Below are 57,671 nucleotides of genomic sequence, written 5' to 3' on the forward strand. Positions count from 1 at the left end.
CGTTGATAGGCAGGGTGTGTAAGCGTTGTGAGGCGTTGAGCTAACCTGTACTAATGACTCGTGAGGCTTAACCATACAACCCAGATGGGTTTTGCAGATGGTTTTGCTTAACTGAAAGAATACGAAATACTTGATTTTAGTGTGACCCAATTATTTATAAGCTATTTGGTTAATTCTGAATAGACAGCTTTCTAAATTTTACCAAATTAGTCTGGAAACCATAGCATTGTGGCCCCACCTGATCCCATCTCGAACTCAGAAGTGAAACGCAATCGCGCCGATGGTAGTGTGGGGTCTCCCCATGTGAGAGTAGGTCATTTCCAGGCGCCTAATAACGATAAAGCCCGTTGCTAACGCAACGGGCTTTTTTCGTTTTTAGTCTGGAAAGATGACCACTCGAATATGGGGACATAGATAGCGCATGCGAAGCATGCATCTTATCCATGTGATAGGTCGATGACTGCATCCTGCATAATCGACACTTCCCACATCCATGTGGGTCGTAGGGCGAATATCGCGTTAGCGATGTGCTTATGAGCGCGAAGCTTTAGCGTAGCTGACCATGACAGGCGCCTTCGCTTTTCGCTATTAAGCTGATTATTTAGTGTGCTCATTAATTGCAGGCTCGGAATCTGTTCCTGACATTAACCTGCCTCCTATATCCATATAGTAGTGCACCTCTACTTTAAAAAAGGGCGACACTTACCACATCTGATCTTTATGATTAATAAACGCCTTGATTCACGGTTGCAAAGTGAAAGCTTCGCGGCTAAAGCACGCTCCTACGTAGAGGCTAGCCAGTGATGTTCCCTACATTATAATGACATTGTCCCTTATCCCTACGGGGCTGGTGTCAAGGAAAGGCTATGGCGGTCAGGGTTTCAATTCTGTTAGGATTTTGCTGTGTGTGTCGAAGCTGACCATGACAGGCGCCTTTTGTACTTTGTAATAAAGGAGCCACCTTATTAAGGTGGCTCCTTTATTTGGAAGATATACCTATTCCATAGCCAGCTCTTTCAATTTTCGAGTCAGTGTATTACGCCCCCATCCCAGGCGTTTTGCCGCTTCTTGTTTATGACCATTAGTATGTTCCAGCGCTGTTTCAAGTAATATGCGCTCAAAAGCTGGCTGTACTTCGGTAAGCAGATCACTTTCACCTTCCTTTAGACGCTGGTTAATCCAGTTCTTTAAAGACTCCTGCCAATCGGTAGTTTCTCCTGAGCGATCCATATTGGACCTGTTTGGTTCTTTGAGCAGCTCAGGGGGGAGGTCTTGAGGTAAAATTTCCTGCCCGGATGCCATTACCATCAACCAACGGCATGTGTTTTCAAGCTGACGCACGTTTCCAGGCCAAGGCAGTTCAGAGAGTTTTTTTGCCGTTTCAGAGGTCAGGACCTTAGGTTCAACCGCTATCTCTTTAGCGGCAGAAGAGAGGAAATGACGAGCGAGCTGAGGGATATCTTCTCGTCGTTGCGATAATGGTGGTAGATGAACCCTTATGACATTAAGGCGGTGAAATAGATCTTCTCGAAAATCTCCTTTCTGTACTAACAGTTCAAGATCCTGATGAGTAGCTGCAATGATCCTCACATCAACTTGAACAGGAGAGTGTCCACCGACTCGATAGAATTGACCATCAGCTAAGACTCTCAATAATCGTGTTTGAACATCGAGTGGCATATCACCAATTTCGTCCAGAAACAGGGTGCCTCCATTTGCCTGTTCAAATCTACCTTGTCTGACACCTGCTGCCCCGGTAAATGCCCCCTTCTCATGGCCGAAGAGTTCAGACTCAATCAAATCTTTAGGTATTGCAGCCATATTAATCGCGATAAAGGGGTTTTCTTTTCGTGGGCTGTGCTTGTGTAGTGCACCTGCAACTAGCTCCTTACCCGTTCCTGACTGGCCATTAATCAACACGCTGATAGAAGATTTTGATAGTCGGCCTATCGCACGAAATACCTCCTGCATTGCAGGAGCCTCACCTATTATCTCAGGTGCTTTTACTTGTATCTCCTCAGGAGTAGTATTTGTCTGCTCCGTAGAGTGGGTCAATGCTCGCTCTACAAGTGCAATGGCCTCATCGATATCAAATGGTTTAGGCAGATATTCGAATGCCCCGGCTTGATATGCGCTAACTGCACTCTCCAGATCCGAATGTGCCGTCATTATAATCACAGGAATGTGGGGGTAATGAATTTGAATGCGTTCGAGTAGACTCAATCCATCCGTTCCAGGCATTCTAATATCTGAAATAATGACTTTAGGCTGTGCCAGTTCGAGCGCCTCCCAAAGTGATTCGGCTGCCGCAAAGCTGGCACTGCTAATACTGGCGCCCTTTAATGCTCTCTCAACTACCCAGCGAATAGAGCTGTCATCATCGAGCACCCAAACTTGTTCCGTTATACTCATGATTTACCCCGCTCCACTCTTATTTGTAATCTTGTGTTATTTGCTTATGTTCATTAGTTTTTTATGGGAAGTAAGATAGTGAACTCCGTCCTCCCAAGTTTTGAATGGCAATCAATTCTACCGCCATGCAGTCGAGCAAAGTTATGCGCAATCGATAAACCAAGCCCTGAACCGTTATCACGACCTGTCACCATAGGGTAAAAAAGTGTGTCTAATAGTTCAGGTTTTATACCTGGGCCGTTGTCTATGATGGATAAGGCTAATACAAGTTTGTGTCTTAAAGTGCCAATGGTGACTTGGTGCTGCGTGCGTGTCTTTATCAATATCTCCCCGCCAGCGGTGTCTAGTGCCTGAATCGCATTTTGAACTATGTTGAGTACGGCTTGTTGCAGCTGTTCAGGATCCATTTGAATATCGGGTATGGAAGGGTCGTAATCTTGCTTCAGTGTGATGTTTGCTGGAAGGGCCATGTTCACAAGGTTAAGTACTTTTTGAACGACTTCATGAATATTATGCAGGCTATGTTGGGTTGGTCTCTGGGGGCCGAGTAATCTGTCCACCAGATTTCGTAGTCGGTCGGCTTGCTCGATAATTAGATCGGTAAACTCATTCAACTGCGGATCATGTAGTTCACGAGAGAGCAGTTGCGCTGCACCACGAAGGCCACCTAAAGGGTTTTTTATCTCATGCGCTAGGTTTCTCACCAAGTATTGAGCAGCTTGTTGTTGCGCATCTAAAGTCAGTTGTTGATGAATACGCCTCTGTTGATCGACCTGCCTGAGCTCTAACAGGCCTAAGCCTTGTTCCTGCTCTAAGGGGGTGAGCGTTATGTCTACGGTATGATGTTGGTTATCCAATGTTACCAAAGCTGCAGTATTCACCGTGAGTCCTTGGTTTTCTCTGATAGCCTTACTCAGTAAATCGGTACTTACGCCAAGGATTTGGAAACTGTCTGATAGAACATGCTCGGTTAAGCGATGGCTTCCTACACCTAAGAGCTGCTCAGCCGCTGCGTTGGCATAGCAAAGTTTTAGATCAACGTCGATGACCATGACTGCTGTGACAAGGTTATTGAACAGGTGTTTTATATCCATCAGTGCTCCAAGTTGACTTACTGCACCATCATGGTGCACCAAATTGGTGCACTCTGCAACTTTCTTCCACTGAGCAATATCTGATTGAATAAAAGCTTAACTATTTAATTCTATAGTGTTATTTAACTTATCTAATTAAAAGGAGTGGCTTTTGCCTTACTGTTTATTATCGCTCTGTGGAGAAAGATCTTCCTTGGTGAAGTTGTTGCAAGTTGTTTGCCATTTTGGGCTACCGCTTTAATGACGAAAGAGTGTTCGCCACGGTCAATATTTTTAAGACTAAAGATAGGGGTTTCTTGTGGGGGACCAATCACCTTGTCGTCCATCAAAATGACGAGTAGATGCTTGGGTTTCAGATCGGGTGTTATTGTCGCCATTATGGTGATATCGCCATTATTATCACGAATGGTCTCATCTTCTTTTGGCGTTAGAATACTCATTTTATATTGAGTCGAAGGTATCATCTGCTCTTCTGTATCAGAATTCAAACTCTTGGGAGCCTGGATTGTGATCTGGTTTTGAGTGTTACTTTTAAATTCGACGACTTCTGAATTCTGTATTGGCTTATCTGAATAGTGGATCTTGCCATCTTTGTCGATCCATTTATAAACAGCCGCATGGGAGATCACTGTAAAAAGCAAAAGACTGAAAATAAGAGCTAAACGCATAAAAGTTCCTTTGTTACACATAGGTAAGCCTTTCAAGATTAGCTTTTATTCGGCTAAAAATCATGGAGAAAATACGCTTATCTGGATTATAGATAGATTAATTAAGATGGTTTAGGGTGATCATCTGCTTTCCTTTGCCTGATAAAGCATAAGACGGTGCGCAATCTAGCGCACCGTCGTGAAGGGCGAAAGAATCAGAGTTAACCTAGCTGTTTAATCATCTCGTCAGCAACTACTTCAGATGACGCAGGATTTTGCCCCGTCACCAGGTTTCCATCAACAGCAAGGTAACTTGCCCAGTCATCGCCCTTACTATACAGAGCGCCGTTTTCTTGCATCATCTCTTCGACTAAGAATGGTACGACATCTGTTAGTTGAACGGCTGCCTCTTCGGTGTTGGTAAAACCAGTAACACGCTTACCTTTTACCAATGGCGTGCCATCGGCTGATTTTACATTTTTAAGGGCTCCCGGAGCATGACAGACCAGACCGACAGGCTTATTCGTCTGGTAAAAGGCTTCGATTAATGCAATTGAGTGCGTGTCGTTGGTCAGATCCCACAGTGGACCGTGACCGCCAGGGTAGAAGATGGCGTCATAATCTTCGGCTTTAATACTGGCCAGAGTAAGAGTGGTAGCTAACTGCTGTTGGGCTTCATTGTCTTGATTGAAGCGGTCTGTTGCAGCAGTTTGAAAGTCTGCTTGCTCACTGGTTGGATCTAGTGGCGGCTGTCCGCCAGCTGGCGATGCTAACGTGATGTTGAAGTTCCTGTCTTTAAAACGGTAGTAAGGACTCGCAAATTCCTCTAACCAAAAACCTGTTTTTAATCCTGTATCGCCAAGCTTGTCGTGAGAAGTCAGTACCATCAATATGTTCATTTTATTATCCCGTTTACTCGTATCTTCTGTAAGGTTTTAGCCTGCAGGCGATCGGCGCGATCGACCTGCAACTGGTCATAGTCTATAAGTTACGTTCTAGAATTTTGCGACTCATGGTTAAATCGACATCTTGTTTCTCACCGAGTGCTGTCATGCCATGCTTTTCAAGTTTAGTCATGATTTCGTCAATACTTGCTGCCGTAAGATCGTAGTCAGAAAGGCGGGTTTTGATCCCCATGGCTTCGAAGAATTCACGGGTCTTGGCAATAGCGGCATCGATTCTTTCATCAATCGTGCCCTGGGTGATTCCCCAAACCCGCTCGCCATATTGCAGTAGCTTTTCCTGTTTGCTATCACGTCGGCAATCAAGCATTCCCGGCAAGATCATTGCGATAGTACGAGCGTGATCTATGTCGTATAGTGCGGTTAACTCATGGCCAATCATATGAGTTGCCCAGTCGTGGGGGATGCCTTTACCAATGACACCGCTCAGTGCCATAGTGGCCACCCACATCAGGTTGGCTCTGACATCGAAGTCATCAGGCTGACTCAGTGCCTTTGGACCCAGTTCGATTAAGGTCTGTAGTAAACCTTCGGCGAATCTGTCCTGCACGGGCGCATTAACCGGGTAAGTTAAGTACTGCTCGGTAATATGGATAAAGGCATCGACAACGCCGTTAGCAACCTGACGCTCGGGCAGCGTGAAGGTTTTAGTGGGGTCCAGTACTGAGAATTGTGGAAATACGTGGTCGCTCATGAAGGAGAGTTTGGCTTGAAATTCTTTTCGAGTGACGACGCTGGCGCTGTTCATCTCTGAACCGGTTGCTGGCAGAGTGAGCACCGTACCAAATGGCATCGCCTCTATTACCTTAGCCCCCCAACTTAGCAGGATATCCCAAGGCTCACCCTCAAACAGCGCCGCTGCGGCAACGAATTTAGTCCCATCAATTACGGAGCCACCACCGACAGCCAGAAGAAAATCAATCTTCTCTTCTTTAATGACAGTGACAGCTTGCATCAAGGTTTCGTAGGTGGGGTTGGCTTCTATGCCGCCAAACTCAACGATGTCACGCTGACCTAATGCCGTTTTTACTTCATCTAAAGTACCCGTGCGTTTCGCGCTATTACCGCCGAAAAGGACGAGTACCTTAGCCTTGCTTGGGACCAGTTTATCCAGTTCGGTAATCTTGCCTTCGCCAAAACTGATATGTGTTGGGTTGTAATAATCAAAGCTGTACATAATTTTTCCTATCTTTACGACCAGTCTTAATAATTGAGGTTAGTAGACCAGTCGTCTAGTTCTTCGTTAAAAAATACCCGCCTTAATCATAGGCGGGGAGATAGATATTGTTGGTTAATTTGCTGTTGAAACGGTTTGACCAAGTTGCGTTCGAGTTGCCTCGAGTACACGTTCAATTACTTTTGGGTCTCGGCTTAGCTTATTCATCAAGCTTGCACCTAGCCACATCTGGTAGAGCATTTCAGCGGTATTAAACCCATGCATTTCAGGAATTGAGCCGTCCTCAACACCCGCTTCAATGCAGTTTGAAATACGACTGATAACACCTGCGGAGCCTGTTTTTAATGCTAAACGCATAGGCTCAGAGAGATCGGCTACTTCGGCACTTAATTTCACTACGAGGCATTTTTGATCGATACAGGTATCGCTTTGAGTCGCTTGCCAGCGTAACCAATATTCCATTAGGCGTTCCAGGCCTGAGCCTTTCTTCGGGTCAAAAAGTTCATCGATTGCGCTAAGGTAAGTCTTAAAGTAGCTATTAATGATCTCTTCACCGAACTGCTCCTTTGACTTGAAGTAGTGGTAAAAAGAGCCTTTTGGGACGTCGGAAAATTTTAAGATCTGCGACAGGCCAACATTTGAGAAGCCTTTGCTGGAAATAAGTGTATAGCCAGAGTCGATAATATGCTGGCGTGTCAGTTGAGTATCTGTTTTCATATCGCTAGAATAATAAAGAATAGACCGGTCGTCTAGTGTTTTTTATCTTAAGATAAAACAGTGGAGCAGAAGGCCTGTTTGGGGCGGATATCGTAAAGATAGAGATTTATGAATATCGCTATGTTGTCATATCTGTCGATTCGGTTTCTGCTGAGCGAGTTATATCGATTGGTATAAGATAAGGTCTTCGACATATCGAAGGCCTTATCTCCGGAGGGGCTGAGAATTATTTTGAACTTGGGTTAAGGGCGCGCAAATGTGTTTTACGGTACTCGTAGCGTTGATTAATGGTGTTAAGCTCACTAATTGACATCGCTATTGCAATTGGCTGAGAGCCATTTTCATCGCTTGAGGTAAACTTCTGTGCAGTGCGGTTTACGAAGTCCACTACATAAATATTTGCATATGTTTCATTATCAATAAGTGTTTTAACTTCCTGAGCAGAACAGTCATTGCAGACAGCAATATCTGACATGGCTGCGTAGCTTGTGGATGTGAAGAGCAGAGACAATGAGACTAAGGTTGCTTTGATTTTATTGTTCATGCAGATTCCTTTTTATCAATTAGTGTGACCCGCGTCACAAGAATCCTAGTCGAGATTTCTCTTTGTGTCTATTTTTTATTCATTATTGTCTTTGGGAATCAGCAATTTAGTTATTGCTAATCTATTGTGGGGCCCATTTGTTTATTCGCTCGATTATTTGAGTCGCATTAAGATCGTGTATCACGTTTATCACAGTGGAGAGGGCATCGGTTACTGTCCCAATCACGACTAGAATTGGAATGGTTTCAAAAGGAAGGCCTAAGGTTGTGACAATGAAGATCTCTCCTAAAAATGCCCCTCCTGGAATGCCACCGATGATAAATGCAGATAACAATGAAATAAGAATGGTGATAACAAAGACTTCTGGTGTAAATGCTAATCCCAACAGTGAATAAATGAAAATAATCTTGAGGGCGGTGATCATAGATGCTCCGCCTTTATTAAGGTTCACCAGCAATGGGAGGCAGATGTCGGCAATCTCTTCCTTAATTCCCATTTTAACTGCAGCGCGAAGGTTCACTGGTAGCGTGGCTAAAGAGGAGCTCGTGCCCAGTGCTGTCGCTGCCGGAGCGATAGCATTTCTCCAAAACACCTTAATTCCTTGTTTCCCCCCACCTACCCAGGCATACAATGTGGATCCCAAGGTCAGGTAGATAAGTGAGGCAATAAAGAATAGTCCAATGGTACGGGCAAAAGTTAAAATCAGCTCCGGATCTTGACTGGCCATGGTGGAAGCGAAATAGGCACCCAAGCCTAGGGGGGCAGCAAGCATAATTATCGCGACGAGTTTCATGATAACAGTATTGAGACTGTCTAATAATGATGATATTTTTTTACCATCCTCCCCCGAGCGCCCAATGGCGATCCCTGATAGCACTGACATAATAATCAGGGCGAGTATATTCGACTTGGACAGCAAGCCTGCAAAGTCGCTGGTAGTTAATAAGCCTACAAAATCAATATCGCCAACAGATGTTTGAAGATTTTGATTGAGATCTAATGAGACTCCCTGTGCGGGGTCGAACAGCATGGCTAAGCCGAGAATTCCGATAGCAGGGATAATAGCCATAATCACAGATATCAGTAATATGCTAACAAGAATGGCCCCAAGCTTATTGAGATCTTCCATACGCGCTATAGAAGAGGTAACGCTGATTGCGACTAAGGGGACAATGATCATAAAGAGCAGGTTAAGGAAGATTTGCCCTATAGGTTTAAGCATTAATGCAAGCTCAGGAAAGACGATTCCTATACCGCCACCAATGAAGAGCGCCGATAATAAAATGATTGATGTTCTGTATGGCTGAAGCTTATTCCACATATTTTATCCAGATAACTGAGCTATAGCACGAGTAGAGAAGGCCAAGTTGTTCAATAATCATTATAGTCTGCCCAGGGTCAGTTCCTCATCTCGCTTTCTGTACCACGGCCAGTTAGCGTACTTAATAAGGCTTGCTTAATATCATCGGGGTCTAGTGGTTTAGATATGTAGTCATTCATCCCAGCTTGTAGGCATCGCTCTCGGTCACCCACCATCGCATTCGCCGTCATCGCTATGATGGGAATATGTTTGTATTGATGACCCGTATAACCGGCCCTGATCATCTGAGTCGTTTGATAGCCGTCTAAACGCGGCATTTGGCAGTCCATAAAAATTAATTGATATGGTGAGGTTATCGAATCTTTCAGTATCTCAATGGCCTGCTCCCCATCTGATGCAATGTCTATCTCCAGACCGAATTCGGCAATGATCCCTTGAGCCACCATTTGGTTGGTTTTGTTGTCTTCAACAAGGAGCAACTTGGGAAGCCTATCTTCAAAATAGCTTTTCAGATCCCAATCTCTTTGAGTTTGCGGAGCAAGCCGTTGAACAAGGTGAGGGGCCGTTTGGTCTATCTGTTTTAACGCTATCAATAGTTGCTCTAAATGCAATGGGTTACAGAGGTAGGTGAAAATTTGTTCATTGAGGTATTGAGTCATGATTGATTCATCAATGGCTGCAATGAATAGTAGGATTGGTGTATCGGGTAAATCTGTATTGCTCGCCAGTTTCGCAAGCTCGGTTTCTATGGCCTCTTGTCCTGCAGGGAGGTGAATAATTATGAGTTTAGGTCGATATGTATCCGAAATACTTGTCGGTTTTAAATCCGCCAACCGGGTCGCTTTGACGACCTTAAGGCTGGCATTTAATAAGTTGAGCGTTTTTCCCAGAACTTGATCGGCTCGCGTTCCTCGGCTAAAGAAAAGAATGGGTAGGGAGTTCAGGTCTGTGGCATACAGATCATCTTTGCTCGCGATTTCGACTCGAACATTGAAACTAAATTTACTGCCTTTGTCTTCTGTGCTTACCACCGAAATAGCTCCCCCCATGAGCTCTGTAAGACGTTTAGCGATAGAGAGCCCCAGGCCGGTTCCGCCAAAGTGACGAGTCGTCGAGCTATCGGCCTGAGTGAAAGGTTGGAACAGCTTTTCAAGCTGACTCGATGCCAAGCCAATACCGGTATCTTCAACAGAGAAGTTGAGTCGTGGTTCGATATCGTCACTCAGTTTCACATAAACGGTGATACTGCCTTTCTCGGTAAATTTAATCGCATTTCCAATCAGGTTTGTCAGTACTTGAGAGATGCGAGTGGGATCGCCTTTAAAGCTCTGTGACTTTATGTCGGTGACGTCACTAACAAGCTCAATGCCTTTCTCTTGTGCGCGAATGGCTAAAGGGCGAATGGTTTCATTGAGTAGATTGGTCAAGTTAAAATTAACGGACTCTATGGGTAACTTTCCTGACTCAATTTTTGAAAAATCAAGAATGTCGTTGATTAAACCTAGCAGGTTTCTTGCGCTGCCTTGAGCTGTATGCAAGTGATTACGTTGGCTTTGATCTAGGGCTGTACGGTCTAGTAGGGTTAGCATACCTAAAACCCCATTCATCGGTGTGCGGATCTCATGACTCATACAGGCAAGAAACTCCGATTTAGACTGTGCAGCCGCTTCGGCGGTTGCACGGGCATCATCTAAAGCCAGGTTGTTCATCTCAAGCTGGTGGGCATATCTCTCAATCTTCTTTTCGTTATCTCTTGTCAGGGTTCTATCCTCAATACAGATAAATATTCCTTTTATTCTCCCCTCGTTATCGATATCCGGTATATGGGTGATATGAAAAAAAAGACTAATATTTTTGTGTGAAAACTCAGCATCTAAGGTGATTGAATCACCCAGTAACGCAGTTTCAATGGGCTGCTCTATTAAACTGAACAATTGACTTGGGAGTACCTGTCGGCAAGTTTGCGTTAACACCTCCGCCATCGGTTTGGCTAACCACTGCAGACTATATTGATTGATAAACTGAATTTTTTTGTCGATATCGACATACAGTAAATGCACCGGAAGTGCGCTAGCCATGTTCTTGATATATCGGTGTGATTTTTCGACCTCAGCTTTTTGCAGCAGTTGTTTATGGATTGAACCATTATAACTATTTGCCAGAATGCTAAATTCATCATTAGTAGACACTTGCAGAGGTTCTGGAATCTGCTCGCTGTTATCTTGATTTAATAGCTGTTGCGTCATCTTTGAAAGCGGCTTTAACACGACGATTCGTTGAATGAAAATATTAATCAACAAGAGTAAAATTAACCCGCCAATCACAATCAACATTAAGTGATTTCTGGCTTGATGCAGGGAGCCTTCAAGGGCTTGTTTGTTATATTCGAGGTAGATAATGTAGGGCTTTAATCGGTTAGCCTGGGGATCGACCAAGTGGAATTTTACCGATTGATGAAGGCTGTTATCTATCAATTTACCCTGGTCTCTTTGACTACTCTTAGCGGGATTATTGATGAGCTTCATAATGGTATCGGAAAATACCAGGTCGGCTCTTTTACCATTGTTTTGTACTAAGCTATCGGCGCTAATGCTGAGATCTGAGGCCTTAATGACGGTGAGGCGCGTGATGTTAGGGTAAGTGGTCAACACGCCAACCACTCTGACCATATTGCTGGTCTTTGGGTTCGTTTCAAGGGCAAGCTTTAATGAGTCCGTTATTTGGGTTAATTCATGATGGGCTTGAACTTTAAGTCGTTCCTGTGTCTCCTGAATAAAGTAACCACTCAAGATCACGCAGATAATAAACCCTATGATCAGCGTGCTGAGATTGAGCCTGAACCCTATGCTATGTCGATAGCTGCTCGGTGCCATATACTCTAAATGCCTGAGTGAAATAGAGATTCAACATGTAGACAGGAGCTATTAAAGGCACCAACTTGATTGAGAGTGTTGCAAACCGACTTTGAAAGCTTAGTAAGCTTCTGTTTATCCTCGAATAGTTGCTTTTGTTCCATGCTGGATAACAGGTGAATATCGCTTAGCGCCTGGTTGAATTCGATCTCTGAGATCTGTTCCCGTTCAGCCATGTGCTTTACGGCTTCTTCCGGATGCTGTTCCAGATAATCCATTGCCAGTTGCCAAGCTTGTTGCAGTTGAGACGTTAACTTCGGATTTCGGGCAATGACCTCTTTCGATAGAGATACAGTATCGAGAATTTCGTTGGGGATCTCTGCGGTGGTGAATATCCGATGACTTGCGAGCTTCTTGTCATTCAGGATATCGAAAGAGTAGGGAGGGTAGGTAACCATGGCGTCTATCTGTCCATAAGCTAACGCTTGGTGGGCATTTCCCTGTTCCATATTCACAATTTGAACATCATCGAGCGACAAGTCCGATACCGCTAATGCTCTTGCCAAGATGTAGATCCCGAGAGAGCTGACTTCACAACCGACTTTCTTACCTTTTAAATCGGTAATGGATTGAAACGACTTGCTTCCTAAAATCACATCGCCACCGTTTGAATAGTCGGCGAGTAGTGCAATGGTTAATGGTTCTCCTCCAAACTCCTGCGCCTGAACGGCTTCCACTATGGTACTGGTAAAACCATCGACTCGCCCATTGATGTAGGCCCGTTGAGCGTCCGATAAGGTGGCGGTTTGTACCAGTTTTATATTGATGCCTACTTTTTCGAAGAAGCCTTTCTTTTCGGCTAAATAGAGCAATTCATAACCTGGCCAGGGATTGATCGCGATGGATATTTGCTGTTGGGGTTTCTCTCCACCACAAGCGACTAGCGTGAGAATAAACAGAAGGCAGGTTAAAGGTTTCATCATCATGATCTGTAAAAAATTTAATGTAGTTATTAGGTTAGTAGAGCAAAATAGATATAGCCAAAAAATAACCAATATGATTTTCTGAGGTTTAAGCTGATGTAGAGCCAAGGGGAATGAGTTGGGGGATGGCAATAAAAAAGCCCCGGAAATATCCAGGGCTGTATCGATGTTACATCTGAATCAGTTACATATTACAGGCTGTAATAAAGCTCAAATTCAAGTGGGTGAGTCGTTTGGTTTACACGCTCAACATCAACAGACTTAAGTGCGATATAAGAATCGATGAAGTCATTACAGAATACGTCGCCATGAGTCAGGAATTCACGGTCAGCATCCAGACACTCGAGTGCATTTTCCAGTGAAGTGGCAACTGTTGGGATTTCAGCCGCTTCTTCTGGTGGCAAATCATAAAGATCTTTGTCCATCGCTTCACCCGGGTGGATCTTGTTTTTGATACCGTCAAGACCAGCCATTAGCATTGCAGAGAATGCCAGGTATGGGTTAGCCATAGGGTCACCGAAACGTAGCTCAATACGACGTCCTTTCGGACTTGGTACCAATGGGATACGGATAGAAGCTGAGCGATTAGCGGCAGAATATGCAAGCATTACCGGCGCTTCAAAATGCGGGATAAGACGCTTGTATGAGTTAGTCGCCGGGTTAGCAAAAGCGTTGATGGCGCGCGCATGCTTGATAATACCACCTATGTAGAACAGGGCCATTTCACTCAATCCACCGTACTTGTCACCGGCGAAAAGGTTAACACCGTCTTTAGCAAGAGATATGTGAACATGCATACCGCTACCGTTGTCACCAACGATCGGCTTAGGCATAAAGGTCGCTGTCTTACCGTAAGCGTGAGCAACATTATGAACAACATACTTAAGTACCTGAACTTCATCGGCCTTCAGTGTAAGCGTATTAAAGCGAGTCGCGATTTCGTTCTGACCGGCTGTTGCCACTTCGTGGTGATGTGCTTCAACGACTTGTCCCATCTCTTCAAGAACGAGACACATTGCAGAACGCAGGTCTTGTGAAGAATCCACAGGTGCAACCGGGAAGTAACCGCCTTTAACTGTTGGACGGTGGCCTTTATTGCCTTCATCGTAATGAGTGCCTGAGTTCCATGCTGCTTCTTCTGCATCTACCTTGTAGAAGCAACCTGACATGTCTGCGCCGTACTTAACATCATCAAAAAGGAAGAATTCTGGCTCTGGACCAATCAATACCGTGTCAGCGATACCTGTAGAGCGTAGGTACTCTTCGGCTTTTTTCGCAATCGAACGAGGGTCACGGTTGTAACCTGTCAATGTGCCAGGGTTTAAAATGTCACAACGAATGTTCGCGGTGGTTTCTGCTGTGAAAGGGTCAAGTACGAAACTTGCAGGATCAGGCATCAATACCATGTCTGATTCGTTAATGCCTTTCCAACCTGAGATTGAAGAACCGTCAAACATCTTGCCGTCTTCGAAAAAGTCTGCATCAACCTGATGGCTTGGGATGGAAACGTGCTGCTCTTTACCTATCGTATCGGTAAAACGCAAATCAACAAACTTAACTTCTAATTCTTCGAGTTGTTGTAAAACTGATTCTGCTGACATTCTAAGTCTCCGAGTAGGGTAAAGGGGTTGCCCTTTTTATATTTAAATTCTTTAGCGCTCAAATATGAGTTTGGCTTCTGTCTTTATTATAAAGCTAGAGTCATGCCAATTATTTAAGCCTATGATTTATATGGGAACTGAGTTGGTGGGCAATGAACGGTTATAGACGGTTGCACTAAGTTGGTGCGCCCAGTGTTCGATGTTGGTGCGCTCACCAAGCTGGTGCGAATGTGTCTAATAGGGATTATTCATAGCTGACTAAAAAATAATCCTGTGCGAGAGCCCTCGGCTAGAGTAGAATGGCACGTTTTTTATTGCAACAGCTATTATTAAAGCTGTTACAAATACCCCCTATATTTTGATGGTAAGAGGTTTATCTGTGTTAGAGAATTTACGTAACATCGCCATTATTGCACACGTTGACCATGGTAAAACTACCCTGGTAGACAAGATGCTGGCGCAGTCTGGAACCCTTGAAACTCGAGGAGAAGCCACTGAGCGGGTGATGGATTCGAACGATCTTGAAAAGGAGCGTGGAATCACGATTCTGGCAAAGAATACGGCCATCAAGTGGAATGATTACCGCATCAACATCGTGGACACACCTGGTCACGCCGATTTCGGTGGTGAAGTTGAGCGTGTTCTTTCTATGGTTGATTCAGTACTGCTTCTTGTTGATGCGGTTGACGGCCCTATGCCGCAAACTCGCTTCGTAACTAAGAAAGCATTTGCTCAAGGCCTTAAGCCTATTGTTGTTATCAACAAGATTGACCGTCCAGGCGCTCGTCCTGATTGGGTTATCGATCAAGTATTCGATCTTTTCGACAACTTAGGCGCTACCGATGATCAGCTAGACTTCCCAATCGTTTATGCTTCTGCATTAAATGGTTTCGCTTCTCTTGATCCAGAAGTATCAGAGGGTGACATGACTCCTCTGTTTGAAACTATCGTTGAGAAAGTTTCATTCCCTGACGCTGATGCTGATGGTGATTTCCAGATGCAGATCTCTCAAATCGACTACAACTCATACGTGGGTGTTATCGGTATTGGTCGCATCAAGCGTGGTAGCGTTAAAACAAACCAACAGGTCACTATTATTGGTGCTGATGGCAAGAAACGTAATGGCAAGATGGGCCAAGTATTAGGTTACATGGGTCTAGAACGTAATGAAGTTGAGATTGCTAACGCCGGTGATATCGTTGCCATTACTGGTCTTGGTCAGCTACAAATTTCAGACACTGTCTGTGCACCGACTACAGTAGAAGCATTGCCTGCATTGTCTGTTGATGAGCCAACACTAACGATGACCTTCCAGGTCAACACCTCTCCATTCGCTGGTAAAGAAGGTAAGTACGTGACTTCACGTAACATCCTTGAGCGTCTGCAGCAGGAACTTGTTCATAACGTTGCACTACGTGTTGAAGAGACTGACAGCCCGGATCGTTTCCGCGTATCGGGTCGTGGTGAACTTCACCTTTCAATCTTGATTGAAAACATGCGTCGTGAAGGTTACGAGCTAGCTGTTTCTCGTCCAGAAGTTATCGTTAAAGAGATCGATGGCGAGATGTGTGAGCCGTTCGAAAACTTGACTGTTGACGTTGAAGAAGAGCATCAAGGTAGCGTTATCGAGAAGCTTGGTATCCGTAAGGGTGACATGAAAGACATGCAGTTAGACGGTAAGGGTCGTGTACGTATCGACTTCGTTATCCCTAGCCGTGGTCTAATCGGTTTCCAAACTGACTTTATGACAGCCACTTCAGGTTCTGGTCTTATTTACCATTCATTCGACCATTACGGTCCAGTGAAAGGCGGCGATATTGGTCAACGTGCACGTGGCGTATTGATCTCTAACGCAACGGGTAAAGCACTGACATTCGCATTGTTTAACCTTCAAGCTCGTGGTCGTCTGTTTATTACCCACGCTGCAGAAGTTTATGAAGGTCAAGTTGTTGGTCTTCACGCTCGTGCAAACGACTTGACTGTTAACTGTCTGAAAGGTAAGCAGCTAACTAACATGCGTGCATCGGGTACCGATGAAGCACAAGTACTGACTCCACATATCGAAATGACACTTGAGCAAGCGCTTGAGTTCATCGATGATGACGAGCTAGTAGAAGTAACGCCGCTGAACATTCGTGTTCGTAAGCGTTTCTTGACTGAAAACGAGCGTAAGCGTCATAACCGCGCATAATCGTATATCTTTCGAAACATAAGTTTTCGAATTTCAAGAAAAGCCCTGAACATGCAAATGTTCGGGGCTTTTTTGTATATGGCCATAAATGTTCCATTCATTTATTGGCATTCCCACCATCCATGGCGGTCAGATATACTTATCCCCGATCGCAGGGGCAGCGATAGAGGGGATTTGTTAGCCTCGGATTAGGCTAAGTGGAATTAGGTAGGGTCAGCCTGTTTGCACATAAGATGCGAGGGTCCTAGAATTTAGGTTCTAGGACCTATAAGCTGATTTTTAATGTCCAATAGACTTCAAATGCTGTATCAGATAGATACGATCCTGATCCAAGGTTTGACTGTGCCAGAAGCCGCCGACATAGGCACCGAGAGGGATGAGGAACATAATGAGTAACAGCATGATGGTTAATCCCCTTGCGGATAGCTTAATCCCATTGCGGGTGCTGAAGTGCAGGGCTTCCTTCTTAGGGCAGGCGGAGACGCAGCGCATACAGGCTTGGCATTCATCCGAGCGAATGTTCTTCTGGGTATGCACCGAGATGTTAGCCGGGCAGGCGCGGGTGCATTTATCACAGTTCATCCCTTTAGACTCGATCAGGCAATGCTGAGTGCTTCTGCGGATCTTAAATGGGCTGAGAAAGCTCATGATGCCAAGTAGGGCGCCATAGGGGCAGATGTAACGACAAAACCCCTGACGACGCCAGGCCGTTAATCCCAAGATGAATGCGAAACAGATTAATGTAATGAGTCCCGGAGTGACAAAAAATAGCGCCATCTTCAAGTCGGCTATCTTGTGATAGTTGCCCTCTAAGTATTGAGGAATTGAGGCCGAAGGCATGCCGATGATGATATAAAGTAGCGCAGCTAGCAGCAGATATTTAAGCATTCTTAGCGGCCAGTCTAACCAGGCTGGTGGCATGAACTCCTGTTTGATGAAACGCTTTCTCAGCTTATACAGATATTCTCCTGCCAAACCGAGGGGGCATGCCCAACCACAGAAGGCGCGCTTACAGAGTAAGCCTGTTAACAGTACGACAGCCAGCATGACTGCGGCGGCCGGGTGAGTCTGATCCCATAAGCCCAGAGTCATAATCGCCTTGAGCTCTATTCCCCCGGCAATAGGAAGAAATGCATCGCCGACATCGGGCCGGGCCAGCCAAGGGGTTATTCCGGCCTTGAGCATGGCGGTGTTAGCAGCGAATTGTATGCCGACCAGCAACATAGACAGGGCGAGCAGGTGCTGAGTGCCATCGCGCAGCGAGTTGGCTCTGAGGTCCCCTTTGGCAGCCTCTGGTCTTAATTTTGTGAAGATTGTCAGGGAGGTGGCTGCGATGGCAAGTGCCGCGAGTAGTGGCCAGTATAGCGAGCTGACACCGGCTCCAACCGTTATGATGATGGTGGCAACCGCTCCCGACTTTTTACCGCTCCAATAAAGCAGGCTCGCACTGTAGGCGAGTGCCAACATTAAGGTTAAAGATTCAACAAAGCTCATATTGTTCTGATTTAGTAACGACTTGTATCTGTGTGAGGGCAATTGTCTGGATAAGTTCTTTGTTGATGAATCTTTTGTGCAGAAGATCTAAAAAATATATAACTTATTACAGGGAAAGTGGCCGAAGATCACAGCATTGGCAATACAGTAAAACATTCCCGAGCCTGAGCAAGAGCCTGGCATAGGTTTGCCGAAACCCCATAAGGGAAGCCCCTAAAAATTGAGATGCTATTGAAAAAACACCGACCAGTGGCGCCGGTGCTATTTCGATAGATGGCTGGGTTGTGTTTAGAATGACTTGGTCAGGGTAAAGACAAATGATGAACCTTCTGCGGTATTTTGGGTGCTAAACTCATTCACGTAACGTAGATTCCCCTGAAGTAGCCAGGGCAGATAGAACACGTTGAGCTCACCGCCAATACCATAGCCAGTCTTACGTTCACTGGCTAATGTTCCGTGACCATCGCGGCTGTCATCGCTGATCTGCCAGCTGGCGCAATAGCTCACCCCGGGGCGAAGCAGCCAGTGTTCATTCAGCGCGAACTGCTTACCTATCCCTCCCTCTATGATAAATTCTGCGCCCGGACGAACATCGGTATCGTCCTGCTCCGAGTGCACCAGGGTTCGCGTCAGGCCGCTGACACTCCAGGACCTATCGGAGTCCAGGTAGTAGGTTCCTCCAAGCGTCAACATACCTGACCAATAACCCATACCGGGCGATGCGGCGTCTGCAGGGTCGTAGTCACCCGTGGGGACGATCACCGATAACCCAAGCGCCGCTTCATAGTTATCACGGAACCAGAACAGGGCCAAAGGTTCCAGAACGATATCTCCTAAGGCGAAAGAGGTGCTGTCATCGACACCGAAATCGGCGATCGAGGTCTCTTTGTTAATCATGGGAACGATGACGTTATAGGCCCAGTTGGCGCCGAAGAGTTTCTTTTCGGTGACGTGTACCAGCCTATGAAGCTGAACGTAGGCATCGATATCGACATCCAGACCCGTGTCATCTCCATTATCATTGGTCAGAGTATCGGCGTTGTACCAGGTGTTGTACATTCGGTAGTGTATTCCCGGCGGTGGTGGCGTTCCGGCTGCTACGCCCTCTCCACCAATGGGATAGTGGGAGCCGGAGGTCGCAGCAAGGGCGGAAGTGGTACTCAAGAGTAAACCTGCTACTCCTGCCAGTCGGAGCAGGGCTCTTTCTACATTATTCAATGGTATTCTCCTTAATTTATCGCGTGGTATGGTTAATAACTGTTGATTCAATATCTGTGCTGTATTAAGTGGTGCTTTGTGACTCATCCTCGATGTCGATTTTTAGATGCTGCCTAAATGACGCCAAGCCTGTTTGAGGTCGGAAACTTAGTTTTTGCATCTGCTGTCGACAGGTGAAAACAGAGAGGGGTGAGTATTTAGGGCAAATAACAATATCGTTGAAACTCCTATTATCCCTGCCGAGTAAAATACGGCGTCTATTCCGAAGCCACTCAAGATAAACGCGCCAAAAATGGGACCGAAAATAAAACCTAAGTTCATTGCACCATTGAATATCCCCACCGTGTTGCCTGTGCCGTAATGCGTTCCCTCTTCTACCAGCATGGCGGTGCAGGCGGGCTGTGACAGGGCGCTAAACAGGCCGAGGAGGGTGGTTGCGAAGAGTATTTGGGTGAAGGTGAGGGTGGTCGGAATGATCAAATAGATTATTGAGACAGATATGCCGCCAAGGATGATTAATAAGGCGTGAGATACCCTATCCGCAAGCATGCCCATCGGCCGCAGAAGAAGCGTGATAGTGAGGCAGCTTGAGGCCATCACTATCCCTATTTGAGTCCCGGTTAACTTAAGCTCTTCAGTTAAAATAATGGGCAGAAATGTGCCCATGAGAGAGATGCAGCAGGCTCGCCCAAAGATAAAGGCCAGTAATCCTCTTAAGTTCCGGCTCCGGATGATGGGCTGAATGAGGGATGACTGTTTATTACGGCTTGAGTGCGTGGTGGCGACGTGAGCCGAACTATTTCGAACGCAGCAACTGCAGAGTAAGATGGCTAAGAGACTGAGGAGAATCATGCTTAAGAATATGGCCGTGAATCCCAATTGATCCTTCATGTAACCACCGATCACCGGACCGAAGGATAGGGCTGCATAGAAAGAGATATCGAAGGTTCCCATAACCGAGGATCGTTTCTCTTTAATTGCAGATTCACTGACCAAGGAGACAATAACCGGCCTGAACATGGCACAGGCCACGCCCTGAAGTAAACGTGAGAGCGCAAGGATGAACAGGTTGGTAGACACTAAGTATGAAACTGAAACCAAGAGGTAAAGACTAAGGCTGATAAGCATTAGCTTTTCTGGGCCGAAGATGTCTGAATACCGCCCCATAAAAGGGCTGAAAATCGCTTTTGCCACAGAGTAGGATATCAGCGGTAGGGCCAACAGTGCGCCCCTGGCCCCCAGTTCAAACACATACACAGAGAAGAAGGTATCGCTGATCCCGAAACCCAATGTAACGATAAAATTGATCACGAAGAGGATCAGGAAATGATTGTTATGCGCCATCCTGCCAGCCCTGCAGAGATCAATAATTATCTGGGGTTTGGATAATTTATGTTTCTAAGGCAGCTCGACTTCATACTGATGGCAATCGTTGCAATACAAGACGGAGGGTTCATGGGTCTTGTGGCAGGCGGTGCAACGAATTTCACCATGGGGGGACTTATGGACGTTTACCACTCTCTCTTCTACCTGAAACTCCTTAATTTCAATCTGATCGCCATGGCAGTTTTTACATAACGAGGTTTTACCTCTGCGAGTGGGGGTATCGGTTCCATGGCAATCCATGCAGGTGACGTCTGCGTCTTCATGTACTTTGGCAAGTTCACCGGCATAACTTGGTACGTTAACAGCAAACATTAACAGGGCAGCGGTAGCGATGGACGTTAAATATTTCATAATCATCTATTCTTTATTGGATAAAAAAAACCGAGATCCTAAAAAGTGGATCTCGGTTAAGGGGGATTACAGCTTCATCTTCTCTGCGATGTGCTCGGCAGCGAAACGACCAGAGTTGATGGCAAATGAGCTGGCCATACCTTCAAGAGTCAGGTTATATGAATCACCATATACGCCGCCCACTTCACAACCAACGACGTAGAGGCCGCCAACAGGCTTCATATCTTTTTCACGGAGCACTTGCATGTCGGTGTCGGTGGTTGGGCCACCGAGGGTGATTAGCGTGGCGTTTTGACCTTTAACGGCAAAGTAAGGAGGCTTGTCCATAGAACGAACGTACTTGCGGTTTTTAGGGAACTCTTCATCTACACCGTTGATGGCATAACGGTTGGCGTCAACCACTGTTTGCTTAAAGGTGGCGACATCAATCCCCATCTTCTTAGCCAGACCTTCGATGGTGTTTGATTTAACTAACCAACCCTCTTTTTGGCCGACTTCGATACCTTCATCCAGCAAGTCCAGCTTATGACCAACACGCACCCAGTCACTGTGAGAGATGTCGATACCATCTGTCTTCATGTACTCTCTCATGTTGTCATCGAAGACGGCGAAGTAGCCATTACCCACACGCTCTACCGCAGGGCCTGTGTTGTGCCATAGTGGCGCCTGACTCTCATCGATGAAACGCTTACCGTCTTTAGCAACCCACATGTATGGCTGGCGTAATAGAGAGGCCATCTGTGAATAAACCGTCGTATGCTCAGGGTGACTTAGCTGAGTGTTTGGATCTTTGCCATATAACCATGCGCCGATTGCCAGATGGGTCTTCATGCCTTCCAGTCTTGCGCCTGTCTCTTCCCACCACTTGATACTGTCCCCGTCACGACCCTTTTTAGGACCTACAATCAGATGGTCGGTGCGGATACCGAATTTTTTTAACATCTTAGGATTGTTGATGAAGCCACCGGTGGCAACGATGACACCGCCTTTAGCGTTAAAGGTATAGGTATCGCCTTCGCCATCTTCGGCGATAACACCGACCACTTTTTCGTCTTTATAGACAAGCTCAGTCGCCGGTGTTTCCGTGTAGATCTTACCGCCGTTCTTGGTGAAAGACTGCTCCATCTTCTGCACGAACTCGACGCCTTTACCATCTTTAAAGATGTGCCAGGTACGGTTACCGTCTTCGAAGAGGGTACGTACGTCATGGAAGGTAACGCCTTTCTCTTCCATCCATTTGATAGAGTCGTCTGAACGATTAATCCACTTGCGCATCAAGGGGCCATTGATAAAACCATGGTTGAATTCCATATGGTTCTTATAAGCCCAATCTTTAGTCAGACCGATGTACATCGATTTTTGCTGCTCAGTTTCAACGGCGAAAGTTCCTTCGATATAGAGCGCCGAACCACCGATGTTCGCTTGCTTCTCTAACAGTACGGTTGTCAGGCCTTTTTCTTCGGCCGCCGCCGCGGCTGCCATACCACTGGCGCCGGAGCCTATTACAACCACATCGACATTTTTGGTGTAATTTGCCGCATAACTACTCGCGCTTAATAAGCTCAAAGCAATTGCCATGGAAAGTTTGTTCATTCAGTACCACCTCTTGTTTAACATTCGATTTAAAACACATTTTTATGTATAGGTTTCTGTTAACTTCTCGTTATACAAATCTGTAATTAATGACTGCTGCTGGAGTTCGAATGCCCTTCTATTTCAGTTTCAGTCACAAGATCTGTATGGATAACATTAGAGACATCACATATGCGTTACAGCGCATCTTATTGATAAGGTTTACTTAATTGTCCCTAGTCTCATGATTTAAGATTGCACTTTGCGTGCCAATGGATAAGTTGCTGAATTTGTTGGCTTTATGTTTTTTTGTGCAAGGTGTTGTAGTTCCGAATGGGAACGGTTATCCCGAATTGGAACCTGTACATAATCATTAGGTAAATTAACAAGATGCTGATAAACGACATAGATCCGAAAGATTTTCTGGAGTTTGTTCCCGAAGAGGGGATCATTAAGCTCAAAGATCAACGCATGTTACTGTTCGATGCCGTAGCCCTGGGTTTACTGCGTAAGGAATTGATCGATACCTTCGGCCATTTTGCCGCACGTAGCGTATTGACCCGCTTCGGTTATGCTCATGGCTGGCGAACGGCGGAGATACTGCGCTTGGAATATCCGGCCATATTTTCGCAAGATGAGGGAGGCTCCTACCTTCACATGTTGTTCGGATTGACCAGAACATGTCAGTTCCATCATTCGGATAACCTGGCTTCAGGCTTTTCGATGGAGGTGTGCTGGGATAACTCCTATGAGGCGGAGCAACACCAGTTGCTCTTTGGGGTTGCCGAGGAGCCTATCTGCTGGACGCTGACGGGTTTTGCCAGTGGTTATGAATCCTGTAAGCAGGAGCGTGAAGTCTACTTTATCGAAGACAAATGCTGCGGCGCGGGCGACCCGTTTTGTCGTATCGTGGGGAAATTCAGAGAAGATTGGGGAGATGAACTCGAGGCACACCAACCATTTTATAGCATGGAGTCTGCCGATACCCTGCTCAAAGGGTTGACTCAAAAGTTAAAAAGAACCGAGTTGGATCTCAAGCGTCAGCAGGAACGCCTGAGCCTATATAATGCCAATTTGCATAACATCTCCGGCTTAGTGACCCGCAGTAATGAGATGAAACGAATTGTAGAGCTGGCCCGGCGTATTGCTAAGGTGGACTCATCCGTCGTGGTCTCGGGAGAGAGCGGTGTCGGTAAAGAGCGTGTCTCTCGGTTTATTCATGACAATTCATCGCGCGCCTCGGGGCCCTTTGTCGCGGTAAATTGCGGAGCACTGACTGAAACCTTGTTGGAGAGTGAACTGTTCGGCCATAAGAAGGGCGCCTTTACCGGCGCCGACAGAGATCATATTGGCTTATTTGAGCAAGCTAACGAAGGCACCCTGTTTCTCGATGAGATTGGTGATATATCGGCTGCTATGCAGGTTAAGTTGCTTCGGGCACTGCAGGAAAAAGAGATAAGGCGGGTCGGAGATTGTCAAGACCGAAAGGTTAATGTACGTATCATTGCGGCCACTCATCGAAACCTGAGCGAAGAGGTGAAGGCCAATCGTTTCCGGGCCGATCTCTATTACAGGCTCTGTGTGATTGAGCTGACCATTCCCCCTCTGAGGGACAGGGCGGAAGACATTCTGTTTATTGCTAAGGTCATTCTGGAGCAGGTGAATAAGGATATGAACCGTAATGTCATCGGCTTCTCTCCCAAGGCTTCCGAGCTGCTTCTCAGTTATAGCTGGCCCGGCAATGTGCGGGAGTTACAGAATGTGGTTGAGCGAAGTGTTGCACTGTGTATGGGCCAGGAGATCACTGTTGAGGATTTTCCCGAGACCATGATCCAGAACCCGGTGTTGTTATCTCAGCTCTCAACTCCGACCCTGTCACTGGAGGAGATGGAGATGGAGTATATTCTATCGGTGCTTAAGTCGTGTGGCGGAAGTAAAACCCTTGCCATGGAGAAGCTTAAAATAGGGAAGACGACGCTATATCGAAAGCTCAATGATTATAGAAAGCTGTCAGAGGAGCAGGTGACAGCTTGATTCAACTATATGACGCCCGCTTCGCAGGCTGGAGGACGCTGACTGCGTCAGCTATAGGACGCCCGCTACGCAGGCTGGAGGACGCTGACTGCGTCAGCTATAGGACGCCCGCTACGCAGGCTGGAGGACGCTGACTGCGTCAGCTATAGACGCCCGCTACGCAGGCTGGAGGACGCTGACTGCGTCAGCTATAAGATGCCCGCTTCGCAGGCTAAAGGACGCTGACTGCGTCAGCTATAAGATGCCCGCTTCGCAGGTTAGAGGACGCTGACTATGTCAGCTATAGGACGCCTTCGGCTAATAAAAACTGCCTGGCAGTCTTTGCTCTTTCGAATAGCCAACTCGTTGGCGTCATCTTAGCTTTTCCAGCGCGTAGCGCGTCCCTTAGCCAGTTTACAGGCATCGCTCTGCGCGTAGCGCGTCTTGTGACTAATTGCCCTCCAGAGAGGCGATAAACTTGTTCGACTCAGCGATAGACTTGTTCATCTCCTTGATCAGACCCGAGATATCGGTCTGCAGGCTGGTGAACTCGCCTTTTATGGCGCCTATGGCCTGGGCATTTAAGTTATGCTTGAGATAGAGCATATTGTCTTTCATGGCCGTCAACACGGGTGGCATCTTACTCTCGGCGCGACGCATGCTTTTTACCAGCTGATTGTATGAGCGCTTAGTCTCGCGAAGCTTAGCCTCGCTGTTACGGCGCAGACTGGCCTTACTTATTTCACCAATCTCACTCTGCCACTCATCGAATAGTGCCTCGGCCACATCTTCGACCTTATCGATGCGATTGGTGACGTCATCGGCGGCATCTTGAGCGGATTCATATTCGTCTTTGGCTTTATTGTAAGCGCCCTCCAGATCACCACCATCGTGGTTTAATAGTGCCTGCATCTCTTCTAACGCTGAGCTGAACTGCTTCTGTGCGTCCTCTTGAGACTCTTTAGCGTCTTCGACTCGGTCGACCATGATGTCACGCTTGTGATAGCCCACTTTTTCCATGGCACCGTAGTAGGCGCTCTGACAACCTGTCAGCAACAGGCTGGTGGCGATAATCGCAATGGAGATATACTTTTTCATCTGTAGGGATCCTTGTCCACGGGGTTCCAAAATGGTGATAGTTAATCGGCTTTAAACTTTGCTGCGTCGATAATGCTCCACAGGTGGACGATACCGCCTATGATTGCGGGTACAATCAGCCACCACATGGCATAACCAACTATAGTTATGATACAGAAAAGCAGTGCGGCCATTATTCTGCCCTGTACTAATTGCCCTAAGCCCGGGAAGAAAAAGCTTGCGATAGCGGCAATAACATTGCCTGCCGATCCTTGTTGTGACATCTATTTATTCCTTACACTTGTAAATCTTAGGTTATAAGCTTTATTGTACGAAGATACGCATTGAACACCAACTTAATCAAGAGATAGCAGTGATAAAGAAGATAGATGGAACACAGCTTCATACATTTGTGCTGAGCACTTGGCACTTCATGATACATCTAAAGCAGCGCCTGGCGGAAGATCAGATAAATATTCGTGCCGGACACTTAGCCTATGTCACTCTGCTTTCTCTGGTGCCTATGGTTGCGGTGACTATGTCAATGTTGTCGGCATTTCCGGTATTTAGCGGAATAAGAGGGCAGATCGAGGGGTTTATCTACAACAACTTCCTCCCCGCCGCCGGGGACACGGTGCAAGTTTATATTAACGAATTCGTCAGCAATGCATCGAAGGGGACGGCCGTGGGTATTGCCGCTCTGATGGTGGTGGCGATCATGTTGATCTCTGCTATCGATAAGGCGTTGAATAATATCTGGCGAACGACTGAGAAACGCTCCATGGTGGTGTCATTTTCGATGTACTGGATGGTGCTGACCTTAGGGCCTGTATTGATGGGGGCGAGCCTGGTTGCCACCTCTTATGTCGTGTCGTTAAAGGTATTTAATGGTTCTGACTTGTCCGGTGTTGTTCCCGTGTTGGTCGAACGATTACCTATGTTCTTCTCGGTTGCCACCTTCTTGTTGATCTACATGGTGGTGCCCAATATTAAGGTCAAGTTCTTTCATGCCCTGCTTGGCGCGATTGTCGCCGCCCTGTTATTTGAGTTCGGTAAGAAAGGCTTCGCAATATATCTGACTAAGTTTCCGACCTATGAGGCTATTTATGGTGCTTTGGCGACGATCCCCATTCTGTTTATGTGGGTCTATCTCTCCTGGATTATAGTCTTATTAGGTGCCGAGATCACCGCTGCCATGCCTGAATATCTCGATCAGAGACAGTCGAGTAAAGATGAGGAGTCAGAAAATACCGTGGAGGCCCATGATCCGCAAATTAGCTTTTCAATCTCAACTACCGTTAATGAATCTAAAAAAGAAACCCGTCAGTAATGAGTAGCCATTTACCTGCATTTATTCGCCGTGACTGGTTGGATGTTGGTGACGGGCATGTGCTGCATCTGGCGCAGTATGGCAACCCGGATGGGATCCCGCTGCTCTTTCTGCATGGGGGCCCGGGTGGAGGCTGCGCTGTAGAAGATCTCAGGCTTTTCGATAGAGACACATTTCATATTTTTTTGCTGGATCAAAGAGGGGCCGGACGTTCCAAACCACATGGCGAGCTGAAGCATAACGACTTGCTGCACCTGTTGGGCGATATAGAAAGAGTGCGTTTATGGCTCAATATTCCGGCCTGGTGTGTCGTGGGGGGCTCATTTGGTGCAACATTGGGGTTTATTTATAGTTGTCTATATCCTCAAAGAGTGCTGTCACAGGTACTTTTGGGGCTATTTATACCCAATGAAGAGGGGGCTAACTGGCTGTATGGCAATCAGGGGGCCGCAACCTTATTCCCACAGGACTATTTAGAGTTTACCGCCCTGGTCCCTTTCTCGGCTAAGATTGATACGCTTTTTAAGCGATATCAATCGGGCTTTCTCGATCCGGATGCCGATACCCGCTTCGAATATGTGCGTGGCTGGTTGAAGTGGGAGTTGGCGCTCGCTCTTCCGGGAGCCGAACTGCCGGAGTCGGGGACCCCTTTGGCGAAGAGTCTGGCTGAGATAGAGCTGCATTATGCCAGCCAGCAATACTTCGGGGCCTATGCACTGATGCGTGAAATGGCGTGTGGAATAAAGGCGAGAACGGTGATATTGCAAGGTGAGATGGACTGGGTTTGCCCCTCTGTCATCGTCGAGAAGTTTTTAGAAGAATTTGGCTCCGCTGATATGAAATATACTCTTATCAAAGGCGGGTATCATGCGCTGGCCAATGATAAGATGTTTCTGGAAGTCGTCTATGCCGTACAGGAAATGGCAAATAATATAAGGGAAATAGATAAATGAAAAAACTTATTATCGCTGGACTAGTGACAATGCTCAGTGCCTGCGCGGCCACCGACAAGAGCGATACGACGGCGAGTGCAACCCTTGCACCGGAGCGGGTGACGTTAGGTGGCATGACGAATGAGGACGCCGCTAAGACATTGTTCGATGCGCTGATTAAAAAGAACTACCTCGCCACCATGGCCTCACCAAGCCGTATTGCATTGCAGTTTGATGATAACCAGTTTGTGCTTCAGCCCAGTATTAATCCCAATGGTATCGATCGCATCATGATGAACCGCTTCTACGCCGTTCATCCGAAATTGGTGGGGAGTCAAGATCTGCTCATATTGATTGGCACGTTAAATCATAAGCTTAACTTTGCAAAGTTTACCCTGCGTGAAAACGGCGCCATCATCCAGGTACAAGGCGCTGCGACCTTTGTGAATACCATTGAACTCGAAGAGATACGTCGTTTCATGTTATGGACCGATGAAGGCCTGCGTCAGGTCGGTCATTCATTGCCAAAAGGCTCTGAGCAGTTGATCAAGCCGATACCTGTAATGCAGCAGTCTCAGTCTTTGTAAGCTAAAAACTAATCTAAAAGTTTCCGGGCCTAGGTTCTAGGTTCTGGTTCTTTTAAAATTGGAGATAATTTAACGTGATAGCCCTGATCCAACGTGTGATTCAAGCCAAAGTCGATGTCGATGGAAAAACGATAGGAGCCATAGATAAAGGCTTATTAGTATTGCTTGGGGTCGAGCGTGAAGATGACTCGTTGAAGATGGAGAAGCTTGCGAATAAAGTCATGAGTTATCGTATTTTTTCCGATGACAATGGCAAGATGAACTTGAATGTGAGCCAGGCCGGTGGAGCCCTGCTTGTCGTATCGCAATTTACCCTAGCCGCGGATACCGGGCGTGGTTTAAGACCCAGTTTCTCCGGGGCGGGCACACCGGATCAGGCTAAAGTGCTATATGAAGAGTTTGTGGCATTTTGCAGAGCCAAAGGCATGCCGACTCAAACGGGGGAATTTGCGGCCGACATGCAGGTCAGCTTGGTTAATGATGGTCCGGTAACCTTCAATTTACAGGTGTAGGGCCACATAATTTCTATGACCACACTCGTTAAAACCGGACAGTAATAAAGGCCTCCCTTGCAAAGAGGGGGGGCGCGATTCAATAGTGGTAACTCTCTCTTATTTCTATGTAATTTCGTCCCGATTGAGTGTTAACGTTTAATTGTTAAAATAGTTTATATAGATTTTAAGTTTATTTTAATATTCATGTCAGCTAACAGTCGTTTATATTTATATGATTTTAATTTTGTTGTTATATAAGTATGTTTTTAAGTTGGTGTTTTGGTTTTGCCATCTCAAGGTAAGCTAATTAATCTTATTTTTTAATATTATATTAAGTATATGGGCTCACTCCTATATCGATTCTACTTGATAATAGTTTTATGTGGTTCTCTCCCTTTTTCAATGCGAATATCTTGGCTTTTCTGTTTATGTAAGTGTTTGTTTCCAAGTTGTTTTTGGTTATCTGTAAACGTTAAGTAACGAGGGTTATGCTCTTTTTACTTTCAGTTTAAATTAAGCGTTTGTTAGTTTTAATTAAGATCTATAGAAACTAAATATTAGATATCCGATTATTGGTTATCTTGTTCTGGATCTTAGTTTTAATAAATACCCTGTGTGTTTTGTCACATGAAGGTAGCTGTTCTGTTGAACCTTGTTATTTCAGTGGGTAAGTTATTGGTATGTTATTTTTTAATGTCGGTAACTAGCTTTATGAATATCGTCAGAGTCTGTTTGTTGATACCTCTTTTAATGGCGGGCATGCCATTACACTCCGTGGCTCAAGAGCCTAATGCTCAAGATTCAGATATTAAAACATACAACATATATGGCAAGACTATGGGAAATAATTATCGGGTCACTTGGAACGCCGATAGTACTACACCTCAAGAGGTATTTTCTCTTCGCAAAAAAATAGAGTCAAGACTGGAGGAGATTAACGCATCTATGTCGACGTGGCGAAAGGATTCTGAAATATCCCAATTTAATGAGCATACCACTAATGATGAAGTCCAGATCTCGGCCTCATTAAACCATGTGCTCTCAAAAGCGATCTCCATAGGAAGAGTGACTGACGGAGCTCTCGATATCACGGTCGCTCCTTTGGTAGAACTTTGGGGGTTTGGACCGACAACCAATGCTCGTCAAGTCCCCAACTCTGCTCAGATTAATGAAGTGCTGGAATATACGGGGCTGGACAAAATTAAGCTATCAGGCTCAAAACTGTCAAAAAATGATCCTCGTACACGGCTGGACCTCTCCTCGATAGCTAAAGGATACGGTGTCGATGAGATAGCGGCGCTACTGGAGAGAGAAGATATTCACCATTTTCTGGTTGATATCGGTGGGGAGCTGGTCGCAAGAGGGGAACGCCTGGATGGCAAGCCATGGCAAGTCGGCGTTGATAAGCCTGTTGTCAACGGTCAAGGGCAAGTGGCGATGGTCTCAATCAGTGATAAGGCGGTTGCGACCTCCGGCGATTATCGTAATTTTTTTGAACAGGACAGCACCCGTTTTTCTCATATCTTAGATCCTAAGACTGGTCGCTCGGTGCCGCGACAGGTGGTATCGGCCACAGTGATCGCTGATGACTGTGCCAGCGCCGATGCGCTTGCTACGGCAGCGGTGGTTATGGGAGTGAAGCCTGCATTAGCGATGGCAGAAAAGCAGCGTATCGCCTTGATGTTAATTGAAAACTATTTTGGCGATGTGAAATTTCATCACAGTAAAGAATTCAAGACATTTCTCCAGTAGCTGTACAGAGAGATGGTGAATAACAACAATAAACAATGTAGTAGGGGATGATAATGAAAAAAAAATTATTGATGACGTTAATGTGTTCGTCTTTGGTGGTCATGACTGGCTGTAGTGAAGATACCGTTTATGAAACAAGCCAAGAGGTGTTAGATCAGTTAGCACTGTTAGAAACGGCTAATAGTGAACTTGGTGCACAAAACAGTCAGTTAACCGATGAGAAAGCTAAGTTAGCCCAAGAGAAGGCCACACTGCAATTAGAGGTAGGCGATCTTAAGGATGGCATGTTGGCTCCTTATGATTTCTCAACCCAGTGCGCAAGTATCGATGTGGCTTTCGACTATTTAGATCCAAATGCTAAGGAAACGGCGCAACTCTCTAAGGCCAACGTTGGCCTTGCCGGTGATGATTGTCTCTCTTGCCACACCTATGATGGTAGTGGCAACGCTGGAATTATTCCGCCTCATAATGACTATGGTGATTGCGCGGGTTGTCACGCCCCGCACGCAACGGCGCCGGGTGATTTGACTGGTAATCCAACCGATCCTACCTATGCACAGCCAGTATTTAGACCCGGGGCGATTGATGGCAAAACCGGTGCGTCAGGCTTGTCCTATTACGGCTCAGGTTCCTACTTAAATGCTGAATGGCTAGAGGTCGCTGTAAACACCAAAATCCATAACTACCGCTGGGCAGAGGTGGCTGAGGGAGAGGGCGGTGTGACTACGCTAGCTCAAGCTTGTGTCGTCGAAAAGCGTGAACATATGAAAGATATGTTCCCTAATGATGGTAAGGCCTATGTCGTTGAAACAAGTGGTAACTATCTGGGTAGTAAGCTGGTTGCTACGGTAAACAAGTATGTTGAAAATGGGGTGGCGGTTGAAACACCAAATGTAGCTACATTTGGTTGGGGTATGAAAAATATCAATGGTGAGTATTTTAGCTCAGTATTTATTGGTAAGAACAATACCTGCTACAACGCAATCATGAATGGTGGTGCACGTCTGTCTTACTATCAATATGATGAGACTCAGTTTACTAAAACGGGCTTCGAAGAGGACAGCCGTAATCGTGGGGCACGATTAATTGTGACTACAGATTATACCCGTACCGGTTTATTTGCTGCCGATTGGGCAACCCCGGTTCCCGGTGCCGGCATTGGCGAAGCATTTGCTCCGGCAGATGTCGATTGGAACCAAGTTGGTGCCTGTAATATCACCTTTAAAGTTGAGAAAATTATCCCGCTGGGATAACTCGTTAGCCAGAGCATAGCTCGGGCGGTTAGAGAAAGGGCTTACCGTGGAGTAAGCCCTTTTTGTTGTATGAACACTCTATTCTGGTCCCCGACCTGATTAAGTTTCAGGCTAAAGTGTGAACTCCAACCTCGACATAAAATGGCGGTATATTAGACTTAGCTAAGGGTTTCTTATAGGGCTTTTACTACTTTAATGATTAACGATATAAGTCGATTAGACTACTTCACTTTGAATGTGATGGTGGAGCTATGCGAACATAAAAGTGTTACCGTGGCCGCGGTTAGGCTGCAAGTTTCTCAATCTAAGGTCAGTAGAGCATTAACCTGTCTGCGCGAAGTATTTGGTGACCCTCTGTTTGTCAGGCAACGTTATGGTATGGAGCCGAACCGTCTCGCTGAGACTATCTACCCGCTCGCTAAGTCAGTGGTTTCACGATATCAGGTACTTGCTCGTACCGCGGCAAATAGTCGATTATGCAAACATGAAATTAATATCGCGGCGCAGGAGCATCTGAGTTCAGTACTCATGGATTGCCTGCATAATAGCCGTATTGAAACCGAATCTGATCTCACCTTCAACCTTCACCCCTGGACTAGTGATGTTCAAAACCAGATGAACCAATCCAAGCTGGATTACTGTATCTCTATTAATCCAGCCGAGAGCGAAAATGTGGATCTCCATCAGATTGGCCAGATACGTAGCTTTTATCTGGTAGCTAAAAAAGGTCACCCAATCTTCGATCGCCCTTTAGGCATTGATAATCTGTTTTCTTATCCGGTTGCACTGTTTTATTACTCCATGAACGGCCCTAAGAATCATAGACTGGAAACTATCGCTACCGAGTTGAAGCAACCCTTATCGGTATCGATGAAAACCACCAATCTGTGCCTGTTGCTTGAGCACCTTGAGAAAACAGAATGTGTCGGCTTTCTCGCATCTGTTCTGGTGCTTGAGGCGATAGATGAGCGGGGAACGCTCGACTATATCGATATGACCGACTTTTGGAAAGATAAGGTCAAGCATACCGGTGAGCGACCTAAATACAATATCTACTTACAGAGCAACAAAGGTGCAGATTCAATATTTACCAATACCTTAGTGGAAAACCTGAGAACCCGAATTCTGTCACTGCAGGCATAGTCGAGGCGATGACAGACCATGTAGAATCTTCTAACAGCGAATCGAAAATGATTGACTCTTTGCTTGCAGAGCTAGAACAAACTTGGCATCAAACGATTCCCGTTAGCGCGTTTATGCAGATAATCCCGCTGGATTACCATGCCGGTCAACTCACAGTGTCTGCGCCAATCACTCCTAATATTAACCTTCACCAAACCATGTTTGCCGGCAGCATCTATACTCTGGCAACCTTGACGGGCTGGGGCATGGTGTGGTTGCAGCAGCGTATAGCCGCGGTCGATGGAGACATAGTGTTAGCCGATGGCCATATACGCTATCTTGCACCAATAACGAAGACACCAATATCCAAGTGCATCTGGCCGGAAGCGGAGCTTAGCCGCTTGTCCAAAGGGCGAAGAGTGAAGGTTAAACTTGAAGTTGAGCTATGGTGTGAAGATGAACTTTGCGCAATATTTGAAGGCCTGTATGTGAGTCAGCCACTAGCCGTATAACCGATTAACTCTATTTGATTAATAGGAGTGTACTGCTCCTTTTTAATATCCCCTCTCACACATCATTCATTCGATTTTATAGAATGGATTAATGGATTTTATCCGCTTTTTATCTTGTTAATCGTAAATTACACTGGCTTCATCGAATTGAGAGACGGTTCTCAATCACAAAATGATGTGGAGTCAGTTATGTCAAAAGTACTAATTTTAAAGTCGAGCATTTTAGGCGATTACTCTCAATCCGGTCAGTTGGTTGAGCATCTTAAGCAACATTGGGAACAGCAGGGAGCCGAGATCAGCGTACGCGATCTGGCCGCAGAACCTCTGCCAGTGCTAGACGGTGAAATTGCAGCGGGTTTACGAGGTGGTGATGAGTTATCGGCGCGTCAGGAGCAGGCACTGTTACTGTCTGACTCACTTATTCAAGAGCTTAAAGATCATGACACCATAGTGATTGCAGCGCCTATGTATAACTTCAGTATTCCTACGCAGCTTAAAAATTGGATCGATCTGGTTGCACGTGCGGGTGTGACTTTCACCTACACAGAAACCGGGCCTAAAGGTTTGATAACAGGTAAGCGAGCCGTGTTGATCACGACGCGAGGCGGCGTACATAAAGGTGGCGCCTCAGATCATGTCGTCCCTTACCTCAAGACGGTACTTGGATTTATCGGTATCGAAGAGGTTGAAACTGTTTATAGCGAAGCCTTGAGTATGGGCCCGGAAGCATCTAAACAGGGGATCGAGTCGGCTCAGCAAGCGTTAGAAAAGATAGTGGCTTGATTCGGGTCGCGCTTTGATTGTTTATACCGTTTGGTGTTAGCAGTTAAAGAGGTTTGAACGCAAAGGGCAGAGGCAAAAGCGGAACTATCAACCCCTAACTTTATTTTGACCCTATTGTCGTCCATCTCCCGGACCTGAATCATGATATGACTCGGGTCTGGGTGATTTTTTATATCTGAAGCTGAGACTAAGTAACCTGAGATGGGTTAACGAATTAAGTCGCTTGATAACTGAGAAGGTCTCTCAGTGAGCCTGCATTGATAACATTATGAAAGCCGCTGCATTTTAGCTGATCGCAGGCCTTTTGAGCCCTGATCCCCGCCGCACAGTAGAGTACGAAACTCTGCTTAGGATCTTGATCTATCAGCCAGGTCGATATTTGGCTCAGAGGCACGTTGATGGCTTGCGGCAGATGCCCAGAGCCGAACTCTTCGGGAGTTCTCACATCGATAACCTTGGCGCCTTGTTCGATGAGCTCCCAGCTGCGTTTATCGGGCCCGGCGCCGGCGAGTTTAGATAGCAAAGACTGTAGCATTGATGCACTCCCTCTCAGATGTTTTGGACGATATCGATTAGATTATTCTTGATAAGGTTAATCTAATCGATATCTCTGTGCAACAAGAAATATATCTCTTAAATCCGGCTTACATTTTCTGATATCAATAGTAGGTTTTCAGGTATTTCTTTGCGTATTTTTGTAACTTTTTCTCTGAGCTGTGTGCTGCGATATGCTCCAGTGTCACCTTGTATTCCGGATTTCCTGAGCTTGCCAGCGCCTTTGCCATGTAGGCATAAGTGTTAATCGATAACTTCTCATGCTTGAGCAGGCGTGGCTCCTTGAGTTCACTGTCTAAGATCGATAACAGATGGGGAGCGTACAGTGAATGATTGATCATGCGTTTGGCGGCGTAACGCTTTAACTCTAACTCATCACTTCTTAGCGCATTCGCTATCACATTTACCTCTCGGGTTTCAGAGGCTGCATATTGGCTTTTGTCACTTAGGATTGGGGTCCAGCTCTTATACTGCTTCAGAGTCGGGATAGACTTCTTTGCATATTTCTTCAGCTTACCAGGGTAGTCACCTGCTATGATCTCGTTGAAAGTTTGCTGATACTTCTCGTCTCCGGAGTAGGCTAGCCCTTTAAGTAGCCAGGCGCTGTAATCGATACTGGCGTTGTTGACGGCCTGTGGCAGTGACGCCTTAAATTTAGCGTGCAATGTATCGAATACCTTAGGATCCGATAAACCTGCCAGTACCAGAGAGTCGATGGCTTGCTTCTGCTTATTTATATCATCACCGTTAAAAATGGCCACATATTCGGCTTCGGTAAATGTTTCGGCAAGCGCCTGACCGGCAACGGAGCTTAGGGTTAGCACTAAGGCTAAGGTGATATGTTTTATCATCAATAATATCCTTTTATTGTGTTGAGTTGGTGTCTGACCAGCGTTTAAATATCAAGGAGGTGTTGATGCCACCGAAGGCGAAGTTATTACTCATCACATAGTCTGTATCTATATGTCGAATATCACTCTTAATGTAATCTAACTCACCGCACTCGGGGTCTATTTCGGTTAGGTTCAGGGTGGGGGCAAACCAGCCTGCATTCATCATCTCTATGCTGACCCAGGCTTCCAATGCGCCGCAAGCTCCTAAGGTATGGCCGGTATAACTCTTGAGTGATGAGATCGGCATCGATGCGCCGAAGACGGCGTGAGTTGCCTGAGTCTCTGCAATATCGCCTCTATCGGTCGCCGTACCGTGTGCGTTCACATAACCAATGGCAGCGGGTGAGAGTTGGCTATCATTCAACGCCTGCCTGATGGCGACCTCCATGGTATCGGCATTGGGCTGAGTCACATGAAGGCCATCGGAGTTAGTTCCAAATCCGACTATTTCGGCATATATTTTTGCACCGCGAGCCTGAGCATGTTCAAGCTCCTCCAGCACTAAGGTACAGGCGCCTTCGCCTATGACCAAACCATCACGATCTTTGTCGAATGGGCTGGGACTGAGCTCGGGGGTATCATTCTTGGTGCTGGTGGCAAAAAGGGTATCGAATACCACAGCTTCGGTGGCGCATAGCTCTTCACCGCCACCCGCAAGCATTAACTCTTGCTGGCCATATTTAATCGCTTCATAGGCGTAGCCTATTCCCTGACTACCGGAGGTGCAGGCACTGCTGGTGGTATGCACACGCCCCTTGAGGCCAAAGAAGACGCCGACATTAACCGCGGTGGTATGAGCCATCATACGGATATAACTGGTGGCAGTGACACCCGACATATCGCCATTCTTTAGCATATCACCAAAGGCGATAATGGGATCTGTGCTGCCGGTGGAAGAGCCATAAGCGATGCCCATAGCACCGGAACTCACGACAGGATCATCTAATAACCCTGCATCGATAAGCGCGAGCTCGCTGGCTCGGGTCGCCATTAATGAGACCCGGCCCATTGAACGGACTTTCTTGCGGGAGTAATGAGCCGGCTTCTCGAAGTCTGTTACGGGGGCGGCTAATCGGGTGTTTAGGTCGTCATAACGATCCCATTCATCGAAACGCACGACACAGTTCTTTAGAGCCTTTAAGTTATCGGCGATGGTTGGCCAGTCGTGGCCCAGGCTGGAAATTCCGCCGCAGCCTGTGATGACGACTCGTCTGTTCATGTATTTATATCTCCGTTTAATACCCGTTTCAGCTCCATCAGATCATGCCTCCGTTTACCGAAATCACCTGTCTGGTAATGTAAGCGGCATCCTCAGACATCAGAAATCTAGCCAGGCTGGCAATTTCTGAGGGTTTCCCCATGCGGCGCATAGGGACTAGCTCTTTAATCATATCTTTAGGGATATCAGCGACCATGTCGGTCTCGATTAGCCCTGGGGCGATACAGTTAACGGTAATTTTTCGTTTCGCCAACTCCAGCGACAATGCCTTGGTCGCGCCAATGATCCCCGCTTTTGAGGCGCTATAATTAACCTGACCTCTGTTACCGGCAATGCCGGAGACTGAGGACATGGTGATAATTCTCCCACCGAGGCGGGTCTGTATCATTGGCATAATCGTTGGGTGAATAACGTTATAGAAACCATCTAAGTTGGTATGAACCACGCTGTCCCATTCATCTGAAGTCATGGCCGGAAATGCGGTATCACAATTAATTCCCGCATTAAGTACCACACCATAATAGGCGCCATGCTGTTCAATATCGCTCTCTATGCTGGCCTTTACCCCTTCACGATCGGCAATATCAAACTGCAGGGAGGAAACGTTAACACCCTGTTCGAGTAGCGCTTGTTTCGTTAGCTCTGCCGCTTCGTGGTTGCTGTGAAAGTGCAGGGCAATATCGTATCCGGCCTCAGCCAGTTGCAACGCTATCGCCTTGCCTATTCCTCTGCTGGAGCCTGTTACTAATATCCGTTTGTTTATCACTCGTTATCCTTGACTCTCTGAAATATAGGCGAGGGCATCTTGAGGCTGAAATACATTCACATTCGCCTCGGCGACTAAGGTGTCTCCATGAAATATCTGACAATCAAAAACGGCCAACCCGGACTCTTCTTGATACAGGCGGGACACTCTGGTCTGATAACTCTCACCCAATTTATAATGTGGTAGGTGCATCTTTAACTTTCGACTCCCCAGGAGAAAGCCTACCCGGATAGACTCGCCACGAGACTTAGCCTCAACCCCGGCCAGTGCGGCAATACTCTGCGCCATATATTCGATTCCGACGTAATTGGGGACGGCCTCAATCCCGGCGTCGAAGTAGGGGCTCTGCTTGGTAATATTGGTCTGAGTTAACAGGGTATCCGGTTCATGTTCCACCAGAGTATCGATTAAGATCATCGGGTCTCTATGGGGCACCACCTCGGCAACGGGCAATTGAGATAGTGGTTCGGGTAAAAGGTATTCTTGGGTCATGATAATGCTTCTTTGCGGCAAAATATCAGGCTGGCATTGCTGCCGCCAAAGGCAAACGAGTTACTCATTATATAGCTAAGGTCGGCAGTTTGTCCTTTGTTGACCAAAGGTAAGCTGGGATCGTTAGCGTCTTGTTTGCCATCCCAAAGCTGTGGAGGCAGAGCCTGTGCGGCATTGAGTGAGGTGAGTAACAGGTAACAAAATGCCGCCTCGATGGCGCCAGCCGCACCTAAGGTGTGTCCGGTCAGAGGTTTGGTTGAGCTACACGGGGGGATTTGGTTCCCAAAAACCTGCTGCAGGGCACGACTCTCCATGGCATCATTTTTTGGGGTGGCGGTACCATGAAGGTTGATATAGCTGATCTTATCGGCACTGATCCCGGCATCATCGATTGCCGCACGTATCGCCGATATGGCGCCGCGCCCTTCCGGATGGGGCGCCGAAATATGATGGGCATCACTGGACTCGCCGATGCCTGCTAACATGATCTCCGCCTCGCCTCTTTCGAGCGTAAACAGTGCAGCTCCTTCACCGATATTGATCCCATCTCTACTGGCACTAAAGGGCTGACACTGGCCCTTTGAAACGGATTCTAACGAGTTAAAACCGTTGAGCGTTAATCTACAAAGGCTGTCACTACCACCGACGATGACCAGGTCGCACAGATCTGCCTGCAATAAGCGTCTGGCACTGGCAAATACCTTAGCACTCGAAGAGCAGGCCGTAGAAACGGTATAACAAGGCCCGCTGGTCTTAAAGTATTGGCGTAAAAAGTCACTGCCATTCCCCAGCTCCTGCTGAGAGTACTGATAATCTGAGGGAAACTGGCCCTGCTCGGCTAGGTGTTTTAATGCTTCCTCGCCCTGAGCAATACCCGAAGTGCTGGTGCCTAATATGATTCCGATACGCCCGGGACCGTACTGCTCGCGAGCCTGTTTCACCCTGTTCGCTACCTGCTGTGCGGCGCAGAGTAACAGCTGATTATTGCGGGTACTGAATTGCGCCAGAGAGTCTGGGAGTTCTGGTAGTGGCAGGTTAACCTCGCCCACTAAGGTGTTGCTCTGCGGGATCAGATCGTCACGAAGTTTCATCGCACCGATATCGCCTGTAACGAGTCGGGCTAATACCTGTTCCTGACTCTGGCCTAACGGAGTGCATAGTCCAAGGTGTGAGATGGCTATTTTAGTCATAATATTTTCATCTAACTAATGTTGTATAACTTGAGTGATAATGCCTGTGTCGGGCAACAGAACGAACTTAAACCGGGGTTATTTTAAGTTCAAATTTGGCTTGAGGGATCGTGAGTTCGACCTCTGCCTGCCATGGATCTCTCTTATCAAAACGAATCATCAACAAGCTCTCTTGCTGATTTTCTTTAGTGTCATTCCCCGTAGCATATATTTTTCGGCATCGCGGCGCATCACACTCGGGAGATGTGAGTCTTGCTCCTTGTAAATGGGCATTTACATCCTCGAGTGGCCAGTATATCAGTTGGATGAGTGCAAGCAGGTATTCGGCTTTAAATTCATCACCTAACAGCATACTTTGTTGGCTATTCAGATTCTCGCCATCGAAGACCAAAGTAAACAGGGCTTGCCCTAACGGAGCCAAACCGACCAGCGTCAGCTGCTCTCTATCCAGTTCTAACTGACTCAAGAGTTCATGACGGGAATTGTTTACGTTAATGGCTACCTGTTGGGTCACCGAACGTACCTGACTGTCCGATGGGATAGGCGCAAGACAGTAACTGACACCTTTGGCCAGGGCAACGCAGGTCTGTCGTTGCAAGGTCTGGCTGCAGGCGCTAACAAGCAGCGCCAGACAGATAAGTATGCAGAACCGTTTGCCACGCTTCACGCTGTCAGTCATGGTGTTGTGAATTTGGGCCATAGTGTACTCTCTACTTCAATCACAGCGTTTAGCGGCATAGCTCAACAATAAGGTTGAGTCTTTTTTCTGATTCGGCGACTAAGGGGTTAGCTTCATCCCATGCATAGCCGGCTAAGATTGAACAGACCATCTGTTTTATCTTGTTATCCGGGGCATCATAGAAGATGACGTTCTGGAAGCGGCTATCATACCAAGCCTCAACATAGGTGCGGAAGGTATCGACTCCCCGCATCAAGGGTGTTGCGTACTCACTCTGCCACTCGATCTTTTCACCATTGAGTTGCCTTACGACACATTTAGTTGCCATAGAGGCAGATTGCATAGCGATGGTAACGCCGGAGGAGAAAACGGGATCGAGGAATTCACCTGCATTGCCTAAGAGGGCAAACTTGTCGGTGGCCAAGGTGCTGACATTCGCGGAGTAGCCTTTAAGTTCAGCACACTCCCGCAGAATTTCGGCGTCAGCCAATAGCGTCTTCAGGCCAGGTTCCTGATTGACCATATCCATCAAAAGAACTTCCAGGTTAAGGTCTGAATTGCCCAGAAGGTGGGGTTCACCCACGACGCCTAAAGAGCACCTGTCAGGGCTTAATGGGATCAGCCAATACCAGATATCCTTGTTCTGAGGATGAACACTGATCAATATTTTATTACGGTCGAAGGGTCTGCCATCGACCTCTTTATTGCCGATATTATCTTGGATGTGAGTAAATATGGCACTGCGATTGGCTAACGACGATGGCGTTTCAAGTTCGAGTAACTTAGGCAGAACACGACCAAACCCACTTGCATCTAAAAGATACTCCGCCTCTAGCTGGTACTCTTCTCCGTTGGCATCGGCTACCGTCAGCTTGGGTTTGCCGGTCAGGTCGAGAGCCTTTACCGTTTCACCGTAGCGAATTTCAACGCCCTGTTCGGTTGCCGTATCTGCCAGCAGTTTATCGAAATTGGCTCGTTCAACTTGAAAGGTTGTCCCGGGGCCATGAGTGAATTTATCGCTGAAATCGAAATCTGTGTACTGCTCTCTGTACCGAAAAGCGGCGCCGTTTTTGAACTGGAATCCGGCCTTGTTAACGGCTTCTAGCATGTTCGCCTCTTCAAGAAATTGCATACAGCAAGGCAGCAAACTTTCACCGATGGAAAAACGCGGAAAGTGCTGTTTCTCGATGACGATAACACGCTTGCCTTGCTGGTGAAGAAGGCTGGCGGCGATGCTACCCGATGGCCCGGCACCTATGATAACAACGTCAATGCCAGTCAGATTCTCTGGCGTAGTTGAAGAGGCATGCATCACTTAAAAGTCCTTGTGAAAGTTTGAATAAAGGGGGATAGCATAAAGGTAAAGCCTATCCCCAACAGGAGCGTCAGTCCAAAGCTATGTATAGCCGGCGTACTGCTAAAAGCCAATAGTCCAAAGGCTAAAATGGTTGAGGAGGCTGACATAAAGACCGCCATCATCACGCCTCGACTCTGCTGTTTCGATTCGGCAAAAAACAGGCTGTAATCGACGCCGATCCCAAAGACGAGAATAAGGGCCAGAGCATGAAATAGTGTGAGAGGAGCCCCAATTAGCCCAAGCAGCGACAGTGTTAATACCGCTGACAGTGCCGGAACGGCGACCACGAAAGCGGCAAGTTTAATCCCGAAGCGAGTGCTGAAAATGAGAGCCGCTATTGCCATGGCTATGGCGAGGAGCCAGAGGGTTAATTGACGGTACTGGCCCATGACGCCGGAGATCTCACCGACTTTATCCACCAACTGAACATAGGGCTGTTCGGTAAAAAAACTCTCCAGTTTGTCTATCTCGGTTATTCCGCCAAGCAACACGATAGCCCCGTATTGATCTTGCAAAGGTGTGGGCTTTATCCATAGTGGCTTAAACAGTTTCCCTGCATCGGAACTGATAAAGGATTCTGCATCGATATAGCTTCCCTTCGCCTTCTGATAAGCCTCTACTAAGTCTGAACTGAGGGAGTCATCGAGCCCGAGGCTTTCAAAAATCTTGGCTAAATGCTGTTGATAAATAAGCCCCTGCAGATGGTAATTACTCTCTTGTTTACTTTTGCTTGGAAGGTAGTTACTCAGGCTAAAAGCATTACCAATCAACCCCTCTTCTACTGCATTGTTTAGCTTTGGGGTGAGTATTTCCAGGCGCTGCAGTAACTGTTCCTCAGTCTCGCCTCTAACAAGCAAAAATTGATTATCGGTTCCGCCACTGAGGATGCTTCTGAGTTGCTGCTCCTCATTTAATACCGACTCAGGGCTCTGTTGAAGGTTGCGAATATCATCATCACTCGTTAACCGATGCAGGCCAAATGCTGCAAGGATGACTGAGATGAAAAGCAGAGCCATGCCTGTTTTTATATTTAAAAGCTGCGATATGGAATTTAATTTTTTCAGGTATGCCGCAGCCATAGTCAGGGGCTTTTCACCCGAAGGAAGCGGGCCTGCGGCTAGTAGCGGATAGGCTAGGCTTAAGGTGATATAGGCACCGAACAGACCCGCAGCGCAGAAAACGGCAACCTGTTGCATTCCCGGGAAGGGAGCGAGACCTATCCCGGAATAGGCCAATACACTGGTAAGTAGTGCCAGGCTGATCGCAGGAAATATCTGTTTAATTATGTCGTTGGCACTTTTTTCAGCTTGAGCCAGTCGCTCGCAATAAAAATGAAAATTATAGTCGATGGCGATGCCTATCAGGCTGGTACCAAACACTAAGGTCAGCAGGTGAAGCTCTGAGAAGATAAGCAGTGTCATCACGACTGCAGATAGCAGGCTGGTGGTTATCGTCAATAACGCGATGCCCAGAGGCATGACGGAGCGAAAGGCGAGCCATACGAGTAAGCTCACGCCGATAAGTGAGGCAAGTCCCAGGGTGGAGACTTCACTCTTGGCGCTCTTAGTTGCGGCGCTGGCATGAAACAGGGCGCCGGCCTTGAGAAACGCGATCTGCTTGTTTTGAGACTCGACCGTCTCGAATGCCTCTTGTAGCACGGCCATCTGTAATTCTTGAGTGTTTGGATTAAAGGCGCTACCCACGCCTTTGGCCATCACTATCGCGGCCACCTTAGTCGGCGGGTTTGAGCTTTCGTCAGCTTCGGTGGGAGACCATTGGCCCAGCAGTATTCCCTGCTGCACCTGTAATGTCTGTTTCGGTGCGAGAGCCCGCAGGTTGTCCGGATAGAGCAGTAGAGGGTCGTTAGCGATTAAGCTACTGTTAGCGTAGCCGAACGCATTATATAGCTGACTCTGAGCCTGCTCTATAAGCTCGCTTAACTTGCCCGATGAGAGGGCGGTTGCCTGAGCCTGAGTTAACAGATTAAATCTATGATTAAAATAGAAATGGTTCAGTGCCTGAGCCTGATTGATATCGGCACTTCTTATATCAACGAATGCGCCTCGATTGTCTGATGAAAGGCTCTCTATCAATGTTTGAGCCGCAGTAATGGCTTGGCTTTCATCTTCGGCGAGTAGGGCGATATAGACTGTGTTTGATAGCTGCTCTTCGACCCGGGCGAGGGCGGTTTCGGTTAAGGGATCTTCCTGGATCTTTGGCAGCATAGCCAAAATATCACTTTGGATCTTAGCTCCGCCTTGCCAAAGCTGTATGCCTGTTAACGTGGTTATGCATAGCAATAATACCCAGAGGGCAAATTTGAGCCTTGCCGGGTATTGACTCAGCCTGAGTGCCAATTTATCTATCATGGATAAGGTTCTGGCTTGGCTTCGGGCTGAACCTTAGGAGAATCCTCACCCTGCTTATCTGACAGCAAGAGTCGCTGCTCTTGCGAAAGTGGTGCCTTGCTTATCTGCTCAAACTCAATTCTGCTACTGTCTCCATTGTCGCTGAGTAAGATCAGGGCCGATACTTGCTTATCGCCCTCTAACACCATTTGAGGGATAGCCTTGACGAGCAGAGGATCTTTGGGGATTAACCCTAGCTGCCAATGAGCGGGTTCACCTTCTTGTGGCTCGCTTCGAGTGTCGTCGGCTTTGAGGTACAGGTTAAAGTGCTCACTCAAGTCGCTCAAGTTACCACTAAGCAGTGCCGACAGTAACTTCGGCATGGTTTGCGCGATAGCTGCGGCTCCCTGATTGGAGCCTGCCTGGGATACCTGCCTTCTGCCCGCGCTATCTATCTGTATCAACTCCCCCTCTTTCAATATCAGGGTCGTTTCAAAGGGCTGAGTCTGTTGCCAAACTAAGCCGAGTCGATAATCAAAGATAAAGCGTCCATGGCTGATCAAGGGCTTCTTCAACACCTTGAGTGTTCGGTGTTGAGTAAAGCTTCCGCTAGCGTTCTCTCCTATGATGAGCCGTTCGGCTAATGCCTGCAGCCGTTCATTGTCGGCTGATGATTTAAAAAGAGTGTCATAATTGGAAGATTGTGTCGCATGACAGTTAAATATGCTCAGGTTCAACAGCAGGAGTAACCCAAAAACGCTTTTCCCTCGCAATAAACCTATTGCGAACCATGTGCTATAAGGCCTCTCGCGTGTCTTCATCGGCTGTCTCCCTCAGATATTACCGGGTCTTGGGAGGCGTGCTTCTCTATCAGGTAGGCAATTTTTTCTCTGAAGATATCGGGCGTCACGAAGCAAAGCTCGTTAGTTTCAGTTTCAACGGCGGCTTGTATTGTGTAGCCCTTGGTGAGTCGCTGGTTAGTGGTGATATCTCTGACCTGATAGTTGATCTTGATACGATTCTCCCACTCGACGAGTGAGGCGATAACCTTAATCTTTTGCTCAAACGTGCTGGGTTGAACGTACTTTACCTGTAGATCGACGATAGGCCAGGAGTAACCCGAGGCTTGCATCTCCCGGTAACCGTATTGGATCTCATCTAATAGCTGACAACGCGCTATTTCAAAATAACGCAAATAGTTGCCATGCCAGGTGATCCCCATGGAGTCGACATCATGAAATGGGATCAGCATCTCTAACTCTGTGGTTAAGATGGCTTTTCCCGATAGCTTAGTCATGAACACACTTCCCATAAACCATGCTGGATCTTGTCTACGGTCTGCCTGAGGACGGATTCTAGCGGTCTATCCTCTGTCAGCAATTCAAAGTCTGCCTTAACTTGCTCCAGGGTCTTAGCGACGGATGGAGTCAGTGATGAGTGGCAAAGCTCCTCTTGTGAGATCCGTAAATTTATCCCTTGAGTCATGGCTAACAGCGCGGCCGCAGCAACCTGCTCCGTCAACTGGAGTACACGCATACAATCGCGAGCCGCTATCGTACCCATGCTGACTTTATCTTGGTTGTGACACTCTGTAGAGCGGGAGAATACACTGGCTGGCATGGTGTTTTTCAATGCTTCGGCTGTCCAGGCGGATACGCCTATCTGCACGGCTTTGAAACCATGGTTAATCGCGCGCCTTGCCCCTGTCGATGCCGATAAATTAGCGGGAAGGCCGTTATTGAACTTAGGATCCATCACCAGAGCCATCTGACGATCGATTAGATCGGCGATATTTGCCACAGTATTTTTCATCGAATCCATGACAAAGGCGATGTGGCCACCATAGAAGTGACCGCCATGGAGAATATGCTCTCCTTCGGCGTCGACGATAGGGTTATCGTTGGCACTGTTTAACTCAGTTTCGATAAACTGACGCATGAAAGGCAGTGCGTCCTGTAATACCCCGATAATGTGCGGTGCGCAGCGGATAGAGTATCTATCCTGGAGTCTATCTGAATTTCTTGGATGCTCATGATGATTGAGATCTTCGCGGATCCAGGCGGCTATCTGGTTTTGTCCCGGGTGAGGCTTAGCGGCGAACAAGATATCATCGAAGTGGTTGGAATTCCCCTTCAGAGTCAGTGACGCCATCGCGGTGATGCGGCTCGCTAATCGACTAAGATACTGGGCTCTGTCATAGGCTAAACATGCCAGTGCCGTCATGACGGCGGTGCCATTCATGAGGGCTAACCCCTCTTTCGGGCGCAGTCTTAACGGGGTGATGTTGAGCTTGGCATATACGTCGGAGGTGGGCTGACGCACACCTTCATAGATGACATCACGCTCGCCCACGAGTACCGCGGCCAGATAGGAGAGTGGGGTCAGATCGCCACTGGCTCCCACAGAACCCTCTTCCGGGATCACCGGAGTGATATTGAGGTTAAGTAAGGTTTCAATTCTCTGCAGTAGTTCGTAACTCACACCGGATTTACCGACGGCGAGCGAGCTTAGGCGGCAAGCCATCACGGCGCGTGCCTGCATAGGGGAGAGTATTTCGCCTAAGCCACAGCCATGAAATCGAGTGAGATGCAGGGGGAGTTCATGGACCAGATCCAGACCCACAGTAACCGTGCAAGAGTCGCCATAGCCGGTTGTGACACCATAGACCACCCCCTCCTCGTTAAGCAGGCTATCGATAAAGTTAGCCCCCTTTTGAATATAGGTTTGATAATCGTGACTTTCTTTTAACTTTGCCTTGGCGCCTCTGGCTACCGCAACGACGTCTTCCAGGGATAAGGCCCTGTGACCAAAATGAACAATCATCTCGTTTGGGTTTGATTGATTAGTCTGAGTCATCTATTTATCTGTCCTGTCTTTACCCTGAAAATTGGTTCGCTGGATCTCGCTGTCCTTACGCCAAAAATCAAAAAAATTAAACCATTGCAGCGGTTCACGCCGCGCATAATATTCGAGTCGTGAGCTGTAGTTATTAACGGCGTCTTCGAGTCTCTGCATTCGGCCAGCTCTCGGGCCTTTCAGTGTATTCGAGAATGTTTCCAAGTGGACCCTGTAGCGCCCCTGCTCGCGAAGGCAAAACATCAGATATACGGGGCAATCGAGTAGCCCGGCAAGAATAAAAGGCCCCTGAGGGAAGGGAGCTTGTTTTCCCATGAAGGGGGCGTAGATCACCCGGCCTTGGGTGTTCGATGAGGTTCTATCCCCGGCGATAACGACCAACTCTCCCTCTTCAATCTTCTGCTGTAGCAACATCGAGGTTGTCGGGCCTAAGTCGGTGACCTGAATAAGGTTAAGAGAACTATCCGGGTTGAGTTGTTTTAAGACGCGATTAAAGTTTTCGGCATTTTCCGTTAATACCATGACGTTCACCTTGACTCGTTTCTGGTGAACGGAGATGGCGCGACATAACTCAAGGTTCCCCAGGTGAGAGACCAGTAACACCGCCCCCTGACCTGCCGCAAGTTGATCGGCCAGAAGAGCGCGATTGGGAAAGTCCACCTGACTGAGTTGAATGCGATCGCACCATGCATCGATGCGATCTAAGGCCGCGTTACCGAAGGCAAGGAAGTGTTTGAGGCTTTGACGCCAGCCTACATTACCTTGTAGTTGTGGCTGGTTCGGATCATAGCTTTTTACCTGCTTCAGAAATGTGAGCGAGGCTTCTCTGGCGCTGCGACCCGTTAAGAAGAAATAGAAGATCACGGGGTACATGATGGCCCTGCATAGCCAGTGTCCGCCGAGTTTATAACTGGCAGCCAGTAATTTTATGCCCCAATAACTGCCGCGCTCGGCGACTCCGGACCAATGAGTATCCCGGTTGTTCTTGATGAATCTCTGTGGCAGACGTTTTAGCATGCCGAAAAACAGTCGGGTGTGCATGCCTGAGATCCGCAGATTATCCCATAATCCCTGAAAGTGGCTGATGCCATCTTCGGGATAGATCACTTGTGTCGGTAGATGGATAACCTCTGTGCCAGCCCAGTGCAGGCGAACTAAAACTTCAATATCGAAGTCCATTCGCTCGCCTAAGGCCTGGCACAGGAAGAGCTTTTCGGTGGCGGCAAGCGGATAGACACGAAAGCCACACATGGAATCTTGTATATCGAAACTTAAGGTCTCAACCCAGACCCAGAAGTGGGTGAGATAGCGTGCGTAGAATCGACTCTTTGGCACAGAATCATCATATTGAGGCAGGCCGGAGATTAAGGCTTCGGGATTCGCCTCAGCCTTGGCTATCATGGCCGGGATATCATCTAAGTTATGCTGGCCATCGGCATCGACCTGAAGTGCATGGCTATAACCATCTTTATAGGCGGCTCGCAGTCCTGTGGTCACCGCGGCTCCTTTGCCACGGTTAAAGGGATGATGTAATAGCGTTACCCATGAATACTTATCGGCAAGAGAGATTAACAGGTGCCGCGTTTCATCATTGCTGCCATCATCTACCAGGTAACAATGAAGATTGAGTTCAGCCAGTGATTCAAGGGTCTTCTCGATCGCAGCTTGATGATTGAAGTTCGGAATGACCAATGCTAATTGCATCAGCTGGCCTCTGTATCGGCTACGGCTGGGGAACCAAGCAAGATCCGACCCGACGCGAAGCGCTTTTCATCATCAAAATAGCTAAAGAGTAATTTTGTTTTACTGCTGTTTTGAGAGATTTTCAGGTTGACCTCTGAGTTTGGCAGCATTAATTGCTGAAACTTGAGCACCTCTAAGCTGGCAACATCAACAGGATAGTTGAAATGCTCACACCCCATACGAATCGCCCAGTCTAACTGAGTCACCCCCGGCAGTACGGCTTGTTCGGGAAAGTGGCCGTCAAAAAATGGTAAGTCAGCGTCGATGAATATGCGCCATTCTACGGCTTCGCCTTGAATGTCTGTCGAGATGACTCTGGGCAGCTTGGATTTAATCATGTTCGAATAACTCAGATAATTGATTGGCTAGTCTTTTCCCCTGAGAATTTACGGGAACAATTTCGGGGTAACGCCATCGTCTGGGCAGGGTGACCCTTTCGAACTGAGTCAACAGATGCGCTTTAAACAGGTTATTCAGGCTGAGCTTTCCCTCGGCCTCTAACTGCTCTTTGCCCTGCTGAGATAACTCAATGACGGCGCCAAGTTGGGTACGTGGCTGATCTAGGACAAGTAGCGCCGCCTGACTGATCAATGGATGGCTCTCTAACAGGGCCTCCATCTGCACCAGTGACAGCCGTTTCTCTTCGATTTTGACTACCCGGTCGAGTCGCCCCTGCAACTGGAACTCACCAGGCTTGAGAAGAGTAATTTTATCTTCGCATCTCAGCCATTCATCATTCTCAAGATAGGGTGATTTAAGCAGTAATGCGCCATCTTTATTATCTTGGCGGATCTCAATGCTGTCGAACACACGCCAAGGTTGATCTTGTTGAGTCTGTCTGCGGTAGGCTATTCCACCAGTTTCTGTGCTGCCGAATACTTCGATGGGCTGTCGTCCATAACAGTGGGTGATACCTTTGGCCGCCTCGAAATTAAGCGGTCCGCCTGAGCTGAATACCAGGCTTGGCGATCTTAACTGGCGTTCGTTATCCAATGATTCCGGAAGACGGGATAATTGAGCCGGGCTGCTGATCAAGCAAAGATTCGGGAATAAACTCGTGTAATAGGTCAGCGTTTCCGGGTATTCGACGATATTGCTCAGGAATGGACGGCTGGCCGCCAATGGCCACAGAATTTTAAACAGCAGTCCATAGATGTGTTGATGAGAAACGGTCGATATCACGCTGCAGTGCGGAAGATGCTTGGCGAAGGTATTCTCAAGGATGCTGACTTCGGCATCTAACTGCTCGAGTGTTTTACATACGGCTTTGGGGTGACCGCTACTGCCGGAAGTAAAGAGGATTAGCTTCCCGTAATTGTCACATTTTGGCCAGACGTTATTGGTTCCATGGAGGTCTTTCTTCAGCATGATGAAGGCTTTGCCTTCACATAGAGGCTGATCAGAGATGACCCCGTCGAACTCATGGGTTATCTCGCTCAAGGTCCCGGTTTGAGTGTTTGATGGCAGGATTATCTCTTTGCCCGCAAGCAGTGCGGCACATAATCCCACAGCAAACAGGTCGCTACTTTCACATGCCAGTAACCAACGCTGTGATTGTGATTGGAGCAGTTGCTGGTGGACATTGGCAACTTGGCTCGTGAAGGCTGCACCGTTGACAATATCATGGTGATTGAAGCTGATAAGTTGTTGGCTCGATGGCCCCTTGGATAACCAAGATTTTAATAACTCTGTCATGACTTTTTTAACCAAATAGTTCTATACAACCACTCGCCACCAAGTAGCGAACCTATGAGCAGGTAAGCGATAAGTCCGTTATACAGCGTCCATATTTCCAAACTGGAATAGTTCGCGGTATAGAGGGCTACGACACCATTGAAAATAAATAAGCCACACCAGATTAGCGTGACTTTTTGCAAATAAGGGATCGCTTCATCGGGAAGGTCGGGTTCTTTCAACCTGGCGAGTCGTTCAATCATACTCGGTCCCGATTTTAGCGAATAGCCGAACAAAAATAGCATGCTAAGGTTAATCACCACCGGATAGTAAAGTAACCAATCATGCCTCTTTGCGATAAAGCTCCCGGCCGTTAATCCTATGCCGACCAATACCGGCAGAACCATCGACTTTACCTGTTGTTTTTGTATCAGCAACCGCAGAATTAAAAAAAGGCAAAGTACCATGGCTATGGAGCCTGCCGGCAAATAGTTGAGTCCAAAATACACGGCGAAAGGATAGCCGAGTAATAAGAGACTGGTGACTATTTGTAAAAAAAAGCGCATCAGCCTTTAGTCAGCCCTTCGATGGCGGTAACCACATCATCGACAGTTCGTACAGCTTTAAACTCTTCCGGCTTAATTTTCTTCCCTGTCATCTGCTGCAGCTTGATGACTAAGTCAACGGCATCGATGCTGTCCAGATCTAACTCTTGATAGAGAGATGCTTCAAGGGTGATATCTTCGGCTTCGATTTCAAACTCATCGACTAAGATCTGAGTCAAGGCTTCAAGAATTTGTTCACGACTTTGCATAATGTCTCCTAAGCTCGCTGAGATTCAATAAAGCTAGCCAAGTTGGCCACGCTATAAAAATGTGCTTTAGTGGCTTCAGAGTTCGCTTCGATTTTTACATCGAATCGCTTTTTAATCGCTAGGCCTAGTTCCAGCGCATCGATTGAGTCCAGCCCTAAGCCTTCTCCAAATAGTGCTGCATCAGTTTCAATATCATCGATGCTGACGTCTTCAAGATCTAAGCAATCTATGATTAATTGTTTTATTTCGTTGTGTAAGCTCATAATTTATTTAAGTTCTTTTTTAAAGTGATCTTCAAGATCCCGTGTAAGTAGACGCGCCATTTTTGCATCGCCACCGGCTTGTGTATCATACCTGATGTGATCGATAGTTTCGCCTACTTCAACACGCATCCCTATGGTGCGACGGGGGATTTCATACCAGGCTTCCTGCTTAGTTAAGCCTGATGCATTGGTATGAAGAATGACAGGTAAAATATCTGTCTTGGTTCTCAGTGCGATATTGGCAGCACCTCGGGCAAAATCATTGATAACACTGCCAAGGACGGTGCGTGTGCCCTCCGGGAAAATGATTAAGTTTGTCCCGCTATCTAACACTTGTTTGCAATCAAGTAGAAGTAATTCAGCACCACGATTTGGTATGTAACCTGCGCAGGCCACAACGCCTCGCATAAAAGGGTTTCGCCAGATACCTTGTTTAACGATGCATCCGGCATTTGGCATTAAGCTTATCAACACCACGACATCGACCAAGGTAGGATGATTAATGACAACCACCTTGCCTCTCGCCTCGCTCAGACGTACTTTGTTAACCGGGGTCACTTTTATGACTCCGGCCCAGGAGAGCATATGAACGAAACCCCGAAACATAATATGTACGGCTTTTTGTACCCGACTAACTCTTTGCTCTCTTGTGCCCGGCCAAAACCTCAGAAGAGGCAAGATGGTTAGCGAGGTTAACAGGCCGCCGAGCCCGAAGACGATATAGCAGCTAACTCCTCCTAACCATCTGGGAATGTACGCGATGCCGGTGAGTCTCTTTGCCGGAGCGTTATCCAAAACTTAACTGCCAATGGTGCTTAGATAGTGATCCACTCAGGGGCTGTTTTGTCGCCAGACTATGAAGGAGGTCTCCATAATTCACATCCTCTGCCGAAGAGGTATTGTCTATGGTGAGCTGTGGCTGACCAGGCGCCGGTGCTGCGAGCGTCAATACGAAGGCCATAGAGAGCGGCAGTTCCGGCTCATTGGTGAATTGACTATAAACCTGTGGAACCGGTTCATCCCCAAAGACAAGCAGGAGTGGAGTGGGGTCTTCGTGAAGCTGGGCGTAAGCCTCTATCAGTGCTTGATAAAGCGTCTCAGAACCTGCGGCAATCGAGGTAGAGGAGGAGCGGTTTCCCTTAAGTATGCTGTAGATCCCACTGGCGGTATTATGGACCGACTGGCTAAACGCCGTGGGAGAAAGGGCCTCTCGATTTACGACATTATCAAGCAGTCCTAAGGTGCGATTTAGCTCTCCATGCCTGGAGGAGAAGATGGTACGGCATTGCTGCGGTGCATCACATTGAAAAGCGGCTTCGAGTTGCATCTTGGTCAGAGCGCTATAGCGCCTGCGTTGCATAGCCGGAACTTGTGCCAATTTTGGAGCATTGGGCAGATCTGAATCATGAGATAATCTTGCTTCTTGCCAATTTTGCCAATCGGTGGCTTGTTGGTATCGAGGTGACCAAGCGCCCCAAGAACAAATAGTAAATATTAATTGCACCGCTTTGCCTCTGATATGACGATTAAGCCTAGGTTATCCATAACGATATAAATTTGAAAAACTCTCATATTCAGACTGGCAAGACAACTGCCATATCCGATTTATCCTGCACCAGGTCTACGCCTCTGATGTGACGATTGAGTCCGGGTTATCCATAACGGGAAAAATTTGAGAAAAATTCTAATATTCAGACTGGCAAGACTACTGCCATATCCGATTTATCCTGCACCAGGTCTACGCCTCTGATATGACGATTGAGTCCGGGTTGTCCATAACGAGTAATATCAGAGTTGCAATACCCTAATCTTCAATCGCCATATGCGATTTATTCTACACCAGATTAATGCCGATGATGAAGCGTTTTGGGTTATAGGTGTTGTGATAATGTATCGAAGGGGGCTGAAGATTTTTGAGACTGTTTTTAACCTGCAGCGCGGGGGCTGCAGGTTACATTCGATGGATGAGGTTAACGCGATTAATTAGCTAGATGCTTCTTTAGTCTACGAAGCGCTGCTTTCACTTTCTTGCTATTTTCAGGCCCCATACGCACTAATAATTTTTGCGCATTAGGAAGGGCTTCAAGTTTAGGATCGATGAATTGATAGTTAACGCTGACACCATCAAGCTCTATGGGTTGCTCAATAATCGGCGCCGCCAGCATGATGTCGATGGCTTCTAGCATGCGCTCATTAAAGCTCATGTCACCATAACCTAACTCCTCAAATGCCTCAGATAACAGCGGGGTCAGCTCTTTATAGGTGGCAGCAAGTTGCACCTCATTTAAGTTGGCAACAAAATCGGCGTAAAGATCGTACCTGTGGTAGCTGTCTGGATTAAGGTAAGTTTTATTGGTGATATCTGAAACGGTAAAGACTCTGTCGGGTCCTTTAAGCGGACTGACCTTGCGAGCGAGTTCTCCCTGCGCCAAGTTATCGACAAACACCACAAAATGTCTCACGAGATCTTTTTCGACCAGCATGGGCTCAATCGCCATACCATCGGCCATCACGACCGTCTTGTTATGAACAAAACTATCACTCTCTTCCAACGTCGGCAGAGATTCGATCTCTGGCTGAGGGGTCTCAACCACCTCTATTTCCGGCTCGATGGCAGCCTCTATCTCTGGTTCCGGGATATCGGCAATGGTGACGAGAGGCTCTTCGGGGAGCACGTCCGGTATTTCAACGGCGGCTCTCTCTTGTGGTTGTAACGCCTCTGTATCGCTGAAATAGTAATAAGCTCCACCGGAGATGAGTACCACAACGGCCAGGGCTATGATTGCTATGGTATTGGCACCGGTAGACTTTTCTTGCGGTGCTATTCTATCTTCTTGAGTAACTTGCATTTAACATCCTTTGAAAGTTCGACTCGGTTAGGGGAGGCCTATTTTCAGGCTCAATACCAAAGAGAAAAGAAGGTATCACTCCATTTTGCAAAATTCAGCGGTCTTGTCTAGGGAAGTCAGCTGAAATAAAAAATAATTAATCTGAAAGTGTGTATTAAGCGGCGATTATTTAACCCGGCGGTGCGTTATGCTTGAACAAACTGCTCTCGATCGCCTAGCCAGCGCTGCACAATGCCATCGACATTGTCCGGCGCTTGTTGCATGAGGTGAACGGCCAGTTTTTGAATATGAGGAATAAGAGCCTGATCTCTGATGAGATCGGCAATTTTCATATCGGCAATGCCTGTTTGCTTAGTGCCTAACACCTCACCGGGTCCTCTGATTTCAAGATCTTTTTGGGCGATGATAAAGCCATCGTTACTGTCTCTGAGTACACCTAACCGTTTGGTGGCGCTAGGTGAGAGTGGGGCCTTATACATAAGGACGCAATGGCTCGCCACCGCGCCCCGGCCCACACGGCCTCTAAGCTGGTGCAGTTGGGCTAAACCTAACCGCTCCGGGTTTTCGATGATCATCAAGCTGGCATTGGGCACGTCGACTCCCACCTCGATGACTGTGGTGGCGACTAACAGATTCAGGTTGCCGGCCTTGAACTCGGCCATAATGGCTTGCTTCTCGGCAGACTTCATGCGGCCATGAACCAGACCGACCTTGAGCTCTGTGAGCATGCGTTTAAGCTCTTCGGCGGTATCTTCAGCGGCTTGGCACTCGAGTACCTCAGACTCTTCAATCAAGGTGCAGACCCAATAAGCCTGTCTGCCATCGTTAGTAGCCGCCTGTCTGACTCTTTCGATCACTTCGTTGCGTCTCGAGTCTGACACGGCCACGGTAGCCACCGGCGTTCGGCCTGGTGGCAGCTCATCGATCACCGAAGTATCTAAGTCTGCATAGGCCGTCATCGCCAATGTTCGTGGAATGGGGGTTGCGGTCATGATCAACTGGTGGGGATGGAACCCTTGAGCTATCCCTTTCTCCCTGAGTCCTAAACGTTGATGAACGCCAAATCTGTGTTGTTCATCTATGATGATCAAGGCCAGTTTATTAAAGGTGACCTTCTCTTGAAAGATGGCGTGAGTACCTATCACCATATTGGCTTCACCACTCTCAATATCCATCAGAGATTGTGTTCTCGCCTTTCCTTTTAATTTTCCTGCCAACCAGCCAACTTTGAGTCCCAGGGGCTCAAACCATTGAGTAAAGTTCTCGGCATGTTGCTCCGCAAGGAGCTCGGTCGGAGCCATCATGGCGACCTGGTAACCATTTTCAATCGCCTGCAGGGCGGCCAAGGCGGCAACTAAGGTTTTTCCTGAGCCAACATCGCCCTGTACGAGACGCATCATAGGAGATGGCTTATCCAGATCCGTCGAGATATCGATTCCGACGCGTTGCTGGGCTCCGGTGGGCTTAAAGGGAAGCGATTTTAAAAATGGATTAAGCAGTTGCCCCGACGCGGGCATCGAGACGGCCTTGTCTCGATTACTGCGCTGACGAAGCTTCAACATACTCAAGTTGTGGGCTAGCAGCTCCTCTTGAATTAACCTCTGTTGCGCCGGGTGAGTGCCTTGTTCGAGTTCAAATAGGTTGACGCCGTTATGAGGTCGATGCAACAGCATTAAGGCATCTTTTAAGCTCAAGTTATTGGGCTGAAGCTCCGGCGGTATCAACTCCTGCAGACCTCCACTTTCAAGCAGCGTTAAGGCTTGCTCCGTCAGCTTTATCCAGCTGGCTTGTTTGAGGCCTTCGGTTGTCGGATAGACAGGCGTGAGGGTATCGCTCAAGGGAAGATCACTGCTGGACTGTACCAGCTTATATTCTGGATGAATGATCTCTGCCTGATGGTTGCCACGGCGAATTTCGCCATAGGCGCGAATGGTTAATCCATTCTCTAATCCATTTTTTTGTGCGACAGAGAAGTTGAAGAACCTGAGGGTGAGACTGCCGGTGTCATCTCTCACGGTACAGGTCAGCATACGCTTGCGGCCCTGAATGATCTGACTGGATTGAATGACGGCTTCGATTGTACCGTAGCTACCAGGATAAAGTGAGGCGATGGGATAGATCTGGGTGCGATCTTCGTAACGTAGGGGCAGGTGAAACAGCAGATCCTGTACCGTATGAATGCCGAGCTTAGCCAAGCGTTCGGCCATCTTCTTGGCAACGCCTTTGAGCTCAGTTACGGGAACAAGGTCGAGTCTATTCACTCACAATACCAATCTGATTAGTTGAGTGTAATCGCTGGGATAATACTCAATCACTGTGTTTATATACATATACTATCAGATAAACAGGCTATAGCAATCTTATGACCGTTTTGCAGCCTTATCCCGGATGATATCTCAGTGTGGCAGTAGAAAGTCTGACGGTCTATAGCCAGCCTTTTTGCCTCGCGATACGCGCAGCATCGATTCTGTTCGATGCATGAAGTTTACTGATGGCTTCAGAAATATAGTTTCGTACCGTACCTTCGGCGATAAACAGTGTGGCTGCTATCTCAGCCGTAGAGAATCCCTCACTGGCGAGCCTCAGTGCTTTTCTCTCCTTATCGTTGAGGGGATCACTTTCTCCGATGGCCATGATGGCGAGTTCGGGGTCAATGACACGCTTACCCGCCATCACCTGCCTTATTCCCTGTATCAGGCTATCCGATGGTGCGTCTTTGAGCAGGAAGCCACCGACGCCGGACTCGATAGCTCGTTTGATGTATCCGGCCCTGCCAAATGTCGTGAGTATGATGACCTTAATAGGGTTATCTTGCTTTTGACACCATTGGGCCAGCTCAAGTCCGGTCAGGCCCGGCATCTCTATATCGGTAAGCAACAGATCGAATGTGGCTGTTTTTAACAGTGACAGGGCTTCGTCGCCATCACGGGCCTGAGTTATCTCAAACTCTCCATCCAGGCTCAGCAGCGCCGCGAGTGCCCCTCTGACCATAGCCTGATCTTCGGCGAGTAAAATTTTCATCAGCTTTGCACTCCGGACATTAGTTTTTGTTCTTCAGGCATAGGCAGCGTGATGGTAAAGCGGCACTGCTGTTCCAGGCAGTAATCCAGCTTGCCCTGAAACTCGCTCAGACGCTCTCTTATTCCATTCAATCCATTTCCCTCGTTGACGGTTTGTGGCGTTCCGTTATCGGTGACTGAGATATTTATCTCATCGTTGAACCGCTCAAATGTTATAGCACAGTGGCTAGCCTGGCTGTGACGGATGACGTTATTGCACAGCTCTGTCAGGCTCAGTATAAGTTGGGTTTCCAGCGTTGAGGGCAGAGTCGGGAGATCTCCCTCCAGGCTGACACTCAGCCCTTTGTCCCTGAGGGTCTGACATAGTTGCATCACGCTGGCCGATAACCCTTTATGTTTATAGTCTGAGACCGTTTGACGTATCTGGGTCAGACTATCGCGTGCGATCTCATTTAGCTCTCTCAACTGAACCCCCGCCTGTTCGAGGTCACCTTTAGTCAAGAGTTTTTCTGCCAGCTCAGCCTTGAGTGAGATACTCGAAAGGTTGTGCCCCATGATGTCGTGCAGGTCCCTCCC

Annotated in this window: 52 protein-coding genes, 1 rRNA gene and 1 pseudogene (1 of these 54 running past the window's edge); 12 read left to right on the forward strand and 42 right to left on the reverse strand. The window is 47.3% G+C overall.

Annotated features, from left to right (window positions below):
• Positions 1-210: 210 nt before the first annotated feature.
• Positions 211-326 (forward strand): 5S ribosomal RNA (rrf, locus tag EKG38_RS20885).
• 670 nt (positions 327-996) lie between these two features.
• Here rrf and glnG read toward each other — a convergent pair.
• The 11 genes from glnG to glnA form a co-directional block, all read right to left on the reverse strand.
• A complete protein-coding gene (gene glnG / locus EKG38_RS20890) occupies positions 997-2,412 on the reverse strand; it encodes a nitrogen regulation protein NR(I) (RefSeq protein WP_126522779.1) in 1,416 nt (471 codons plus the stop codon).
• A gap of 53 nt (positions 2,413-2,465) precedes the next feature.
• Positions 2,466-3,506 carry a nitrogen regulation protein NR(II) gene (glnL, locus tag EKG38_RS20895; RefSeq protein WP_126522782.1) on the reverse strand — a complete coding sequence of 347 codons (1,041 nt, stop codon included), beginning with the start codon at positions 3,504-3,506 and terminating at the stop codon, positions 2,466-2,468.
• A 131-nt stretch (positions 3,507-3,637) separates the two neighbouring features.
• Positions 3,638-4,174: a DUF4124 domain-containing protein gene (locus EKG38_RS20900; protein WP_126522785.1), complete on the reverse strand. Its 537-nt coding sequence runs from the start codon at positions 4,172-4,174 to the stop codon at positions 3,638-3,640.
• A gap of 200 nt (positions 4,175-4,374) precedes the next feature.
• Complete coding sequence (locus EKG38_RS20905) at positions 4,375-5,052, reverse strand: type 1 glutamine amidotransferase domain-containing protein (RefSeq protein ID WP_126522788.1); 678 nt, start codon at positions 5,050-5,052, stop codon at positions 4,375-4,377.
• Positions 5,053-5,134: 82 nt separating this feature from the next.
• A complete protein-coding gene (locus EKG38_RS20910) occupies positions 5,135-6,292 on the reverse strand; it encodes an iron-containing alcohol dehydrogenase (RefSeq protein ID WP_126522791.1) in 1,158 nt (385 codons plus the stop codon).
• Between the two features lie 114 nt (positions 6,293-6,406).
• Positions 6,407-7,009 (reverse strand): TetR/AcrR family transcriptional regulator, encoded by a 603-nt coding sequence (locus EKG38_RS20915; RefSeq protein ID WP_126522794.1) that lies wholly within the window; start codon positions 7,007-7,009, stop codon positions 6,407-6,409.
• 226 nt (positions 7,010-7,235) lie between these two features.
• A complete protein-coding gene (locus EKG38_RS20920; protein WP_126522796.1) occupies positions 7,236-7,553 on the reverse strand; it encodes a hypothetical protein in 318 nt (105 codons plus the stop codon).
• Positions 7,554-7,674: 121 nt separating this feature from the next.
• Positions 7,675-8,874 (reverse strand): dicarboxylate/amino acid:cation symporter, encoded by a 1,200-nt coding sequence (locus EKG38_RS20925; protein ID WP_126522798.1) that lies wholly within the window; start codon positions 8,872-8,874, stop codon positions 7,675-7,677.
• 77 nt (positions 8,875-8,951) lie between these two features.
• Positions 8,952-11,747, reverse strand: a complete 2,796-nt coding sequence (locus EKG38_RS20930; protein ID WP_126522800.1) for an ATP-binding protein — start codon at positions 11,745-11,747, stop codon at positions 8,952-8,954.
• A 5-nt stretch (positions 11,748-11,752) separates the two neighbouring features.
• Positions 11,753-12,706, reverse strand: coding sequence for an ABC transporter substrate-binding protein (locus EKG38_RS20935; protein ID WP_185826925.1), 954 nt, complete (start codon positions 12,704-12,706; stop codon positions 11,753-11,755).
• A 194-nt stretch (positions 12,707-12,900) separates the two neighbouring features.
• Entirely contained in the window at positions 12,901-14,310 is a 1,410-nt protein-coding gene (gene glnA / locus EKG38_RS20940) for a glutamate--ammonia ligase (protein ID WP_126522805.1), read from the reverse strand.
• 379 nt (positions 14,311-14,689) lie between these two features.
• Here glnA and typA point away from each other — a divergent pair, with 379 nt between their 5' ends.
• Positions 14,690-16,501, forward strand: coding sequence for a translational GTPase TypA (typA, locus tag EKG38_RS20945; protein WP_185826926.1), 1,812 nt, complete (start codon positions 14,690-14,692; stop codon positions 16,499-16,501).
• A 279-nt stretch (positions 16,502-16,780) separates the two neighbouring features.
• On the opposite strand, the gene EKG38_RS20950 is transcribed toward typA, so the two are convergent.
• The 5 genes from EKG38_RS20950 to EKG38_RS20970 form a co-directional block, all read right to left on the reverse strand.
• Complete coding sequence (locus tag EKG38_RS20950) at positions 16,781-17,995, reverse strand: 4Fe-4S binding protein (protein ID WP_126522810.1); 1,215 nt, start codon at positions 17,993-17,995, stop codon at positions 16,781-16,783.
• Positions 17,996-18,283: 288 nt separating this feature from the next.
• The gene (locus EKG38_RS20955) at positions 18,284-19,213 is read right to left on the reverse strand and encodes a SphA family protein (RefSeq protein WP_246033239.1); all 930 of its coding nucleotides are present in this window, start codon (positions 19,211-19,213) and stop codon (positions 18,284-18,286) included.
• Between the two features lie 147 nt (positions 19,214-19,360).
• Positions 19,361-20,557, reverse strand: a complete 1,197-nt coding sequence (locus EKG38_RS20960) for an MFS transporter (RefSeq protein WP_126522813.1) — start codon at positions 20,555-20,557, stop codon at positions 19,361-19,363.
• A 54-nt stretch (positions 20,558-20,611) separates the two neighbouring features.
• Positions 20,612-20,950, reverse strand: coding sequence for a cytochrome c3 family protein (locus EKG38_RS20965; RefSeq protein ID WP_185826927.1), 339 nt, complete (start codon positions 20,948-20,950; stop codon positions 20,612-20,614).
• A 66-nt stretch (positions 20,951-21,016) separates the two neighbouring features.
• Complete coding sequence (locus EKG38_RS20970) at positions 21,017-22,543, reverse strand: FAD-dependent oxidoreductase (RefSeq protein ID WP_126522819.1); 1,527 nt, start codon at positions 22,541-22,543, stop codon at positions 21,017-21,019.
• Positions 22,544-22,912: 369 nt separating this feature from the next.
• On the opposite strand from EKG38_RS20970, the gene EKG38_RS20975 reads away from it, so the two are divergent.
• Positions 22,913-24,556: a sigma-54-dependent Fis family transcriptional regulator gene (locus tag EKG38_RS20975; protein ID WP_126522822.1), complete on the forward strand. Its 1,644-nt coding sequence runs from the start codon at positions 22,913-22,915 to the stop codon at positions 24,554-24,556.
• Positions 24,557-24,985: 429 nt separating this feature from the next.
• On the opposite strand, the gene EKG38_RS20980 is transcribed toward EKG38_RS20975, so the two are convergent.
• Both EKG38_RS20980 and EKG38_RS20985 read right to left on the reverse strand, forming a co-directional pair.
• Positions 24,986-25,633, reverse strand: coding sequence for a DUF2959 domain-containing protein (locus tag EKG38_RS20980; RefSeq protein WP_126522825.1), 648 nt, complete (start codon positions 25,631-25,633; stop codon positions 24,986-24,988).
• 41 nt (positions 25,634-25,674) lie between these two features.
• Positions 25,675-25,896 carry a hypothetical protein gene (locus tag EKG38_RS20985; RefSeq protein WP_126507316.1) on the reverse strand — a complete coding sequence of 74 codons (222 nt, stop codon included), beginning with the start codon at positions 25,894-25,896 and terminating at the stop codon, positions 25,675-25,677.
• Positions 25,897-25,985: 89 nt separating this feature from the next.
• Between EKG38_RS20985 and EKG38_RS20990 the strand changes: the two genes are divergently transcribed.
• From EKG38_RS20990 to EKG38_RS21030, 9 genes are all read left to right on the forward strand, one after another.
• Positions 25,986-26,942, forward strand: coding sequence for a virulence factor BrkB family protein (locus tag EKG38_RS20990; protein WP_126522827.1), 957 nt, complete (start codon positions 25,986-25,988; stop codon positions 26,940-26,942).
• Entirely contained in the window at positions 26,942-27,895 is a 954-nt protein-coding gene (locus tag EKG38_RS20995; protein WP_126522830.1) for an alpha/beta fold hydrolase, read from the forward strand. The genes EKG38_RS20990 and EKG38_RS20995 overlap by 1 nt, the downstream gene beginning before the upstream one ends.
• Complete coding sequence (locus EKG38_RS21000; protein ID WP_126522833.1) at positions 27,892-28,461, forward strand: hypothetical protein; 570 nt, start codon at positions 27,892-27,894, stop codon at positions 28,459-28,461. The genes EKG38_RS20995 and EKG38_RS21000 overlap by 4 nt, the downstream gene beginning before the upstream one ends.
• Positions 28,462-28,535: 74 nt before the next feature.
• Positions 28,536-28,973: a D-aminoacyl-tRNA deacylase gene (gene dtd / locus EKG38_RS21005; protein ID WP_126522836.1), complete on the forward strand. Its 438-nt coding sequence runs from the start codon at positions 28,536-28,538 to the stop codon at positions 28,971-28,973.
• A 693-nt stretch (positions 28,974-29,666) separates the two neighbouring features.
• Positions 29,667-30,707 carry an FAD:protein FMN transferase gene (locus EKG38_RS21010; protein ID WP_185826928.1) on the forward strand — a complete coding sequence of 347 codons (1,041 nt, stop codon included), beginning with the start codon at positions 29,667-29,669 and terminating at the stop codon, positions 30,705-30,707.
• 53 nt (positions 30,708-30,760) lie between these two features.
• Positions 30,761-31,960, forward strand: a complete 1,200-nt coding sequence (locus EKG38_RS21015) for a cell division protein ZapB (protein WP_126522841.1) — start codon at positions 30,761-30,763, stop codon at positions 31,958-31,960.
• A 195-nt stretch (positions 31,961-32,155) separates the two neighbouring features.
• A complete protein-coding gene (locus tag EKG38_RS21020) occupies positions 32,156-33,103 on the forward strand; it encodes a LysR family transcriptional regulator (RefSeq protein WP_126522844.1) in 948 nt (315 codons plus the stop codon).
• Between the two features lie 47 nt (positions 33,104-33,150).
• Entirely contained in the window at positions 33,151-33,594 is a 444-nt protein-coding gene (locus EKG38_RS21025) for a thioesterase domain-containing protein (protein WP_246033240.1), read from the forward strand.
• A gap of 189 nt (positions 33,595-33,783) precedes the next feature.
• On the forward strand, positions 33,784-34,377 hold the full coding sequence (locus EKG38_RS21030; protein WP_126522850.1) for an FMN-dependent NADH-azoreductase: 594 nt from the start codon (positions 33,784-33,786) through the stop codon (positions 34,375-34,377).
• A gap of 214 nt (positions 34,378-34,591) precedes the next feature.
• Here the strand turns inward: EKG38_RS21030 and EKG38_RS21035 are convergent, their stop codons facing one another.
• From EKG38_RS21035 to EKG38_RS21150, 24 genes and pseudogenes are all read right to left on the reverse strand, one after another.
• Positions 34,592-34,912, reverse strand: a complete 321-nt coding sequence (locus EKG38_RS21035; RefSeq protein WP_126522853.1) for a rhodanese-like domain-containing protein — start codon at positions 34,910-34,912, stop codon at positions 34,592-34,594.
• A gap of 124 nt (positions 34,913-35,036) precedes the next feature.
• The gene (locus EKG38_RS21040) at positions 35,037-35,783 is read right to left on the reverse strand and encodes a hypothetical protein (RefSeq protein WP_126522856.1); all 747 of its coding nucleotides are present in this window, start codon (positions 35,781-35,783) and stop codon (positions 35,037-35,039) included.
• Between the two features lie 13 nt (positions 35,784-35,796).
• On the reverse strand, positions 35,797-37,044 hold the full coding sequence (locus EKG38_RS21045; protein ID WP_126522859.1) for a beta-ketoacyl-ACP synthase: 1,248 nt from the start codon (positions 37,042-37,044) through the stop codon (positions 35,797-35,799).
• Positions 37,045-37,081: 37 nt separating this feature from the next.
• Positions 37,082-37,807 carry a 3-ketoacyl-ACP reductase FabG2 gene (locus tag EKG38_RS21050; protein ID WP_126522976.1) on the reverse strand — a complete coding sequence of 242 codons (726 nt, stop codon included), beginning with the start codon at positions 37,805-37,807 and terminating at the stop codon, positions 37,082-37,084.
• Positions 37,808-37,813: 6 nt separating this feature from the next.
• Positions 37,814-38,302 (reverse strand): hotdog family protein, encoded by a 489-nt coding sequence (locus EKG38_RS21055; protein WP_126522861.1) that lies wholly within the window; start codon positions 38,300-38,302, stop codon positions 37,814-37,816.
• Entirely contained in the window at positions 38,299-39,492 is a 1,194-nt protein-coding gene (locus EKG38_RS21060) for a beta-ketoacyl-[acyl-carrier-protein] synthase family protein (RefSeq protein WP_126522864.1), read from the reverse strand. The genes EKG38_RS21055 and EKG38_RS21060 overlap by 4 nt, the downstream gene beginning before the upstream one ends.
• Positions 39,493-39,559: 67 nt before the next feature.
• Positions 39,560-40,192, reverse strand: a complete 633-nt coding sequence (locus tag EKG38_RS21065; RefSeq protein ID WP_126522867.1) for a DUF3261 domain-containing protein — start codon at positions 40,190-40,192, stop codon at positions 39,560-39,562.
• A 28-nt stretch (positions 40,193-40,220) separates the two neighbouring features.
• Complete coding sequence (locus tag EKG38_RS21070) at positions 40,221-41,483, reverse strand: NAD(P)/FAD-dependent oxidoreductase (RefSeq protein WP_126522978.1); 1,263 nt, start codon at positions 41,481-41,483, stop codon at positions 40,221-40,223.
• Entirely contained in the window at positions 41,483-43,897 is a 2,415-nt protein-coding gene (locus EKG38_RS21075; RefSeq protein WP_126522869.1) for an MMPL family transporter, read from the reverse strand. The genes EKG38_RS21070 and EKG38_RS21075 overlap by 1 nt, the downstream gene beginning before the upstream one ends.
• Complete coding sequence (locus tag EKG38_RS21080) at positions 43,894-44,697, reverse strand: outer membrane lipoprotein carrier protein LolA (RefSeq protein WP_126522871.1); 804 nt, start codon at positions 44,695-44,697, stop codon at positions 43,894-43,896. The genes EKG38_RS21075 and EKG38_RS21080 overlap by 4 nt, the downstream gene beginning before the upstream one ends.
• Positions 44,694-45,173: an acyl-CoA thioesterase gene (locus EKG38_RS21085; RefSeq protein ID WP_126522874.1), complete on the reverse strand. Its 480-nt coding sequence runs from the start codon at positions 45,171-45,173 to the stop codon at positions 44,694-44,696. Before EKG38_RS21085 ends, EKG38_RS21080 begins: the two co-directional genes overlap by 4 nt.
• The gene (locus EKG38_RS21090; RefSeq protein WP_126522877.1) at positions 45,170-46,732 is read right to left on the reverse strand and encodes an HAL/PAL/TAL family ammonia-lyase; all 1,563 of its coding nucleotides are present in this window, start codon (positions 46,730-46,732) and stop codon (positions 45,170-45,172) included. The genes EKG38_RS21085 and EKG38_RS21090 overlap by 4 nt, the downstream gene beginning before the upstream one ends.
• Positions 46,733-48,436 carry a glycosyltransferase family 2 protein gene (locus EKG38_RS21095; RefSeq protein WP_126522880.1) on the reverse strand — a complete coding sequence of 568 codons (1,704 nt, stop codon included), beginning with the start codon at positions 48,434-48,436 and terminating at the stop codon, positions 46,733-46,735. It abuts the gene before it with no gap.
• The gene (locus EKG38_RS21100; protein ID WP_126522882.1) at positions 48,436-48,813 is read right to left on the reverse strand and encodes an ApeI family dehydratase; all 378 of its coding nucleotides are present in this window, start codon (positions 48,811-48,813) and stop codon (positions 48,436-48,438) included. The genes EKG38_RS21095 and EKG38_RS21100 overlap by 1 nt, the downstream gene beginning before the upstream one ends.
• On the reverse strand, positions 48,806-50,170 hold the full coding sequence (locus tag EKG38_RS21105) for an AMP-binding protein (protein WP_126522885.1): 1,365 nt from the start codon (positions 50,168-50,170) through the stop codon (positions 48,806-48,808). Before EKG38_RS21105 ends, EKG38_RS21100 begins: the two co-directional genes overlap by 8 nt.
• A complete protein-coding gene (locus tag EKG38_RS21110; RefSeq protein ID WP_126522888.1) occupies positions 50,167-50,715 on the reverse strand; it encodes a COG4648 family protein in 549 nt (182 codons plus the stop codon). Before EKG38_RS21110 ends, EKG38_RS21105 begins: the two co-directional genes overlap by 4 nt.
• Entirely contained in the window at positions 50,715-50,963 is a 249-nt protein-coding gene (locus EKG38_RS21115; protein WP_012004463.1) for an acyl carrier protein, read from the reverse strand. The genes EKG38_RS21110 and EKG38_RS21115 overlap by 1 nt, the downstream gene beginning before the upstream one ends.
• An 8-nt stretch (positions 50,964-50,971) precedes the next feature.
• A complete protein-coding gene (locus EKG38_RS21120) occupies positions 50,972-51,226 on the reverse strand; it encodes a phosphopantetheine-binding protein (RefSeq protein WP_012004464.1) in 255 nt (84 codons plus the stop codon).
• Positions 51,174-52,021: pseudogene (locus tag EKG38_RS21125) on the reverse strand (lysophospholipid acyltransferase family protein). The gene EKG38_RS21120 and the pseudogene EKG38_RS21125 overlap by 53 nt, the downstream one beginning before the upstream one ends.
• On the reverse strand, positions 52,014-52,730 hold the full coding sequence (locus EKG38_RS21130; RefSeq protein WP_126522893.1) for a beta-ketoacyl synthase chain length factor: 717 nt from the start codon (positions 52,728-52,730) through the stop codon (positions 52,014-52,016). Before EKG38_RS21130 ends, EKG38_RS21125 begins: the two are co-directional and overlap by 8 nt.
• A gap of 475 nt (positions 52,731-53,205) precedes the next feature.
• Positions 53,206-54,075, reverse strand: a complete 870-nt coding sequence (locus EKG38_RS21135; RefSeq protein ID WP_126522896.1) for a DUF3014 domain-containing protein — start codon at positions 54,073-54,075, stop codon at positions 53,206-53,208.
• A 185-nt stretch (positions 54,076-54,260) separates the two neighbouring features.
• Positions 54,261-56,336 (reverse strand): ATP-dependent DNA helicase RecG, encoded by a 2,076-nt coding sequence (gene recG, locus EKG38_RS21140; RefSeq protein WP_126522898.1) that lies wholly within the window; start codon positions 56,334-56,336, stop codon positions 54,261-54,263.
• Positions 56,337-56,499: 163 nt separating this feature from the next.
• Positions 56,500-57,096: a response regulator transcription factor gene (locus tag EKG38_RS21145; RefSeq protein ID WP_126522900.1), complete on the reverse strand. Its 597-nt coding sequence runs from the start codon at positions 57,094-57,096 to the stop codon at positions 56,500-56,502.
• Positions 57,096-57,671: the 3' portion of a sensor histidine kinase gene (locus tag EKG38_RS21150; RefSeq protein ID WP_126522902.1), read on the reverse strand. 546 nt of this gene lie beyond the right edge of the window; the window shows 576 of its 1,122 coding nt (coding positions 547-1,122); its start codon lies beyond the right edge, outside the window; the stop codon is at positions 57,096-57,098. Before EKG38_RS21150 ends, EKG38_RS21145 begins: the two co-directional genes overlap by 1 nt.

The sequence above is a fragment of the Shewanella canadensis genome (assembly GCF_003966225.1).
Classification (GTDB): domain Bacteria; phylum Pseudomonadota; class Gammaproteobacteria; order Enterobacterales; family Shewanellaceae; genus Shewanella; species Shewanella canadensis.

Coding starts and splice junctions, on each gene's coding strand:
- glnG (WP_126522779.1), bottom strand. CDS start 2,412: ATGAGTATAACGGAACAAGTTTGGGTGCTCGATGATGACAGCTCTATT.
- glnL (WP_126522782.1), bottom strand. CDS start 3,506: ATGGATATAAAACACCTGTTCAATAACCTTGTCACAGCAGTCATGGTC.
- EKG38_RS20900 (WP_126522785.1), bottom strand. CDS start 4,174: ATGCGTTTAGCTCTTATTTTCAGTCTTTTGCTTTTTACAGTGATCTCC.
- EKG38_RS20905 (WP_126522788.1), bottom strand. CDS start 5,052: ATGAACATATTGATGGTACTGACTTCTCACGACAAGCTTGGCGATACA.
- EKG38_RS20910 (WP_126522791.1), bottom strand. CDS start 6,292: ATGTACAGCTTTGATTATTACAACCCAACACATATCAGTTTTGGCGAA.
- EKG38_RS20915 (WP_126522794.1), bottom strand. CDS start 7,009: ATGAAAACAGATACTCAACTGACACGCCAGCATATTATCGACTCTGGC.
- EKG38_RS20920 (WP_126522796.1), bottom strand. CDS start 7,553: ATGAACAATAAAATCAAAGCAACCTTAGTCTCATTGTCTCTGCTCTTC.
- EKG38_RS20925 (WP_126522798.1), bottom strand. CDS start 8,874: ATGTGGAATAAGCTTCAGCCATACAGAACATCAATCATTTTATTATCG.
- EKG38_RS20930 (WP_126522800.1), bottom strand. CDS start 11,747: ATGGCACCGAGCAGCTATCGACATAGCATAGGGTTCAGGCTCAATCTC.
- EKG38_RS20935 (WP_185826925.1), bottom strand. CDS start 12,706: ATGAAACCTTTAACCTGCCTTCTGTTTATTCTCACGCTAGTCGCTTGT.
- glnA (WP_126522805.1), bottom strand. CDS start 14,310: ATGTCAGCAGAATCAGTTTTACAACAACTCGAAGAATTAGAAGTTAAG.
- EKG38_RS20950 (WP_126522810.1), bottom strand. CDS start 17,995: ATGAGCTTTGTTGAATCTTTAACCTTAATGTTGGCACTCGCCTACAGT.
- EKG38_RS20960 (WP_126522813.1), bottom strand. CDS start 20,557: ATGGCGCATAACAATCATTTCCTGATCCTCTTCGTGATCAATTTTATC.
- EKG38_RS20965 (WP_185826927.1), bottom strand. CDS start 20,950: ATGAAATATTTAACGTCCATCGCTACCGCTGCCCTGTTAATGTTTGCT.
- EKG38_RS20970 (WP_126522819.1), bottom strand. CDS start 22,543: ATGAACAAACTTTCCATGGCAATTGCTTTGAGCTTATTAAGCGCGAGT.
- EKG38_RS20975 (WP_126522822.1), top strand. CDS start 22,913: ATGCTGATAAACGACATAGATCCGAAAGATTTTCTGGAGTTTGTTCCC.
- EKG38_RS20980 (WP_126522825.1), bottom strand. CDS start 25,633: ATGAAAAAGTATATCTCCATTGCGATTATCGCCACCAGCCTGTTGCTG.
- EKG38_RS20985 (WP_126507316.1), bottom strand. CDS start 25,896: ATGTCACAACAAGGATCGGCAGGCAATGTTATTGCCGCTATCGCAAGC.
- EKG38_RS20995 (WP_126522830.1), top strand. CDS start 26,942: ATGAGTAGCCATTTACCTGCATTTATTCGCCGTGACTGGTTGGATGTT.
- EKG38_RS21000 (WP_126522833.1), top strand. CDS start 27,892: ATGAAAAAACTTATTATCGCTGGACTAGTGACAATGCTCAGTGCCTGC.
- EKG38_RS21010 (WP_185826928.1), top strand. CDS start 29,667: ATGAATATCGTCAGAGTCTGTTTGTTGATACCTCTTTTAATGGCGGGC.
- EKG38_RS21015 (WP_126522841.1), top strand. CDS start 30,761: ATGAAAAAAAAATTATTGATGACGTTAATGTGTTCGTCTTTGGTGGTC.
- EKG38_RS21020 (WP_126522844.1), top strand. CDS start 32,156: ATGATTAACGATATAAGTCGATTAGACTACTTCACTTTGAATGTGATG.
- EKG38_RS21025 (WP_246033240.1), top strand. CDS start 33,151: ATGATTGACTCTTTGCTTGCAGAGCTAGAACAAACTTGGCATCAAACG.
- EKG38_RS21030 (WP_126522850.1), top strand. CDS start 33,784: ATGTCAAAAGTACTAATTTTAAAGTCGAGCATTTTAGGCGATTACTCT.
- EKG38_RS21035 (WP_126522853.1), bottom strand. CDS start 34,912: ATGCTACAGTCTTTGCTATCTAAACTCGCCGGCGCCGGGCCCGATAAA.
- EKG38_RS21040 (WP_126522856.1), bottom strand. CDS start 35,783: ATGATAAAACATATCACCTTAGCCTTAGTGCTAACCCTAAGCTCCGTT.
- EKG38_RS21045 (WP_126522859.1), bottom strand. CDS start 37,044: ATGAACAGACGAGTCGTCATCACAGGCTGCGGCGGAATTTCCAGCCTG.
- EKG38_RS21055 (WP_126522861.1), bottom strand. CDS start 38,302: ATGACCCAAGAATACCTTTTACCCGAACCACTATCTCAATTGCCCGTT.
- EKG38_RS21060 (WP_126522864.1), bottom strand. CDS start 39,492: ATGACTAAAATAGCCATCTCACACCTTGGACTATGCACTCCGTTAGGC.
- EKG38_RS21065 (WP_126522867.1), bottom strand. CDS start 40,192: ATGGCCCAAATTCACAACACCATGACTGACAGCGTGAAGCGTGGCAAA.
- EKG38_RS21070 (WP_126522978.1), bottom strand. CDS start 41,483: ATGCATGCCTCTTCAACTACGCCAGAGAATCTGACTGGCATTGACGTT.
- EKG38_RS21075 (WP_126522869.1), bottom strand. CDS start 43,897: ATGATAGATAAATTGGCACTCAGGCTGAGTCAATACCCGGCAAGGCTC.
- EKG38_RS21080 (WP_126522871.1), bottom strand. CDS start 44,697: ATGAAGACACGCGAGAGGCCTTATAGCACATGGTTCGCAATAGGTTTA.
- EKG38_RS21085 (WP_126522874.1), bottom strand. CDS start 45,173: ATGACTAAGCTATCGGGAAAAGCCATCTTAACCACAGAGTTAGAGATG.
- EKG38_RS21090 (WP_126522877.1), bottom strand. CDS start 46,732: ATGACTCAGACTAATCAATCAAACCCAAACGAGATGATTGTTCATTTT.
- EKG38_RS21095 (WP_126522880.1), bottom strand. CDS start 48,436: ATGCAATTAGCATTGGTCATTCCGAACTTCAATCATCAAGCTGCGATC.
- EKG38_RS21100 (WP_126522882.1), bottom strand. CDS start 48,813: ATGATTAAATCCAAGCTGCCCAGAGTCATCTCGACAGACATTCAAGGC.
- EKG38_RS21105 (WP_126522885.1), bottom strand. CDS start 50,170: ATGACAGAGTTATTAAAATCTTGGTTATCCAAGGGGCCATCGAGCCAA.
- EKG38_RS21110 (WP_126522888.1), bottom strand. CDS start 50,715: ATGCGCTTTTTTTTACAAATAGTCACCAGTCTCTTATTACTCGGCTAT.
- EKG38_RS21115 (WP_012004463.1), bottom strand. CDS start 50,963: ATGCAAAGTCGTGAACAAATTCTTGAAGCCTTGACTCAGATCTTAGTC.
- EKG38_RS21120 (WP_012004464.1), bottom strand. CDS start 51,226: ATGAGCTTACACAACGAAATAAAACAATTAATCATAGATTGCTTAGAT.
- EKG38_RS21135 (WP_126522896.1), bottom strand. CDS start 54,075: ATGCAAGTTACTCAAGAAGATAGAATAGCACCGCAAGAAAAGTCTACC.
- EKG38_RS21145 (WP_126522900.1), bottom strand. CDS start 57,096: ATGAAAATTTTACTCGCCGAAGATCAGGCTATGGTCAGAGGGGCACTC.